Origin of the sequence: Phenylobacterium sp. CCH9-H3 (assembly GCF_001557235.1) — a bacterium.
Lineage (GTDB): Bacteria > Pseudomonadota > Alphaproteobacteria > Caulobacterales > Caulobacteraceae > Phenylobacterium.
This window is the reverse complement of the sequence record NZ_LSJI01000272.1, coordinates 1-53,774: the sequence shown is the minus strand read 5'-3', so window position 1 is coordinate 53,774 and position 53,774 is coordinate 1. Positions and strand designations below refer to the sequence as shown.

Below are 53,774 nucleotides of genomic sequence, written 5' to 3'. Positions count from 1 at the left end.
CGGAACCTTCACGTGGAGCACCGGCTGCAGGTCCGTCTCGGCCAGGCCACCGGGCCGGCAGACGCGGGCCAGGATCTCCACGGAGGGCACGTGCGCCGCCTGCAGGATCTCGGCGGCGGCCCGCAGCGCCGCGGCGCAGGCGTTGGCGAGGTGGAGCTCGCAGCGATCGGCGTCCGCCACGGGGGCATAGCCGGCGCTCGTGCACGCCTCGTCAGGCAGGGCGTCGTACTCCCAGAGATCGATCTGGCCGATCAGTCGGCTCTTTCCTTCAGAGTAGAGGCGAAAGCCCTCGACCACGTCCTTGAGGGCCGCGGCCGCGCCGTTTGCCTTCAGCACCCCGGCGATGGCCTCGATCTTGAGCTCGCGCACGTCGGGAGCGAGAGCCAGCATGCGATTGTGCGCGTCGGCCTGCGACTTGGCGAGGGCGTAGAGCTCGGCGTCGGCCTTGGCGGCTTCCACCACCTTCTCCATCAGCGCTCGGCGTTTTTCCCGTTCCAGGCCCAACAGCGCATCGATCAGCGACGGCCGGTAGTTGGCGAGCTTCTGGCGCGCCACGGCCGAGACGGCGTCGCGGGCCACCGTCGGGACCACTGGCCCCTCGGCCTCCAGCCGGTCCCAGTCGATGCGCTCGAACTCGACCTGATGGACCTTGGACAGCCGCTGGATCAGCGCGTCATAGGCCTCGATCTCGCGGCGGCTCGGTCGGCGCCGCTCGGCCGTCCGGAGCCGACGGTCGCGCTCCCGGATACCTCGGCCCGCGACCCGGTCGATCCGACTCATCGCCGCGATGATCTGCGCCGGACCCTGAGAGGTCATGGTGCTTCATCCCTATTCGCGGCGTTTTGCCGCTACTCAAAATGGGTAACCGGCGTTCGGTAACCGAAACCTTTACAATGGGAATTGCCTGAGAAATTTCGGGAATTTGCGCCGATCCTAGGTTGCGGCCCCCTTGGTCTCACCCACGAATACAACCCTGGAGCCTTTTTCCACCGCCTTGGACAGCTGCACGGCGTCCCAGTTGGTCAGGCGCACGCATCCGTGGCTCGCGGTCTTGCCGACCAGCCGGGGCTCGGGGGCCCCGTGGATGCCGTAGGTGTCCTTGGTGAGGTCGATCCACACGGCGCCGACCGGATTGTTCGGACCGGCCTTGATCGTCAGCTTGCCGGCCGACTTGTCCCCGAAGTTCAGCCGGCTGGGGTCATAGGTCCAGGTAGGAGATGGGGCTATGGCGCGGACCGCCCACTCGCCGGACGGGGTCGGCAGCTCCGACGAGCCCACCGTGGCCGGATAGGCGGCCAGCAGCTTGCGCGCGCTGTCATAGGCCCGGACCTGCTTGCGGGCCTTGTCCACTTCGATCAGGGCCACCTTGGCCGGCAGCTCGGCGCGGGCGGGATGGGCGACCAGGATCCTCGTCCCCGCCGCGGCGAAGTCGGCGCCGGGGTTCAACGCCTGCAGCAGGGCCGCATCCATGTGGAATCGCTCGGCCAGGGCTTCCAGCGGACCGGTGAAGGCCAGCCTGTCCAGACGCGCCATGTCCTCGTACGCCTCGGGGATCTCCGGCGTGTAGGGCCCCGCCGCGTCGGCCGCGGTGATCGTATAGTCCACCAGGACCGGTCCGGGGTCGGCGGTGAGCTTCGCCCACACCTCCGGATCCAACACCCCATCCTCCGGCAGGCCGTGGGCGCGCTCGTAGGCGGCGATGGCGTTCTTCACGTTCTCGCCGTCCTGGCCGTCGATGACCCCCGGCGAGAAGTGGGCCCGGTCCAGCAGCACCTGGGCGCGGATCAGCATGTCGCGCCGGGCCGCGGGCGTCGACGCTTCGGCGTTGAACACGGCCCGGTCGACCGCCCGCGCCACCGGGGATGCGGATGGCGTCGCCGGCGCCGGGGAGGTCGACGCGGGCAGGGAGGCGGAGGGCGGCGCCGAGTTCTGGGAGGTGCTCGCCGTCTCGCGGGGCCGTATCTCGCAGGCGGCGAGCGCAGCCGCCGCTACGCCGCAAAGTAGAACAGGCGAGAACTTCATGCTGGACCTCCGCGTTCAGCCGCCCATTGCTGGCGGTGATGTGGATGAAGCTCCGAGATGTCATGCGGTTCCTGGGAGCCTCGGCGGCCGCCATCGTGCTGCTGCTGCTCCTCGTGCTGCGCGTGACCAGCTGTTCGCCAGCCCATCCACCGTCCGGCAAACCCCTGGGCGCACCGGGGGACGTGGCGGGGCAGACGTCGACGACGGTGAGCGCGGACTGCCGCTCCGAAGGTTGGGCCGCCGCCGCGCAAGCCAACGCAATCTCGCAGCAGTCCCTGGCCTGGGCGCCGTTCGGCCGGCAGGAGACCGGGTGGGAGATCTATGTCCCCCTGATCCAGAGCGAGATCCGGACCGCCTGCCCGGCCGACAGCGAGGGGTTCGCGGCGGCGCTTGCCGCCTGGCAGGCTTCGCGCGACCTGGATGCGACCGGCGTCCTGACCGAGCCGGTGTTCGTCGCCCTCAAGAACGCGGTGCAGGCTCGCCGCGAGTTCGTCCGCTTCACCTCGCTCGGGACCTGCCCCGACACCCCCGACCTGATCACCGCCGCGCGGATAGACGAGGGCTATGGCGGCAAGCAGGTGTGGATGCGGCCCAAGGCGCTGGACGCCTACCGGCGGATGGCGGCCGCCGCGCGAGCCGAAGTTCCCGAGATCGCCGCCGATCCGCGCAACCTGACGATCTTCTCGGGCTATCGCAGCCCGGCGGCCGACGCCGCCAGGTGCCGGGCCGAGGGCAATTGCGACGGGATCGTGCGGGCCCGCTGCTCGGCCCACCGCACCGGTCTCGCCGCCGACATCTATGTCGGCCAGGCGCCAGGATACGGCCCCGACTCCACCGCCGACCCAAACCGCCTCTTCCTGACCCGCACCGCCACCTATCGCTGGCTCCTGGCCAACGCGCACCGGTTCGGCTTCGTGAACTACCCCTTCGAGCCCTGGCACTGGGAGTGGACGGGCGAGCCGCCCTGACCTTACGGTCGCCCGCATGCCCAAGATCACACTGAACGGCGCCGAGCTCGCCTACGACGACATCGCCCCGCCCGGCCCTGTCCAGCGGACAATCCTGCTGCTTCACGGCTTCGCCTCCAACCGCGCCGAAGGCTGGCGGCGGACCGGCTGGTACGCGGCCCTGGAGCGGCGGGGCTTCCGGACCATCGCCCTGGATCAGCGCGGCCACGGCGAGAGCCTGCGTTCGCACGATCCGGCCGACTATGGCCGCAGCGTCATGGCGGCGGACGCCCTGGCCCTGCTGGATCACCTGGGGGTCGGGCGCGTGGACGTGCTGGGCTATTCCATGGGCACGCGGACGGCGATGCAGATGGCGCTCGACGCACCGGACCGGATCTCGAACCTCCTGCTGGGCGGGGTCGGCGGCAAGCTGTTCGACCCGCCGCGCGAGGGCGGCGTGGAGGCGATGGCCGAGGCCATGGCCGCCGACGATCCGGCGACGATCTCAAGCGACCTGCTGCGCAGCTTCCGCCAGTTCGCCGACGAGCAGGGCGAAGACCGCCAGGCCCTGGCCGCCTTCACCGCCGCCCACAGCCCGCCCCTGACCCCCGCCGAACTGGAGAGACTGCCCATGCCGGTCCTGGTGGTCGCCGGCGCGCGCGACGACCTGGCGGGCGATCCCGAGGCGCTGGCGCGGGTCTTCCGCCACGGGACCGGCAAGAGCCTGCCGGGCGTCGACCATTTCTCGGCCATCCCGCACGCATCGCTGAAGGCGACGGTGTTCGACTTCATCGACGGCGTGCTGGACGACGACTTCCCGCCGTTCGAATGATCAGCGGGCGTAGCTGTAGGCCCCGCCCTTCTCCAGGGCCGCCTTGTAGGCCGGGCGCGCCTGGAAGCGTTCGACCCAGGCCTTGATGTTGGGGAACTGTTCGCCCCGCCCGAACACCAGCGCGATTTCGCCCACGAAGCTGAGGTTGATGTCGGCGCCGCTGAGCTGATCGTCGACCAGCCAGGTCCGGCCCTTCAGGGCGCTGTCGATGTAGCCCAGGTGATTGGCGATCTCGCTCTCGATCCGCGGCTTCAGCGGCGCGGCGGCTTCCCCCAGGCGGCCGGTGTAGAGCTGCAGCATCAGCGGCAGCATGGCCGAGCCCTCCGCGTAGTGGAGCCATTGGTTGTAGGTCTCGTAGGCCTCGCTGCCGATGGCCGGGGCCAGGCGGCCGCCGCCGTGCCGGCGGATGATGTAGTCGACGATGGCGCCGGACTCGTGGACCGTCCGCCCATCGTCGGTCACCACCGGCGACTTGCCCAGCGGATGGATGGCGATGAGCTCGGGCGGCGCCAGGCGCGTGGTGGCGTCGCGCTGGTAGAACTTGATCTCGTACGGGACGCCCAGTTCCTCCAGCAGCCAGAGGATGCGTTGCGAGCGGCTGTCATTGAGGTGGTGGACGACGAGCATGGGCGCTTCCTTCTTGTTGTGGGTCGGCGACCACAAAGCGGCCTGACCTGACGCAACGCAAGCCTGCCATAAGGGGCTCATGACTCTCGTACTGCCGAACCTCACCGATCTTCTCGACGCCGCCGCGGATGAAGCCGGGGCCCTGGCCGCCGCGATCGCCGGCGCCGTGGCCCCGCGCGTGACAGCGGACGAACGCCTGGACCGCGCCGCGCTGGACGCCGAACAACACGCCGCGCACGGCCTGGCCTGGGCCGCGGCCTATGCCGAGACCCTGCGCCAGGTGGCCGCCTGGGCCCGGGCGCTGGAGGGGGACGGACGCTTGACCGAGGCCGAGGCCCTGCCCGCCCAGCTGCTGGCGCACGAGTACCTGAGCCAGATGGTCGGCGGCGTTCCCATGAACCAGGGGGAGATCTTCCGGCCCGCCGACGTCCTTGTCGCCGCGGGGCGACTGGACCCGGTGATCGGCCGGCTACGGCCGGGAGCGACCCAGGCGGTCAAGCTTCGGATCGTCGAGCTGCTGGACCAGGCCCGCGGACGCCCGTCCCTGGAGGCCAGCGGGCTGGACGAGACGCTGGAAGCGGTCCGCGACCAGTTCCACGCCTTCACCGAGGAGAAGATCGCGCCCTTCGCGCACGGCTGGCACCTGCGCGACGAGTTGATCCCCCTGTCGCTGCTGCAGGAGTTGGGGGACCTGGGCGTCTTCGGTCTGACGGCGCCCGAGGAATGGGGCGGCTCAGGCCTGGGCAAGGTGGCGATGTGCATCGTGTCCGAGGCCCTGTCGCGCGGCTGGATCGGGACGGGTTCCCTGGGCACGCGCTCAGAGATCGCCGCGGAGCTGATCCTGGCGCACGGCACGCCCGAGCAGAAGGCCAGGTTCCTGCCGGCCATCGCCGCGGGAACCATCATCCCCACCGCGGTCTTCACCGAGCCCGAGGCGGGGTCGGACCTTGGCAGCCTGCGGACCCGCGCGGTGCGGGACGGCGACGTCTGGCGCGTCTCGGGCGCCAAGACCTGGATCACCCACGCGGCCCGCGCCGATCTCATGACCCTGCTGGTCCGCACCGATCCGAACAGCAGGGACCACCGCGGCCTGTCGATGTTCCTGGCCGAGAAGCCCCGCGGGACCGACGGCGATCCTTTCCCCGCCCAGGGCATGAGCGGTGGCGAGATCGGCGTCATCGGCTATCGCGGCATGAAGGAATACGAGATCGCCTTCGACGGCTTCGAGGTTCCCCACGCGCACCTGTTGGGCGGCCAGGAGGGCCAGGGATTCGTCCAGCTGATGGCCACCTTCGAGAGCGCCCGTATCCAGACCGCCGCCCGCGCCATCGGCGTGGCGCAGAACGCCCTCGACCTCGCTCTCGACTACGCGCTTCAGCGCCGCCAGTTCGGCGGGCCGATCGCCGATTTCCCCCGCGTTGCCAACAAGCTGGCGATGATGGCGGCCGAAATCCTGGGCGCGCGCCGCCTGGCCTGGTTCGCGGCGCGGGCCAAGGACGAGGGCCGCCGCTGCGACCTCGAGGCGGGCATGGCCAAGCTCACCGCCGCCCGCATCGCCTGGGCGGCCGCGGACAATGCGGTCCAGATCCACGGCGGGACGGGCTTTGCGGTGGAACAGCCGGTCAGCCGCGTCCTGGCCGACGCGCGGATCCTCAACATCTTCGAGGGCGCCGGCGAGATCCAGGCGCAGGTCATCGCCCGGCGGCTGCTGGAAGGCGCGAACTAGGCGCGGGCGGAACCCTGGCTAGGACTTCGGCGTGAAGCCTTCGGCGATCAGGCCGATCTGACGATCCATCGCTGCGATCAGGACCTTGGCGTCCGCATCGTTCGTGATCACCAGGCGATAGGTCCAGCCGTAGGCGCTCATCAGGAGGTCGACGACGTCCTGGAGGTCGACGTCCGGTCGCACCTCGCCGCGTTCCTGCCCTTGCTGCAGCGTCTCCAGGATCACCTCCTGGAGCCTGGGCGTGCGGCCGTAGGGGCGGGCCGCGGGCGGGAGCGTCCAGTCATAGGCCGCCGCGATGTGCGACAGGAACAGGCGCACGTGCCGGGCTTCGAATTCGAAGTGGACGGCGAACATGGTGCGCAGGCGGTCGGCGGTCGAACCGCGCACGTGGGGCATGACCCGGTCGAGCTCGGCGTACAGCGGCTCGAGCCGGGCCTGCATGACCTCCGAGAGGATCTCTCCCTTAGAGGCGAAGGTCGTGAAGACGCTGCCCACCGACACGCCCGCATGGCGCGCGATCTCGCGGATCGTCGTGCCCTGGTATCCGTGGGTGTCGAACAGCTCCCGGGCGGATGCGATCACCCGTTGGCGCGTCGCTTCCTTTTGCGACCGCCGCAGGGGCGCGGAGCCCGGGAGAGGTCCGACCTCGGCTTTCATTGCGGCGCGGCGATCAGCCCCGGCGCGCCCCGGCCAGCAGGATCCGGATCTGGTCGCGGGCCCGGGCCTGAAGCGCGTCCAGGCTCCAGCCTTCGAAGATCGCCTGCGGGAAGTTCGACAGATAGGCGTCGAACAGCATCTGGCTCCGCAGCTTGACCTCCGCTTCCTGCGACAACTCGCCGCGCTCGACCGCGGCGTTCAGCTGCTCTGCGAACAGGTCCTGGAAGGCCGTGGAGGACGAAATGCCGCGGAGGGTCGGGCCGCCGTCCTTGTCCCAGGACACCGAGAAGGCGGCGCGAGCCAGCTGCAGGCGGCTCTTGTAGAAGGTGTAGCCCGCCATGAAGATCTTCAGGACGGCGTCTTCCACGTTGCGCCCGCGGGTCGCCGCGTCGCGCATGGCGGCGCTCAAGGCCTCCATGTCGTCGACCATGATCTCTCGGAAGAGATCTGATTTATCAGTGAAATTCGCGAAAACCGCGCCCGTCGACATGCCGGCGGCGGCGGCGATGTCGCGGATGGTGGCGCCTTCGTAACCCTGCTCGCTGAACAGGCGGCGGGCGGCGGCGAGGACCTTCAGGCGGGTCTGCTGCTTGGCGAGAGCCCGGCGGGTAGGGGCGCGCGTCGGGGTGTCGACGGCGACCTGAGTGGGGGAGATGTGCTTCATTCTTCTCTTGAATTTCGCCAGCTGGGGGGAAACTGGCGACTTGTAGGTGGGGAGGATTACCGGTGGGTATCACCGGCGGTGAACACGTTCAACAAACCCGGCCCGCGTAACCGATTGCGACCCGCGAGACAGCCCGCCGAGAACGCCATATGGGAGCGCTCTCAGCGAAGCCCAAACCCTTATTCCTCAAGGCTTCCCGCCGCACAACAAATCTCGCCGTTCTGCGGGGAGCGACGCTCGTTGAACATGATCACGCGCCGCAAAGTCAAGTTTAAAATGGACTCAGGCCTTACCCATGGCGTAGCGCCGTTCAGCGGCCTAAGCTAGCCGCATGGACCTATTCGACTACGCCATCTTTGCCGCCCTGGCCGCGGTGGGTACTGTCCTTGCCCTCGGCATCTACGCGCTATTCCGTGGCGGCGACTTCGGGCGCTCCTGGTCCAACAAGCTCATGCGCCTGCGTGTCCTGACCCAGGCGATCGCCGTCGCGGTGCTGATGCTGGCCGTCTGGTGGCGCGGCAGCCAGGGCTGAGATGGTCACCCTCAACCGCATCTACACGCGCACCGGCGACGCCGGGACGACCCGCCTCGCCACCGGCGCCACGGTCAGCAAGACCGACCTGCGGGTCGAGAGCTATGGCGCCGTCGACGAGACCAACGCCTGCATCGGGCTGGCCCGTGTCCACCTGGCCGCCGACCAAGAGCTCGACGCCATGTTGGCGCGGATCCAGAATGAGCTGTTCGACCTGGGCGCGGACCTGGCCACCCCGCCGAAGCCAGACGAGGCCGAAGGCTCGGTGCTCCGCGTGCTGGACAGCCAGATCGTCCGCATCGAGGGCGAGATCGACGCCCTGAACGACCGCCTTCCCGGCCTGAAGTCGTTCGTCCTGCCAGGCGGGACCCCCGCCTCCGCCGCCCTGCACCTGGCCCGCACCGTGTGCCGCCGCGCCGAGCGGGACGCCGTGCGCCTGATCGAGGCGGGCGAGCCGGTCACCGGCCCCTCGCTACGCTACCTGAACCGGCTGTCCGACTTCCTGTTCGTCGCCGCCCGCTGGGCCAACGACCAGGGCCGGGCCGAGGTGTTCTGGCAGTCCGGCGCGACGCGTTAAGGCTTGGCCGGAGAGGTCGCCTCGCCCTTTACGGCCGGAGCCGCCGGCCGGCCGATGGCCTTCTTCGCCTCGGCCAAGGCCTTGTCATCGGTGATGACGCGCCCGGTGATGTCAGACACGAGGACCGGCTGGGCGCAGACCCGCTGATCCGGGTCCCACCACTTTCGCTGTTCCTTCTCGCACTTGTCGCGCGGCATCACCCAGCCGACCTGCCAGACGCCAACGCCGATCGCACCGGCGACGAATACGGCCAGGAAGCCGAGGAAGATGAGCTTCATGCGCTCGATATTGGCGTTCATGGCGACCTTTTACGTAAGGAGACCCGGCTCTGACTAGCCTTGTGCGCTGCGGCGAAAGTCGCGTGCGCGCGCTTGCAATGCGCGGCGGAACCGCTATTGCCCACCCGGCTCATTTTTTTCCGCAAACAATTTGAGGCGCTAGCAACCCATGAAGGTGTTGGTCCCGGTGAAGCGGGTGATCGACTACAACGTCAAGGCCCGTGTTAAGGCCGATCAGACGGGCGTCGACCTCGCGAACGTCAAGATGTCGATGAATCCCTTCTGCGAAATCGCGGTCGAAGAGGCCGTCCGCCTGAAGGAAAAGGGCGTGGCGACCGAGATCGTCGCCGTGTCCGTCGGCCCGACCCAGGCGCAGGAAACCCTGCGGACCGCCCTGGCCATGGGCGCCGACCGCGCCATCCTCATCCAGACCGACCAGGATCTCGAGCCGCTGGCCGTGGCCAAGGTGCTGAAGGCCGTGGTGGCCGAAGAGAGCCCCGAACTGGTCCTGATGGGCAAGCAGGCCATCGATGGCGACAACAACGCCACGGGCCAGATGCTGGCGGCCCTGCTCGACTGGCCGCAGGCGGCGTTCGCTTCGGAAGTCGCGGTGGAAGGCGGCAAGGCCAAGGTGACCCGCGAGGTCGACGGCGGCCTGCAGACCCTCGACGTGGACCTGCCGGCGGTCGTGACCGCCGACCTGCGCCTCAACGAGCCGCGCTACGCCTCGCTGCCCAACATCATGAAGGCCAAGAAGAAGCCGCTGGACGTGAAGGAGCTCTCCTCGCTCGGCGTCGACACGGCCGCCAAGCTGAAGGTCCTGAAGGTCACCGAGCCGCCGAAGCGTTCCGCCGGCGTCAAGGTCGAGACCGCTGCCGACCTCGTCTCCAACCTCAAGACCGCGGGGGTCCTCTAATGTCCGTTCTCGTCGTCGCCGATCACGACAACTCCGCCCTCAAGGACAACACCCACAAGGTCGTGACCGCCGCCCTGGCGATCTCGGGCGACGTGGACGTCCTGGTCGCCGGGACCAACACCGCCGCGGTCGCCGCCGAGGCCGCCAAGATCGCCGGCGTGCGCAAGGTGCTGACCGCCGAGAGCGCCGAGCTGGGCCAGGGCCTGGCCGAGGCGTTCCAGGACGTGGTCGTCGGCCTGATGGGCGCCTACGACGCGGTGCTGACGCCCGCCACGACCCAGGGCAAGAACTTCAGCCCGCGCGTCGCGGCCAAGCTGGACGTGGCCCAGATCTCGGACGTGATCGAGGTGGTGGACGCCAACACCTTCGTGCGCCCGATCTACGCCGGCAACGCGCTGGAGACCGTCCAGTCGTCGGACGCCAAGAAGGTGCTGACGGTTCGCCCGACCGCCTTCAAGGCGGCGGCTGAAGGCGGCTCGGCCAAGGTTGAGAGCGTTTCGGCGCCCGCCGCCCCGGCCAAGAGCCACTTCGTCGACCAGCAGATCGTCAAGTCGGCCCGCCCGGACCTGGGCGCCGCCAAGATCGTGGTCTCCGGCGGTCGCGCCATGGGCTCGGCCGAGGAGTTCCAGGCCGTGATCGAGCCGCTGGCCGACAAGCTGGGGGCCGCCGTGGGCGCCAGCCGCGCCGCGGTGGACGCCGGCTACGCGCCGAACGACTACCAGGTGGGCCAGACCGGCAAGGTCGTCGCCCCGGAGCTCTATGTCGCCATCGGCATCTCCGGCGCGATCCAGCACCTCGCCGGCATGAAGGACTCCAAGGTGATCGTGGCGATCAACAAGGACCCCGACGCGCCGATCTTCCAGGTGGCCGACTACGGCCTCGTGGCGGACTACAAGGCCGCCGTGCCCGAACTGATGAGCGCCCTGGCCGCCGCCGGCAAATAGGCCGCGGAGCCATCGCCGAGCAAAGCGAAGGGGCGGTCCGGAAGGGCCGCCCCTTTTCGTTTTGGCGGCCGGCGCGCCTGTTCGACAGGCAGGTCGCCTCGGAACTGAGCGCCGGGATCGTCGCCCCCGAAACAGCCGGAAGTTGCGACCCATCGCCGCCCTCCGCGCAGGGTTGTTGTCCGAGGTGGTCGCCGCGCGTGTCTCGGAATCCCCGCAGCGCGCCCGATCTGCTGCGACGCAGCAATTCCCCTTGCCGCAGTGCGCCATACAGATGTTAGAAAGCTGCGACTGTTAGAAAGCTGCCACAAAAAGCGGCAAGCGCTCTGAAGGATCCAGGCCTGTGGTTGACATCAAGACGGTGGGCGTCATCGGCGCCGGTCAAATGGGTTCCGGCATCGCCCACGTCTGCGCCCTCGGCGGCTACGACGTGTTGCTCCACGATGTGAGCCCCGAGCGGATCGACCAGGGGATCGCCCAGATCGAGAAGAACATGGCCCGGCAGGTTTCGCGCGGGATCATCGAGCATGCGGCCATGGAAGCCGCCATCGCGCGCATCAAGCCGGCGGCGGAACTGCAGAACATCGGCAAGACCGACCTGGCCATCGAAGCGGCCACCGAGAATGAAGAGACCAAAAAGACGATCTTCAAGGCGCTGCAGCCCCACCTGACGCCGCATACGCTGCTGGCGTCGAACACGTCCTCGATCTCGATCACCCGCCTCGCCTCCGCCACCGACCGGCCCGGCAAGTTCATCGGCCTGCACTTCATGAACCCCGCGCCGGTCATGAAGCTGGTGGAGATCATCCGCGGCATCGCCACCGACGCCGACACCTACGAACTGGCCGTCAGCTTCGCGCAGTCGCTGGGCAAGACCACCTCGAACGCCGAGGATTTCCCCGCCTTCATCGTCAACCGCGTGCTGGTGCCGATGATCAACGAGGCGATCTACACCCTCTACGAGGGCGTCGGCACGGTCGACGCCATCGACACGGCCCTGCGGCTCGGCGCCAACCACCCGATGGGACCTCTGGAGCTGGGCGACTTCATCGGCCTCGACACGGTGCTGTCGATCATGAACGTCCTGTACGAGGGCCTGGCGGACTCCAAGTACCGGCCTTGCCCGCTGCTGGTGAAATACGTCGAGGCCGGCTGGCTGGGCCGCAAGTCGGGCCGCGGCTTCTACGACTACCGCGGCGACAAACCCGTCCCGACGCGCTGATCTTTTTGCGCCCGCCTGTCGGGCTGGGGCATTCTCCGCCGTCCTAGGGACGAACGAGGAGGCCCCGAAAATGCTGTACGCCCTGCTCTGCTACAACGACGAGGACGTCGTCTGGGCCTGGGACAAGAAGCAGGACGGCGAGGTGATGCAGCGCCTGGGCGTCGTACGCGACCGCCTGGAGGCCGCGGGCAAGCTGGGCCCGTCGCTGCGGCTGCTCCCCACCACGGCCGCCACCACCTTCCGCAAGAGCGACCCGCCCCTGGTGATCGACGGCCCGTTCGCCGAGACCAAGGAACAGCTGCTGGGCATCTACATCATCGACGTGGCCGACCTGGACGAGGCGCTGCAGGTCGCCCGGGACCTGGGCGAGGCCAATCCCGGCGGCGCCTACGAGATCCGTCCCCTGGCCGTCTACAACCCCGGCTCGCCGGACGCCGTGGCCAAGGGGGTGGTCGCCGCATGAGCCATGACCTGGCCTGGATCAACGCGGCGATCTCGGCCGCGCGGCCCCAGGCCGTCGGCGCGCTCCTGCGCTACTTCCGCGACCTGGACACCGCGGAGGAGGCCTTCCAGGACGCTTGCCTGCGGGCGCTGAACAACTGGCCGCGGAACGGGCCGCCCCGCGATCCCGCCGCCTGGCTGATCATGGTCGGCCGCAACGCCGCCCTGGACGGCGTGCGCAAGCGCTCGCGCCAGACCGAGCTGCCGCCCGAGGACACGCTCTCGGACCTGGACGACGCCGAAACGCGCGTCGCCGAGCAGATCGACGCGTCCGACTACCGCGACGACGTGCTGCGCTTGCTGTTCATCTGCTGCCACCCCGACCTGCCCGCCACCCAGCAGGTGGCCCTGGCGCTGCGGATCGTGTCCGGCCTGTCGGTGAAGCAGATCGCCCGCGCCTTCCTGGCGTCGGAGTCGGCGATGGAGCAGCGGATCACCCGCGCGAAGGCCCGCGTGGCGGCCGGAGACGCCGAGTTCGCCACCCCGGGCCCGGTCGAGCGGGCCGAGCGGCTCGCGGCTGTGGCGGCCATGCTCTACCTGGTCTTCAACGAAGGCTACTCCGCCGGCGACAACCCCGCGCGCGCCCAGCTGTGCGGCGAGGCGATCCGGCTGGCCCGCCTGTTGCTGCGGCTCTACCAGACCGAGCCCGAGATCATGGGCCTGCTGGCGCTGATGCTGATCCAGCATGCCCGCACCCCGGCCCGGTTCGACGCCGAGGGCCAGATCGTACTGCTGGAGGACCAAGATCGCTCGCTGTGGAACCGGCCGATGATCAACGAGGGTCTGGCCCTGATCGACAAGGCCATGCGGCATCGCCGGCCGGGCGCCTATCAGGTCCAGGCCGCCATCGCCGCCCTCCACGCCCGCGCCCCGACCCCGGCCGACACCGACTGGGCCCAGATCGACCGGCTGTACGCCAGCCTGGAACGGCTGACGCCGTCGCCGGTGGTCACGCTCAACCGCGCCGTCGCCGTGAGCAAGGTGGCCGGGCCGGAGGCGGCGCTGGAGATGATCGCCCCGCTGGCGGACAAGCTCTCGGGCTATTTCCATTTCCACGGCCTGACGGGGGCCCTGAACCTGGAACTGGGACGCCATGCCGAGGCGCGTACGGCCTTCGACCGCGCCATCGCCCTGGCCAACACCGCCGCCGAGGCGTCGCACATCCGCCAGCACCTGGACCGGCTGATGGCCGACCATCCCCCGCCGGACGAACGGGCGGCCACGCGCGCGAAATAGTTGGCGCCGGTTGTCGGATCTGCGCCGCGCCGATCGTCCTCTGGGCAAGCAAGCCAGAGGAGCTCGAGATGTCTGAAGCAGCTGAAGCGCCCGCCGTGCCGCAGGTCGAGACCAAGGGTGGCGTCGTCGCCTACCTCGCCGTCGACGGCGCGCTGAAGGCGGCGGACTTCTACAAGAAGGCCTTCGCGGCCGAAACCGCCTTCGCCCACCCGGCCGACGACAAGGGGCGGACCATGCACATCCACCTCTACATCAACGGCTCGTCGGTGATGCTGGGCGATTTCTACCCCGAGCACGGGCATGCGAAGGAAGCGCCAGCCGCGTTCACGATGCAGCTGATCGTCGGCGACTGCCAGGCGTGGTTCGACCGCGCCGTCGCCGCCGGCTGCGAGGCCCTGGTTCCCCCGCAGAAAATGTTCTGGGGCGACATCTGGGGCCAGGTGCGCGACCCGTTCGGGTTCGTCTGGGCTTTCGATCAGCCGGCCGCGTAGGAACGCGGCGGCAGGCGCGCCCGCGGCCGCCCTCCCCCGCCGGCCGCGGGCCCCACCTTCACCAAGGATCGGGAATGACCGACTTTGCACTCTCCGCCCGGCCAGCGAACGGCCGGGCGATGACCCTCGCCGGCTGGACCCTCACCGGCCTCTTCACCGCCTTCATGATCTTCGACGCCGGCATCAAGCTGGCCGGCCACCCCGAGGTCGCCAAGGCCGAGGCCGCGCTCGGTCTGCCGGCCGGCAGCGGCTTCGGCATCGGGGTGATGGAAGCCGCGATCCTGGCGCTCTATCTCGTGCCGCGCACCGCGGTGCTGGGTGCGGTGCTGGTGACCGCTCTGATGGGCGGGACCTGCGCGGTCCACTACCTGAACGGCAACCCGCTCTTCAGCCATATGCTGTTCGGGCCCTACCTCGCGGTATTCGCCTGGGGCGGCCTTTGGCTGCGCGATCCCGAGCTGAGGCGGCTCTTCCCGATTCGGCGTTAACCAATCCCGAACCCGGGGCATGGTTAATGAATTCGACGAGCCCGGTAACCACAGCGGATACTCCGGGTGATTCGGAACAGGATCCATGCGGCGGCTCACTCTCGCGCTCCTCTGTGCGACCTATCTCTGCCTCTCGCTGATCGTTGCGCTGAGCCTATGGCGCAACGGCATGGGCTGGGGCGTGGCCGTTTCGTCCATGATGGGCTGCTTCGGCCTGTGCCTGGCCTCGCACGGCATGATCATGCGCTTCCTGGAGATGCGTGAGATCCGCGGTGAGGTTGAGGCGGTGCGCGACGCCCACCGCATCCTGCTGGACCAGGTGGTCCGCATCGACGGGCGGCTGACCGAGGTCGCCTCCGTGGTCGAGGCCGACAAGTCCCGCTCGAGCGAACTGTCCGGCGAGGTCCACCTGCTGGAGAAGCTGGTCCAGAAGATGAGCCGGCGGTTCGACGAGCCCCAGGCTCCCTACCTCGCGGCCCGCGGCGGCCAGGACCTGCGCCCGCCCCGCGGCATGATGGAGATCGTCCGCGAGGCGCTCTCCGAGAACCGCGTCGATCTCTACCTGCAGCCGGTCGTGGGCCTGCCCCAGCGCAAGACGGTCTTCTACGAGAGCTTCTCGCGCCTGCGTGACGCCTCGGGCCAGGTGATCATGCCGGCCGAGTACCTGGCCGTGGCCGAGCCCGCCGGGCTGGTCACCGCCATCGACAACCTGCTGCTGTTCCGCTGCGTGCAGATCGTTCGGCGCTTGGCGCGCCAGGACCGTCGGGTCGGCATCTTCTGCAACATCTCGATGTCCAGCCTGGGTGACGACGAGTTCTTCCCCCAGTTCCTCGACCTGCTGCGCGCCAACCGCGACCTGGCCCCGGCCCTGGTGTTCGAGGTGGGGCAGGCCGCGTTCGAGGGCCGCAACGCGGTCCAGGCGCGCAACATGGCCCGCCTCGCCGACCTCGGCTTCCGGTTCTCGATCGACAAGGTCACCAATCTCGACCTCGACCTGCAGGACCTGACGCGCTCGGACGTGAAGTTCGTGAAGGTGGCCGCCCAGACCCTGCTGGACGAGCTGACCGAGGTGGACGACCGGCTGGTGCTGCGCTCGATGCCCGACCTGGCCGCCGAGGACTTCGCCCTGTTGCTGCGTCGCTACGGCGTCGATCTCGTCGCCGAGAAGGTGGAGAGCGAGCGGCAGGTGGTGGACATCCTGGACCTCGATATCCAGCTGGGCCAGGGGCACCTGTTCGGCGAGCCTCGCGCCATCAAGAACGACGTCCTCGCCGAGGCCGGCGCACCGCCGCCTTCGAACGTCGAGCGTCTGCGCGGTCGCGCCGCCGCCTGAGGCCGCGCGCTTTCCCCGCCCCCTCGCTTCGCGGGCGTGGAGGAGTGTGCTACCGGCGCGGCCATGACCTCCCCCACCCCGATCCAGGGGCTCTCCGAGCTCGCCGGCCGCTATGACGTCCTCCTCTGCGACGTCTGGGGCGTGATCCACAACGGCCGGGAGAGCTTCGCCGCCGCGTGCGCGGCCCTGGCTCGCTTCCGGGCCGAGGTGGGGCCGGTGATCCTGATCTCGAACGCGCCCCGTCCCCACGGCCCGATCGTCGAGCAGCTCGACGCCCTGGGCGTGCCCCGGGCGGCCTGGACTCGGATCGTCACCTCCGGCGACGCCACCCGCGTCCTGCTGGCCGAGCGCGCGCCGGGCCCGGTCTGGAAGATCGGCCCCGATCGCGACGCGCCGCTTTACGAGGGCCTGGAGTTGGACGAGGGCGGGCCGGAGGATGCGGCCTTCATCTCGGTGACCGGACCCTACGACGACGAGAACGACGAGCCGGGCGACTATCGCGACCGCTTCATCGCCTGCGTCGCCAGGGGCCTGGAGCTGATCTGCGCCAATCCCGACATCGTGGTCCAACGCGGCGACAAGCTGATCTACTGCGGCGGCGCGCTGGCTCAGCTCTACGAAAGCCTGGGGGGTCGCGCGGTGATGGCCGGCAAGCCCTACGCCCCGATCTACGAAATGGCGCTGGCCCACGCCGCGGCGGAACTGGGGCGCGCCGTCGACCCCGCCCGGGTGCTGTGCGTGGGCGATGGCCTGCCGACCGACGTGCGCGGCGCCAACGCCCGGGCGCTCGACATCCTCTTCGTGGCCAACGGAATCCACGGCGCCGAAACCGTGGGTATCGATGGACTCAACCTGGACGTGATAAATGACCTCCTGCGACAAGAAGGCCTACAGGCGACCTGGGCCATAGCCGATATGGGTTGGTAGGGGCGGGAATCGCAGCGCTGGCGAGCACGGGTCAGCGCTGCGGAAGACGCAGAAAACGGCTTCAGGGGAGCTGCCGTGCAAGGTTTCTATTTCGACGACCTGTCCGTCGGTCAGACGGCGGAGATGAGCCGTGTCGTCGGCGCGGCCGATATCGAGGCGTTCGCCGAGGTTTCGGGCGACCTCAATCCCGTCCACCTGGACGAGGCGTACGCCAAGACCACCACCTTCGGGGAGCGGATCGCCCACGGCATGCTGTCGGCGGCCTATATCTCGGCGCTGCTGGGCACCCGGCTGCCGGGGCCGGGGGTCATCTATCTCTCGCAGTCGCTGCGCTTCCGGCGGCCGGTGAAGATCGGCGACGTGGTCATCGCGCGGGTCACGGTGAAGACGCTGAACGCCAGCCGCGCGCACGTGACCCTCGACACCACCTGCGAGGTCGCAGGTAAGACCGTGGTCGAAGGCGAAGCTCTAGTGATTGCGCCGCGCCGCCCCGCATGACTTAAACGGGCGCATGAAGCGCATCCGGGTCATTCGGGGTTGGAAGGATCTGCCGCAGAGCGATCGCGGGGCGGCGGTCGCCATGGGCAGTTTCGACGGGGTTCACCTCGGTCACCAGCAGGTGATCGAACTGGCCGCGCAGGCGGCGCACGAGCTGGGCGCGCCGCTGGGGGTCATCACCTTCGACCCGCACCCGCGCGTCTACTTCCGGCCCGACGAGCCGGCGTTCCGGCTGATGAAGACCGACCAGCAGGCCCGCGCGCTGGAGAAGCTGAACGTCGACATGCTGTACGTCCTGCCGCTCGAGGCCGAGCTGGCGGGCATGACCGACCGCGAGTTCGCGACCCGGGTCCTGCACCAGGGCCTGGGGGCGCGGCACGTGGCCGTGGGCTTCGACAATTCCTTCGGCAAGGGCCGCACCGGCACGCCGCAGACCATGCGGGCCTATGGCCAGGAGCTGGGTTTCGGCGTCAGCGTCGCCGAGCCGGTAGGGGACGTGGACGGCGACAAGTTCTCGTCCACGGCGGTTCGCGCGGCGCTCCGCGACGGGCGCCCGCAGGACGCCGCCGAGATCCTGGGGCGCCCGTTCGCCATCGAGGGTCCGGTGCAGCGGGGCCGCCAGCTCGGCCGCAAGCTGGGCTTCCCGACCGCCAACGTCGATCTCGCCGACTATGTGACGCCGAGGTTCGGCGTCTACGCCACCCGTACGCGGCTGTCGGACGGCCGCGAGTTCTCGGGCGTGGCCAACATCGGGGTGAACCCGACGGTGCAGGGCGTGACCCGGCCCCTCCTGGAGGTATGGCTGTTCGACTTCGACGAGGACATCTACGACCGGGTCATCGAGACCGACCTGATCGCCTTCCTGCGCCCCGAGGAAAAGTTCGCGACTCTCGAGATCATGACCGAGCAGGTCATGCGCGACGCGGCCCGGGCGCGGCAGATCCTGGCGGCCTGAGTCGCCTCAGCGGGCGACGGTAATGTCCTTGATCAGGGCCTGGACCGTGGCCTTCTCGCCGACGTTCCAGAGGGCCTTCAGGTAGGCCAGGGTGCGGACGGCCGCCTCGTCCTGTTTCCAGTCGCAGCCGTGGAAGCGGCAGCGCTCGAACACCGGCGGGGGGCCTCCGGAATAGACCAGGCGGCAGTCGCGGAACTCGCAGTCCGTAAAGGTCTCGCCGTCCAGGACGACGGTCTCGTGGTTGTAGTTGACGCCACTGGTCATCGATCTTCTCAGGTCTCGTCGGTCGTATCGCGGGGGGTCGCGGCGTCGCTCTCGGCGCGCTCGCGGTCACGCTGTTCGCGCTTGGCGGCGGCCTTTTCGGCCGTCTTGGCCGCCTTCTGGCGTTCCCGTTCCAGGCGCTCGAACTGGTAGTTGGGCTTCCTGGGCATGGGTCGCGCTCCTTCGAAAGGCGTCAGCGCGCCTTGCGGGCGGCGTAGCGGGCGTCGCGCTTGGCCTTCTGTTCGGCCTTGGTCAGCGCCTTGCGCTCCTTGCGCTCGCCACGCTTGGCGTCGAGCGCCGCGGCCGCGAGGCTCTCCTCAGAGAGGCGGACGGCCTCGGCCGCATCGGCGGCCGCCTGGATGCGGGCGGCTTTGGCCTCGGCCCGGGCTTCCCGCACCTGCGCCAGCTCGGCCTCGCGCGCGACGGCGCGGGGCTGGAAGTCCGAGGCGGTGACGGTCGGTTTGGGCCGGAAGTTGGCCAGCAGCGCCTTCTTGGCGTCCGCGGCGGTCTTCAGCCGTTCCGAAAAGCCCGTGCGTTGAAATTCGCTCATGAAATCCTTCAGGTTTGGGGCTCGGCGCCCGAACCCTGATAGGTCGCTGCGCAGATCGCCTCGAGGTGGCCGCGAATGCTGCGCGGCGCGAGCAGCGCGTCCACGGCGCGGCAGCCGTCCGCCTTAAGTCGCTGCTTCAGCGTGGCGACGTTCGGGACGTGGCCGGCGCGGGCGAGCTGATAGGCGCGTTCGATGGTGGATGTGGTCATGGTGCAGTCGCGCCGGGCGACGAAGCGGAAGCCCGCCTCGCCCCCCGGCTGATCGTCCTTAGGCGGCTTGCAGCTGGCCGGCCGACATCTTGCCGCTGCGCTGATCGCGCTCCAGCTCGAACGAGACCTTCTGGCCTTCGTTCAGCGAGCCGAGGCCCGAGCGCTCGACGGCCGAGATGTGCACGAAGACGTCGTTGCCGCCGTCGTCGGGTTGGATGAAGCCGAAGCCCTTGGTGGGGTTGAACCACTTCACGGTGCCAGTCGTCATGTCTTGATCACTTTCAGAGTAAATGTTGGCGTGCGCCAAGCGGCGCTCCGCATCAAATTATCGGAATGGATGTTTGGAAGTCCGGGCTCGATCCGAAGAAGAAGCGTGGAGAGCAACCGAACCAAATCGATATTCGATTGCCCTCATATAGGCGAACTTTCGGCGTTTGGCCAGTGTAATCGCGGCAGACACCCGCAAGCGCGCCGTGACAGGGCGACGCGGCCCGCTGAAACCCGCCGTCCGGGCGGGCAGGCCGGGTCCCGAGCGACCCTTCACGGGGATGACGCCCCCGTCGCCGTCTGTTAGAGCCACCGCGATGTTTTCGGTTCGGACGAGCCTGCGAATTACCCGCCCGGCGTGACGCCGCCGGACGTTCGATCCAGCGCGCGCCGGGTTCCACCCGCATCAGAATTCCGGACCACCTGGATAGAGTCATGGCCGACGACGCCGAAAAGCCCCCCGTTGAGATCAAAGAGGGCCGCGACTACCGCGAGACCGTCTTCCTTCCCGAGACCCCGTTCCCCATGCGCGCAGGCCTGCCGCAGAAGGAGCCGCAGACCCTGGCGCAATGGGGCGAGCTCGACCTCTATGGCGCCATGCGCGCCGAACGGCAGCGCGCGGGCGCGCCGCTGTTCGTGCTGCACGACGGCCCGCCCTACGCCAACGGGGCCATCCACATTGGCCATGCGCTGCAGAAGACGCTGAAGGACTTCGTCGTCCGCTCGAAGTTCCTGCTGGGCTACGACGTGGACTACGTCCCCGGCTGGGACTGCCACGGCCTGCCGATCGAGTGGAAGATCGAGGAGGAGCTGCGTAGCCAGGGCCGCCGCAAGGACGAGGTCTCCAAGGCCGAATTCCGCACCCGGTGCCGCGAGTACGCCTCCAAGTGGATCGACGTTCAGCGCGACGGCTTCAAGCGCCTGGGCGTGCTGGGCGACTGGGAGAACCGCTACGCCACCATGGACTACGGCTCGGAAGCCGCCATCGTGGCCGAATTCCACAAGTTCGTGGCGTCCGGACAGCTCTACCGCGGCTCGAAGCCCGTCATGTGGAGCCCGGTCGAACGCACGGCCCTGGCCGACGCCGAGGTCGAGTACCACGACCACGTCAGCCCCACGATCTGGGTGAAGTTCCCGGTGGTCGAGGGCAGCGACGCGGCGCGCGGCGCCTCGGTGGTCATCTGGACCACCACGCCCTGGACCATCCCAGCCAACCGGGCGATCAGCTACAACGAAGCCGTCGACTATGCGGTCTACCAGGTCGAGGCCATGGAAGAGGGCCTGGAGTTCGAGCCCTGGGCCAAGGCCGGCGACCGGCTGGTCGTGGCCGAGAAGCTTTCCGACGACGTCTTCAAGGCCGCCAAGATCGCCAAGGCCCGCCGGGTCGAGAAGGTCGACTGCCAGGGCATGGTCTGCGAGCATCCGCTGGCGGCCCTGGACACCCATTACGCCTTCCAGGTGCCGCTGCTGAGCGGCGACCACGTCACGGACGACGCCGGCACCGGCTTCGTCCACACCGCGCCGGGCCACGGCGCCGACGACTACATGGTCTGGCTGGCCCACGGCCATCGCGAGATCCCCGACACCGTCGATCCCGACGGCGCCTACTATCCGCATGTTCCCCTGTTCGCCGGCCTCAAGGTGCTGGAGACCGAGGGCAAGAAGGCCGGCAAGTTCGGCCCGGCCAACGGCGCGGTCATGGACAAGCTGATCGAGGCGGGACGCCTCCTGGCGCGCGGGCGGATGGAGCACAGCTACCCCCACTCCTGGCGCTCCAAGGCCCCGGTGATCTTCCGCAACACGCCCCAGTGGTTCATCCGCATGGACGAGCCGGTGGACACGCCGGAACTGGGCGGCCGCTCCCTGCGCGAGACGGCGCTGGAGTCCATCGAGGCCACCACCTTCTATCCGGCGGCCGGTAAGAACCGCATTCGCTCCATGGTCGAAAGCCGGCCCGACTGGCTGATCAGCCGGCAACGCGCTTGGGGCGCGCCGCTGGCCATGTTCGTCGACAAGGAGACGAACCAGCCGCTGCACGACCCCGAAGTCGACAAGCGGATCGTCGACGCCATCCGCGCCGAGGGCGCCGACGCCTGGTTCAATCGCCCGGTCACCGACTTCCTGGGCGGGCACGACCCGGACCGCTACGAGAAGATCGAGGACATCCTCGACGTCTGGTTCGATAGCGGCTCGACCCACGCCTTCACCCTGGAGAACCGCGCCCACACGAGGTGGCCGGCCGACCTCTATCTCGAGGGCTCCGACCAGCACCGCGGCTGGTTCCAGAGCTCCCTGCTGGAAAGCTCCGGCACCCGCGGCCGCGCGCCCTACGACGCCATCCTCACCCACGGCTTCACCATGGATGAGAACGGCGAGAAGATGTCCAAGTCCAAGGGCAACACCGTCGATCCCGAGGCGGTGATCCGCGAGAGCGGCGCCGAGATCATCCGGCTTTGGGCGGCCATGATCGACTACGCCGACGACAGCCGGATCGGAAAGACGATCCTGCAGACCACGTCGGACGCCTACCGCAAGCTGCGCAACACCGTCCGCTACATGCTGGGCGCCCTGGCCGACTACACCCCCGACGAGGCGGTGGAGCTGGAGCAGATGCCGCCGCTGGAGCGGTTCATCCTGCACCGCCTCTACGAGCTCGACGCCCAGGTTCGCACGGCTTACGACGGCTACCTGTTCCAGGACGTGATCCGGCCGGTGCTGGACTTCTGCCAGAACGAGCTGTCGTCGCTGTTCTTCGACGTGCGCCGCGACAGCCTCTATTGCGACCAGCCATCCTCGCTCACCCGCCGGGCCGCGCGCACGGTGATGGATGCGGTGTTCGAGCGGCTAACGGCGTGGCTGTCGCCGCTGATCCCCTTCACGATGGAAGAGGCCTGGCTGACCCGCTATCCGGACGCCCACTCCAACTGCATGCGGGTGATCCCCACGACTCCGGCAGAGTGGCGTAACGAGGCCGAGGCCGCCCGCTGGGCCAAGGTGCAGCAGGTGACGTCGGTCGTCACCGGCGCGCTGGAGGTCGAGCGGCGCGAGAAGCGTATGGGCGCGGCCCTGGAGGCGGCCCCCGTCGTCCACGTGGCCGACCCCGAGCTGCTGGCCGCCTTCGACGGCCTGGACCCGGCCGAGGTGTTCCGGACCAGCCAGGCGCGCCTGGTCGCCGGCGAAGGCCCCGGTTTCCGGCTGGCGGAGGTTCCGGGCGTTTCGGTCGAGCCGCTGAAGGCCGAGGGCCGCAAGTGCGCCCGCTCGTGGCGGATCCTGCCGGAGGTGGGGACCGATCCGCGCTATCCGGACCTGTCGCTGCGCGACGCCGAGGCCGTGGCGGCCTGGGACGCGGCCCACGCATGACGGTGACCAGGAACGGCTGGACGGCCTATGCCGTCGCGCTCGCCGTGATCGTGCTCGACCAGCTCTCCAAGTACTGGATCCTGGCCGTCCTACGGCTGCCGGAGCAGGCCTCGCACGAGGTGTTCTGGCCGCTGCAGTTCACGCGGATCTGGAACGAGGGCGTCAGCTTCGGCTTGCTGCAGGCGCAGCACGACGTGGTCCGCTGGGGCCTTGTGGTGTTCTCCCTGGGTGTGGCCGCGCTGCTGTCCGCCTGGGCGCGCAGCCAGCCGCGCCTGTTGCCGGCGCTGGGCCTGGGCCTGGTGATCGGCGGGGCCGTTGGCAACGCCATCGACCGGGCGCGCTTCGGCGCGGTGGTCGATTTCATCGACGTCCAGCGGCTGGGGTTCTTCCCCTGGATCTTCAACATCGCCGACAGCGGCATCACCGTCGGCGTGATCCTGCTGCTGCTCGACAGCCTTCGCCCGCAGCGCCCTGCCGCATAGCGTTGGCTGGCGGACGTGATTAAGGTATCTCAACCGACCCGGCCGGGGGGGCCGCCCGCCGTTTTCCCGCCACGGGAAAGCGGCAAGCTAAAAGTCTAGCGCGCTTCCTTATCGTCGATGCTGACGCATCGTCGGGAAGCGCTGGAGGAGCTTTCTAAGTCTATGACGATCAATCGCGTGATTGTGGCGACCGCCCTGGTCGCGGCCGCGGGCCTCGCCGGCTGCCAGTCGACCCAGAAGGCCCTGGGCATGTCCAAGGTGACCCCCGACGAGTTCCGCATCGTGACCAAGGCGCCCCTGGTGGTTCCGCCGGACTACGCCCTGCGCCCGCCGGCGCCCGGCGAACCGCGCCCGCAGGAGCTGCAGCCCGAAAGCGCCGCGCGCAACGCGCTCCTGGGCCAGCGCGAGGCGGAGCAGCGCACCGACGGCGAGAAGCTGCTGGTGGCCAAGGCCGGCGCCGACAAGGCCGATCCGCTGGTCCGCTATGTGGTCGACGACGAATTCGGCGATCTGGCCCACAAGGAAAAGAGCTTCGCCGACCGGGTGATGTTCTGGAAGAAGGACGAGGCCGCCGCCCCGCAGCAGACTGCGGCCCTGGACGGATCCAACGCGCCCCTCGACCCCGCGGCCGAGAAGGAACGCGTGGCCAAGCTGACCGGCGACAAGCCGATCACGATCCAGCGCGAAGGCAAGTCCCGGATCAAACTGCCGGGGCTGTAGCCAAGAGTTCCTCCCCCTTGGGGGAGGTGTCGCCGCAGGCGACGGAGGGGGTTTCCGCTCGGACCGCTGAGGACGCCCCCTCAGTCAGCTACGCTGACAGCTCCCCCAACGGGGGAGCAATTTTTGATCACTCCTCGCCTGGCGTCTTCACCGTGAAGCCCTGCGCCCGCAGGCGTTCCAGCACCCCGTTCTGGGCCAGCAGGGGCCGGAGCGGGACCAGGGCGATGGCATGCCCGGGCGACTTGAGCGCGTTCGCGATCGCCGCCGCCTCGTCGGCCTTGGTGCGTTCGTCGTAGGTGCGCCCGCCGCTGACGGCCGCCAGGCAGCGTTCATAGGTCCGCTCGTTCTGCAGCGCGCCTTCCACGTCGCCTGCCGCCCAGGCCCGCGCCGCCGCCAGGGTCACGCCGGGACCGGCCTCGGCCTGGGCCAGCACCTCGTCGAAGCAGAGGCGGCCGGTGGACGCCGGCGTGCGGATGATCCCGCCCAGCTGCGGACCCAGGTCGTAGCTCTTCTCGATGACCTTCACGCCCTTCCGCTGCGCCAGCAGCCGGACCAGCTTGGCGGGGTCCATGTTGGTGAGCTGGGCGTGGTCGCGGTAGTCGATCGCCAGCTGCACGCCGGCCGCCAACGGGTTGCGGGTGTTGTAGCGCCCTGCGTCCTGGCCCAGACGCGTGCGGACGGCCACGAAGCGGGCCCGCGTGCCCGGATCCAGCCGCTCTTCGAACGGCCCACCGGACCGCAGGCGCAGCAGATTGAAGGCCGTGCCCACCGAGCCGCCCACCTTGGCCCGCACGTTCACGAACGGCAGGATCACCACGTTGGCCCCTTCCAGCCGCCGCTCGAAGATCGCCCGGTCCCATTCCATCCGCTTGGGCGCGAGCGACGGCACGCCGAGCACATAGACCGTGGTGTCGGCGTCCGACACCCGCCACCAGGCGGGACCCGGCAGGCGGCCGCGCACCACCAGTTCCTCCACCAGGGTCGCATCCGGGTCGTCCACGGGCGCGGGCGCGAGCAGCAGCGGGACCTGGGCCGAGGCCGGCAGGGCGGCGAGCATCACGACGGCGACGAGGGTGGCGAGGCGATTCAGCACGGGCGGGAGACTCCTTGGAATCGTACTATGTAGGAAGGTCTAGCTCCCATGCCGATCCGCCGCCTCCCTCCCGAACTGATCAACCGCATCGCCGCTGGCGAGGTGGTGGAGCGCCCTGCCAGCGCGGTCAAGGAGCTGGTCGAGAACGCCCTGGACGCCGGGGCCTCCGAGATCCAGGTCCAGGCCGACGGCGGGGGCCTTTCCCGCATCCTGGTGGCCGATGACGGCAACGGTTTGGCCGCCGACCAGCTGCCGCTCGCGGTGGAGCGCCACGCGACCTCGAAACTGAACCCGGGCGAGGACGGCGAGTACGACCTGCTGCGCATCGCCACCATGGGCTTTCGCGGCGAGGCCCTGCCCTCGATCGGCTCGGTGGCGCGGCTGTCGATCGTCAGCCGGGCCAAGGGGCTGGCGGACGCCCATGCGATCCTGGTGGAGGGCGGCGCCGTCGGCGCCGTCTCGCCGGCCGGCTTCCCCGGTCCGCACGGCGCACGGGTCGAGGTGCGCGACCTGTTCTACGCCACGCCGGCCCGGCTGAAGTTCATGAAGTCCGAGCGCTCGGAGGCCCAGGCCATCACCGAGGAGCTCAAGCGCCAGGCCATGGCCCACGAAGCCGTGGGCTTCGCCCTCGACATCGACGGCCGCCGCACCCTGCGCCTGCCCGCCGAGGCGCCGGGCGACGCGGGCCGCCTCGCCCGCCTGGGGGCGGTGATGGGCCGGGAGTTCTCCGAGAACGCCCTGCTCATCGACCACGAGCGCGAAGGCGTGCGCCTGTCCGGCTATGCGGGCCTGCCGACCTACAACCGCGGCAACGCGGCGCACCAGTACCTGTTCGTCAACGGCCGCCCCGTCCGCGACCGGCTGCTGCAGGGGGCGCTGCGCGGCGCCTACGCCGACTTCCTCGCCCGCGATCGCCACCCCGCCTGCGCCCTCTACATCGCGCTGGACCCCGGCCTCGTGGACGTGAACGTCCATCCCGCCAAGGCCGAGGTTCGGTTCCGCGACCCGGCGCTGGTGCGGGGCCTGATCGTCAGCGGGTTACGCCACAGCCTGGCCGCCGCGGGACACCGCGCCTCCACCACCGTGGCCGCCGCGGCGCTGGGCGGTTTCCGCCCGCAGAGCCTGCCGCCCGGCTATCCGCCGCCGCGGCCCTCGGGCGCCGGATTCTCCGCCTGGAGCGCCGGCGGCTGGCAGGCGGCGGCCGCAGCGGTGCAGTCGATCCCCGGCCTGTCCGAAGTCTCGGCCCGCGCCGAGGCGCCGCCCGAGGGCTACGGCGTCGCCGAACCTGGCGCCGCGGCCCCGGTGTTCGATCCTGTCGACTACCCCCTGGGCGCCGCTCGCGCCCAGGTGCACGAGACCTACATCGTGGCCCAGACCCGCGACGGCATGGTCATCGTCGACCAGCATGCCGCCCACGAACGCCTCGTCTACGAGCGCATGAAGGGCGAGCTCAGCGAAGGCGGCGTCGCCCGCCAGGCCCTGCTGCTGCCGGAGGTGGTCGAGTTGGACCCCGCCGAGGCCGAACGCGTCGCCGCCCGCGCCGAGGAGCTGGCCGCCCTGGGCCTGGTCGTCGAGAGCTTCGGCCCCGGCGCCATCCTGGTCCGCGAGGTCCCGGCCTTGCTGGGCGAGACGGATGCGGCAGGCCTGATCCGCGATATCGCCGACGATCTGGCCGAGAACGGCCAGGCCCTAGCCCTCAAGGAGCGGCTGCAGGACGTCTGCTCCACCATGGCCTGCCACGGATCCGTCCGCGCCGGCCGCAGACTGACGGCGCCGGAGATGAACGCCCTGCTCCGCCAGATGGAGGCCACGCCCCACTCCGGCCAGTGCAACCACGGCCGTCCCACCTACGTCGAGCTCAAGCTCGCCGACATCGAGCGGCTGTTCGGCCGCCGCTAGCCGAGCCCCTGCGCGGCGTAGATCCGCATCGCCTCGGTCAGGTAGTCGGTGAGGCCTTGGGCCCGCCCGTCGTAGCGCGCGCGGAAGTCGGGGTGCTCCCGGTAGAGGTCAGCCAGCCCGATGTACGCGTCCTTGGTCGGCGTCCCGCTCCAGCTTCCGCCCACCCAGGCGCAATGGCGGGCGACGATCGCCTGCACGGCCTCGGACGCCGCCGGCAAGCCGTCGACCATCGCCTGGGCCATGGCCGCCTCGATCTCGTCCGCCTCCGCCATCATCCGATCGAAGTCGGCCTGGGTGGCGCCCTTGATCGCGACCTTCGAGGCGTCGATGCGCGCCTGCATGTCGCCCCCGTACCGTTCCACCAGCCAGGCTTCGTATCCGGCCTGTCTTTCGGGGTCGAAGCCCCGGTACATCGCCTTGTCGTCCATCGTCGTCGCTCCTTGCAAAGCGGCGAGGGTCTCGTCGATCGTGCGGACCAGCCGCCGCGTGCGCCGCGCCTGGGCTTCCAGCTTGGCCCGGTGCGCCTTCAGCGCCGCCACCCGGTCGAAGTCCGGGGCGTCCAGCACCTTGCCGATCTCGTCCAGCGGGAAGCCGAGCTCCCGGTGGAACAGGATCTGCTGCAGGCGCAGAAGTTCCTCCCGTCCATAGTAGCGGTAGCCGTTGGCGCCGACGTCGGCCGGCTTGAGCAGTCCGATCTCGTCGTAGTGATGCAGCGCCCGGATGCTGACGCCCGACAGTTTCGCCACCTCGCTGACCGTATAGCCTCGCACCGTTCGTCGATTCCCTCTGCCGATGCCGATCGGTCGGGCCTCACGCCGCGTGAGGGTCAACACCGCTTTTGGCGAGGCGCCTGCCCGGGCGATCCTGCGCGCGGGATGCGACGTTAACGACCGTTGCCGGCCTGCGGGCCAGCTTTACTGTCGCGCGCGCAACAGGGATTTCCGGGCTGGTCATGAACGCCCTCCGCAGCAACTTCGGATCCAGCCGGTTCGCCAGCGACGGCTTTTTCCGCACCGCGCTGGAAAGCAGCCCGGACTGCGTGAAGATCCTCGATCTCGACGGCCGGATCCAGTTCGTCAACCGCAACGGCGTGGCCATCATGGAGGCGGACGACAGCGCGGGCCTGCTGGGTCGGGAATGGCTGAAGCTCTGGGACGAGCCGGAGCAGCCGATGGTCGCTGCGGCCCTGCGCAGAGGCGCGGCCGGCGAGACGCAGCGGATCACCGGGCCGGCGCGCACGTTCCGCGGCAACCTCCGCTACTTCGACAACGTCATCGCCGCGCTCTGCGACGACGATGGTGCGCCCGTGGCCCTGCTGGTCACGTCGCGCGACGTCTCCGAGCTGGAAGCCGCTCGCCGCGCGGCGGAGGCCCGCGAGCAGGAGGCCGAGCTCAATGCCGCGGTCCTGCGCTCCGCCAACCAGGTGGCGCGCCTCGGAGGCTGGCACGGCGACTTCCAGACCAGCCTGCTGACCCTCTCCGAGGAGGCGGCCGGCATCATGGGCGGCGGGCCGCGGGTCCAGACGATGCTGGAGGCGCTGGAGATCTACGATCCGGAGGACCGCCCTCGCATCGCCGCGGCGATGTCGCGCGCCCGTCCGCCGGGCGAGCGCATCGACTACGAGGCGCGCTTTACCCGCCGCGACGGCTCTCGCGGATGGCTGCGGGTGTTCGGCGAGGCGGTCTACGAGGACGGCGTGCGGACCGGCCTGCGGGGCGCGGCCATGGACATCTCGGACGAGAAGGCCGCCGAGGAGACCATCAAGCGCGCCGAACAACGGCTGATCATGGCGCTGCACATGGCCGGGATGCATGTGTACGAGCTCGACTTCGCGCGGCGGCTTCTGACCCACCACGGCTCGGACGAGGCCCTCTTCGACACCGAGCTCGAATTCGAAGACCTGTCGGTTGGCCTCGAACGGATCGTCGATCCGCGGGATCGCGAACGGGTGAGCGCCGAGTGGGACGCCGCCCTGGCCTCGGCGGTCCCCTTCCGGTCGGAGTTCCGGGTGTGCCGCATGGACGGACGCGAAATCTGGGTCTTCGCCGTCGCCGAAACCAGCCTGGACGAGGCCGGCGAGCCGCTGCGCCTGATCGGAGCCCTCAAGGACATCACCGCCCGAAAGCGCAGCGAGCTCCAGACCCTGGAGGCTATGGGCCGCATGCAGGAGCACGAGGCGCGCCAGAAGCTGCTGCTGGACGAGCTGAATCACCGGGTGAAGAACACCCTGGCGGCGGTGCAGTCGGTGGCCGTGCAGACGCTCCGCGACGAGGGCGACATGGCCCAGGCGCGGGACCTGTTCATCGAGCGGCTGCTGGCGCTGTCCTCCACGCACAACCTGCTGGTCCGGCGGGCCTGGGACAGCGCGGCGCTGTCCGAACTGACCGAGGCCACCCTGCGGCCGTACGGACGGCCCTACGCGCTCGCGGGGCCGGATCTGCAGCTCGACCCGAACTTCGTGGTCAGCCTGGGCATGGCGCTGCACGAACTCGCCACCAATGCGCTGAAGCACGGCGCCTGGCGCGGAGCCGGTCGCGTCGACGTGGAAGTCGCGGAGGCCTCGTCCGGGGAGGTCGTGGTCACCTGGCGCGAGAGCGGTGGCGGCGCGGTCCTGCCGCCGACCCGGCGCGGCTTCGGCTCCCGCCTCCTGGAGCGGGGCGTGGCGCGCGAGCTCGGCGGTCGGGTGACCCTCGACTTCGCCCGCAGCGGCGTGGTCTGCGCCATCCGTGTGCCGCAGAGCGCACGCCTCCGCGTCGTTCGCCCCGAGGCCTGAGGCCTCAGGCGGCGCAGGCCTCGTCGGACGCGTCCACCGACAGCACGGCGTTCATCGCGGCCAGCAGGCGGTCGGGCTTGATGGGCTTTTCCACCACGCCGTTCATGCCGCAGAGCCGGTAGAAGGCCGCGTCCGACGGATCGGCGTTGGCGGTGAGGGCCAGGATTGGGGCCTGCGAGGCCGGGCCGCCCCCCGAGCGGATCCGCCGGGTGGCCTCCACCCCGTCCATGCCGGGCATCTTGATGTCCATGAGCACCAGGTCGAACCGGCCGGTGGTGACCGCGCGGACCGCGTCCTCGCCGTTGTCGACGGCCTCGCTGGAGCAGCCGAACATCTCGCACAGGGTCTGGGCGACCATGCGGTTGGTGGCGTTGTCGTCGACGATCAGGACGTGGACCGCCTGACCGGCCTCCACCGTCTCCGCGGGCTGCGCCTCGGACGTCGGCGCCGGCAACCGGTGCAGCGGGATCTCGAAGGCCAGTTCCGCGCCGCCCTCCCGTGGCCGGGCGGCGATCGTCCCGTTCATCCGCTCCACGATCTGGCGGCAGACCGCAAGGCCCAGCCCCGCGCCGCCGTGGCGCACGCCTTCCTCGGTCTGCTGGAAAGGCGCGAACACCGCCTCCAGCCGCTCGGCCGGGATCCCCGGGCCGGTGTCGCTGACCACGCCCGACAGGCGCGCGTAGTCGCCCTCGACCACGGCCCGGAGCCGCACGTCCACATGGCCCGCCTGGGTGAACTTCAGCGCATTGCCAACCAGGTTGTTCAGCACCTGGCGCAGCCGCACCGCGTCGGCCAGGACCCACAGGTCGGCCGGGCCATCGTAGGCCACGCGCACATCCAGGCCCTTGAGCTCGGCCTGGGCGCTCCAGAGCCCGGTCACGTCATCCAGGACTCGCGAAGCCTGCAGCGGGGCCTCGTCCAGCCCCAGTTCGGCCGCCTCGGCGCGCGAAAGGTCCAGGGCGTCGTTCAGCAGGCGGAGCAGGGCGCCGCCGGACTCCAGGATGGTCTCGATGAAGGGCGCCAGGTCCGGCTGCTCGGACTTGCGCTTCAGGATCTCGGCCACCGCCAGCACCCCGTTCAGCGGCGTGCGGATCTCATGGCTCATCACCGCCAGGAACCGGCCCTTGGTGGCGAGGGCTTCCCGCGCCTCCCAGGCCAGGCGGCTCATGGTCTCGGCGTGGCTGCTGGCCGCCGCCGCGGAGGCCTGCAGCAGCGCCAGCGCGGCGCCCACGCCGGCGTAGCGGCCGCCGCAGGTGACGATGAAGCCGTGCAGCAGTTCCGACGGCCGCTCGGCCAGGACGCTGCCGAAGAACTCTTCCAACGTCACGTCGCCGTCGGCCACCACCGGGTCGCGCTTCATCATGTGCGAGGCGGGCCGCTTGGACCACAGGGCGTAGCCGTGCTGGGCGGCCATCAGCACCAGGAAGGCGTTGCGCTCGATCAGGCCGACGGGGCGACCGTCGTCCTCGACGACGGCGATGGCCAGGGTGTCAGGCTCGTCCTGGAAGCGCTGGTAGAGCTCCGCGCCGGGGGTGTTCGGAGACGCAGGCGGAATGTGCGGCGCGATATCGAGCAGCAGGGTCATGCCGGGCTCCGGAAAACAACCGGCGCCACAGATGGTCGATCAGCCCTAACGGGAGGTTAGAAAGGCAGTCTTCGCTCAAGAAGTTTTTGCGAAGAAATTGTGACAGAGATGGCCGTTATTGATGTTTCAGGAAATGGACGCGCGCTGCACCGTAGTCGCGAGAGTCGAGTAGTGTATATCCTGGCGCATCAGGCGTTGTTTCGGCGGCCCCCCGTTCGAACACGACCAGGGCGCCCGGAGCCAGCCAGCCGCCGGCCGCCAGCCGCTCCAGCGCCTGTTCGCCCAAACCCTTGGCATAGGGCGGATCCAGGAACGCCAGGTCGAAGGCCGGTCCGTCCGCGCCCGGCCGGACGCCCAGGTCGATGGCGCTGCGCCGGTGGACTCGCGTGCGGCCGAACAGGCCGAGGGCGTCCACGTTCTCGCGGATGGCCCCCCGCGCCGCCTCGTCGGTCTCCACGAAAAGGCAGAACGCCGCGCCCCGCGACAGCGCCTCGAACCCCAGGGCGCCGGAGCCGGCGAACAGGTCGATTACCCGGCGGTCTCGCACTCCCTCGGACCAGGGCGCGTGCTCCAGGATGTTGAAGATCGCCTGCCGGGCGCGATCCGAGGTGGGGCGCGTGGCCTCGCCCTTGGGCGCGATCAACGCCTTGCCGCGGAATTCCCCTGAGACGATGCGCAAGACCTGACGCTCCACTTCCTAATCCAGCGTTCCCGATCCAAGGTTTGCCGCAACAAAGCAAGGGAGAGAACGGATGGGCCTGGTGCAGGTGGAGCGGCGCGGCGCGGCCGCCGTGATGACCTATGCGAACCCGCCGTTCGGCACGATGACCGCCGCGGGTTCGCAGGAGATGCTGGAGGCCTTCCGGCCCCTCGCCGCCGATCCGGCCGTAAGGTCTGTCATCATCACCGGCGGCCTGCCGGGCATCTTCATTCGCCACTACGACGTGGGCGAGCTCTCCGCGGCCAGCGACGCCGGCCAGGATCGGCCTCTGCCGCCGGTCGAGCCGGGCGCTCGGCCGCGCCAGGGGTTCCTCGCCCTCGTCGACGAGATCTTTGAAGCGCCCAAGCCCGTGGTCGCCGCCATCAACGGCCTGTGCATGGGCGGCGGGTTCGAACTGTCCCTGGCCTGCGACCTGCGGATCGCGACGCCCCAGGCGGCGGCCATCGGCCTCCCGGAGACCCGGATCGGCATCTTCCCCGGCGGCGGCGGGACTCAGCGCCTGCCGCGCGTTGTGGGCGAGGCGAAGGCCCTGGAGATCATCCTGCGCGGCCTCACCTTCGACGGCGCCGAGGCCCACCGGATCGGCCTCGTCCACGAGCTGGCGGACGACCCGCTGGCCCGGGCGCTGGAGATCGCCGCCGAATGGGAAAGCCGTGGCGCGGACGGGATCGCCCACGCCAAGCGGCTTACCCGCGCGGCCCTCGACCGCCCGATCTGGGAGGGCCTGGCCGACGAGCGCCGGAGCTTCTCGGAGGTGATGCGGACCCCCTCGGCCCGCGAGGGCCTGCGCCGGGGCCGCCCGCCCGCTTCAATCCAGTCGCTGTAGCCTTGTCGATGATGCCGGGCCGCGTCGGCGCCTTGATGGGCTTGCCGGGCTTGGCGCCCGCCTTGGGCTTGGGATGGGGATTGATCTTCGGCTTCGGCTTGGCCCAGCCGGCCTTGTAGACCGGCTTCTCCTTCGGTCCCTTCGCTGCGACGGGCGTGGCCAGATCGGCCTCGACCTTGGCGGCCTCCTGGGCCCGGCGCGAGGCGCTCTTCCGCGGCGACCGGTACTGCGGCCGCTCTCCGGTGGGCAGGTTGGCCGGATCGATGTGTTCGGCGAACTGCTCGCGCACCACCCGCGGGCCCACCTCCTCAAGCTCGCCCACGCCCAGCGTTCCCAGGGCCAGGGGCCCGTAGGCCAGGCGGATCAGGCGGTTCACCTTCAGGCCGATCGATTCGAGGACCTTGCGGACCTCTCGGTTCTTGCCCTCGTGCAGGGTGACGGTGAGCCAGAGGTTGGCGCCCTGCGGCCCTTCCTTGGCCTTGTCCAGCCTGGCCTCGATAGGCCCATAGCGCACGCCGTCGACGGTCGCGCCCTTCTGCAGCGTGTCCAGCTTTTCTTGGGTCGTCCGGCCGTGGGCGCGGGCGCGATAGCGGCGGACGATCCCCGTGGACGGCATCTCCAGCGCGCGGGCCAGTTCGCCGTCGTTGGTCAGCAGCAGCAGGCCCTCGGAATTGATGTCGAGGCGTCCTACCGAGATCAGCCGCGGCAGGCCGGGCGGCAGGGCCTGGAACACCGTCGGACGCCCGTTCGGATCCTTGTGCGTCGTCACCAGGCCTACCGGCTTGTGGTAGCGGAACAGGCGCGCGGGCTCGGGCTCGCCGACCACTTCGCCGTCGACGGTGACGATGTCGCCCGGCTCCACCTTCACGGCGGGCGTATCGAGCGTGCGGCCGTTGATGGCGATGCGGTTCTCGGCGATCAGCCGCTCGACATCGCGGCGCGAACCGACGCCCGCGCGGGCCAGCAGCTTGGCGACGCGTTCTCCCCCCTCGGCGTCCGGGACCCGAGCGTCTGCGTCGTGGGCTTGACCTGGGTCGTCGGGCTGGGGTCGTAGTGGATCGTGGACCATGATCGCCGGACAATGCGCATCGCGCTCGAAGCCGCGCAAGCCGCCGCTGCGGCCGGCGAGACGCCCGTGGGCGCCGTGATCGTCGATCCGACCTCCGGCGAAGTGATCGCGACCGGCGCGAACCAGCCCATCGGCAGCCACGATCCCACCGCCCACGCCGAGATCGTCGCGATCCGCGCGGCGGCGGCGAAGCTGGGCAACTACCGTCTCACCGACCTCACCCTCTATGTGACGCTTGAGCCCTGCGCCATGTGCGCGGGGGCCATCAGCCATGCGCGCATCGGCCGGGTGGTGTTCGGCGCCGAGGACCCCAAGGGCGGAGCGGTGGTCAACGGGCCGCGGTTCTTCGAACAGCCCACCTGCCACTGGCGCCCGCGGGTCGAGGGCGGGGTGCTGGCGCAGGAGGCCGGCGACCTGCTCCGCGGCTTCTTCCGCGCGCGTCGCAAGGCCTGACGCTAAAGTTAAGCTTGGAGCCCTGGAGAGCCACGCCATGCGCCTCGCCTTCACCCTGATCGCCCTGACGTTAGCCACGTCCGCACGGGCCGCGCCGGCCGACGATGTAGCGGCGCTCGGCTGGATGGCCGGGAGCTGGATTTCCGAGAAGGACGGCGTCGTCACCCGAGAGACCTGGCTGCCGCCGATGGGCGGGGCCATGGCCGGCGCCGGCCAGACGAACGCCTCCGGGCGGCCGGCGCGCATCGAGCACATGAAGATCACCGCCGAGCCGGCGGGCGCCACCTTCACGGCGTTCGTGGCTGGCCAGCCGCCGACGCCGTTCGTGCTGCGCTCCGGCGGGTCCGATGGCGAGGCGGTGTTCGAGAACCCGGCCCACGACTTCCCTCAGCGGGTGATCTACCGCCGTTGCGGCGAGGACCTCTGCGCCCGCGTCGAGGGCGCATTGCGGGGTCGGCCGGCCTCGGAATCCTGGCGCTACCAACGGCTGCGTTGATCTTTTTCGTTAACCGCGCCGAGGGCGAAGTGGTTAATTTCAAAGAATTTTCGCCGCAGGTGAAACCGGGCGCGGACGGCCTGCGTATCTCCGCACATGACATGGGAAGCCTATTGCCGAGAAGAGGCGCGGGAGTGCGAAAAGCTCGCACGCGTCGCGCAAGGCGAAGCCCGCAAGGACTGGGCTGACGCCGCGCGCCAGTGGCGGATGCAGCTCCGCCGCCTCTCCCGGTCCGAACAGACGCGCGCCGCAAAGCACGGCCGGGCCTGACAGAGGCCTTGGCGCCCGCGCGCCGAGGTCGGATGATCCTTCCAAACAACGGTATGGGAGGAAGGCCATGGGACTGCTCGACGGCAAGGTCGCCATCATCACCGGCGCCGGCAACGGCCTGGGCGAAGCCTACGCGAAGCTCTTTGCCCGGGAGGGCGCAGCGGTCGTCGTGAACGACCTGGGCGGCCCGCGCGACGGGTCCGGCGCCGGGTCCGTCTCCGCCGCCCAGAAGGTCGTCGACGAGATCGTCGCCGCGGGCGGCCGCGCCGTGGCCAACGGCGACGACGTCTCGACGATCCAGGGCGGCGAGAACATCCTGCAGACGGCGCTGGGCGCCTTCGGCCAGGTCGACATCCTGGTCTGCAACGCCGGCATCCTCCGCGACCGGACCTTCGCCAACACCTCCGAGGAGGACTGGGACAAGGTCATCAAGGTCCACCTCAAGGGGACCTACTGCTGCGCCCTGCCGGTCTGGAAATGGATGAAGGACCACGGCGGCGGATCGATGGTGCTCACCTCCTCCACCTCCGGCCTCTACGGCAACTTCGGCCAGACCAACTACGGCGCGGCCAAGGCGGGCATCTACGGCATGGTGCGGGTGATGGCGATCGAGGGTCGCAAGTACAACATCCGGGTCATGGGCCTGGCGCCCGGGGCCTACACCCGCATGACCTCCGACCTGCCCGGCCGCCAGGGCCGCGAGCCCGATCCGCTGAGCCTGCCCGAGAACGTGGCGCCCGGCGTGCTCTACATGGTCTCCGACCTGGCCGCCGACCACTCCGGCAAGATCCTGGGCGTCTCGGCCCGCGGCGTCCGCGAGATCAAGATGCTGGAGACCGACGGCTTTGCGCCCGGCCGGCCGTACACCGCCCAGGAGGTGGCCGAGAACGCCGCCAAGGTCTTCTTCCCCGAACGCGAAGGCCGGGCGGTGACGCTGGCCTAACCGGCCAACGCCGCCAGCCTCGCATCCAGTCGGTCCCGCACTCCGGGCCACTCGTCGGCCAGGATCGAGAAGATCACCGTGTCCCGGATGCGGCCGGTCCAGGTCAGGCGGTCCGCGCGCAGGATGCCTTCCTGCACCGCGCCCAGCTTGGTGACCGCCGCCCGGCTGCGGGCGTTCAGGGCGTCGACGCGGTAGACCACCCGCCGTGCGCCGCTGTCGAAGGCGTGCGCCATCATCATCCGCTTGGCCGCCGGATTGACCGCCCCGCCGCGTGCATCCGGCCGGTAGTAGGTGCCACCCACCTCCAGCACGCTGTTGGGCGGGTCGATGGCGTAGAAGGTGGTCAGGCCGACGACCTCGCCGCCCGCCACCACCGCATAAGCCTGCGTGTTCCCGGCCGCCTGGTCGCCCATCAGCTTGGCCCAGGTCGGCTCGAAATGCTCGCCCGCCCAGGAGAAGGGATAGAGCTCGGTCCAAATCCGCTGGTCGGCATTGGTCGCCGCGCGGAGCCCCTCGCGGTGCGCTTCGGTCATCGGCTCCAGCCGCACGAAGCGGTTCTCCAGCAGCTTGGGTTCGAGCTTCATCCGGCGGCCTCGTTCTTGTTGGGCTCGGCCATAGGGCCGGATCGGTCTGGAAGGAACGGCCAATTCTCACTGGAAAGCCAGACCATTTCCGCGCCATGGCGACGTTTCAGGCTGGGCTGTCAAAAAAAATCAGCCCCTCCCCTTGCAAGGGCTGGAGGGCGACATACCTCAGTCAGGCCCATTCCTGGGCGTTTCCTCCCTAAAGACTTCCCAGCCGGGCCCTCGGGCCCGGTCTTTTTTTGCCCTCAGCCGGCCGCGAACAGCTGCGCGGCCTGGATCAGGTAGCCGAGGCCGACCGCCGTCACGATCCAGCGCGTCCAGCGCTTGAAGTTCACGTCGCTCATCCGGTTCAGGATCAGACCGCCCACCGCCGTGCCGGCCATGGAGAGCGGGATAGCCAGGGCGAAAACCCACAGCGGCGGCATGCCCGCGCCGGCCCCCGCGATCAGCGGCGCCCCATAGACCAGGATCTTGGCGAGGTGGGCGAACACCTGGGTCGCGGCCTTGGTGGCGACGATGGCGTGGCGCGTTAGCTCGGTGCGCACGAAGAAGATGTCGAGCAAGGGGCCAGCCACGCCCGCCGTGAGATTCAGGCCGGTCACCGACAGGCCGGACAGGAACGCCTGGGCCGGCCGCGAAGCGTCGAGGTTGATCCAGCGCTGCGGCAGCCAGGTCAGGCCCGGCACCAGCCCCAGCAGCAGGAACAGGAGCGGCTTCGACGGCGTGAAGCTGAGCAGGGCCACCGTGACCCCGGCGAACAGCGAGGCCAGGGCGTACCAGCCGACGATGTCCCAGCGGACATGCCTACGGTGCAGGATGCTCCGCCAGCCGTTGGCGACGAGCTGCAACAGGCCGTGGGTCACGAAGGCCGCCTGCACCGGCAGCACGAGGGCCAGCGCCCCCATCAGCACCAGGCCGCCCGCCATGCCGAACACGCCCGATAGCGTGGCCGTAACGAAGGCCATGCCGACCACGAAGGCGGCAGAAAGATAGGTCATGGAAGTCCTCCGGAGTTGCGACCCACCCCGGCAGGCGGGCACAGGCCGCCTCCGGTCGCAGGTCAGCTGCGCGTCGCGCGCGGGACGGAGCGGGCGCTGCAAGCCCGGGGGCGAGCGCTCCGATGGCCGCGGCCCCAAGGTCTTGCCTGGCGGCCGGGCGAAGAAGATCGAATGGCGTATCCATGGCGGATCGCCGTTCGCTTACACCCAAGCTTGGGGGATCGCAAAGCGGCGCCCTGGCGCCGCAGGCGTTGTCGTGAACCGCCAAGCCGCCAGGTTCGCCAAGGAACTTAGCCGTCGGGACCTCTTGGCGTCGTTGGCGACTTGGCGGCGAATCCTGGCGGCCGACGGGCCGAAAACGAAGACGGCGCCGCCCAGCCAAGGACGGCGCCGCTTGCGTCTGTGGGTCCGGGTATTCGCCTGACGGCGAAACCGGAATGACAGCCGAACCTAGTTCCGGAAGACCGCCGCCATCGAAGCGTCGGCCGGGGCCTCGCGGTACTGCTGCAGCTCGTTGCGGCCGACCACCATGTGGTGCACCTCGTCCGGGCCGTCGGCGATGCGCAGCGTCCGGGTGTTGGCGTACATGCGGGCCAGCGGGGTGTGCTGCGACACGCCCAGGGCGCCGTGCATCTGGATCGCCTGGTCGATGATCTTGCAGACCCGCTCGGGCACCATGGCCTTGACCATGTGGATCCAGATGCGGGCTTCGCGGTTGCCCAGCACGTCCATGGCCTTGGCGGCCTTGAGCACCATCAGGCGCATGGCCTCGATCTCGATCCGCGCGCGGCTGACGATCTCGATGTTGCCGCCCAGCTGGATGATCGGCTTGCCGAAGGCCACGCGGGTCATGCCGCGGGTGACCATCAGGTCCAGCGCCTTCTCGGCCGAGCCGATGGCGCGCATGCAGTGGTGGATGCGGCCGGGGCCCAGACGCAGCTGGCTGATCTCGAAGCCGCGGCCCTCGCCCAGCAGCATGTTCGACGCCGGCACGCGGGCGTTGTCGAAGATGATGTGCATATGGCCGTGCGGGGCGTCGGGGTCGCCGAACACCTGCTGGCCCTGGATGATCTTCACCCCGGGGGTGTCGAGCGGCACCAGGATCTGCGACTGCTGCAGGTGCGGCGGAGCATTCTCTTCGCCGGTCTTGACCATGGTGATCATGACCTTGCAGCGCGGGTCGCCGGCGCCCGAGATGTAGTGCTTCTCGCCGGTGATCACGTACTCGTCGCCGACGCGAACGGCGCGGGTGTCGATGTTCTTGGCGTCGGAGCTGGCGGTGTTCAGCTCGGTCATGCAGTAGGCCGAGCGGATCTTCCCTTCCAGCAGCGGCTCCAGCCACTGCTTCTTCTGCTCGGGCGTGCCGACGCGCTCCAACACCTCCATGTTGCCGGTGTCGGGCGCCGCGCAGTTCATGGTCTCGGACGCCAGCCGGTTCTTGCCCAGCTCGACGGCGATGTAGGCGTAGTCCAGGTTCGACAGGCCCTCGCCGGTCTCGGCGTTGGGCAGGAAGAAGTTCCACAGGCCTGCGGCCTTGGCCTTGTCCTTAGCCGCCTCCAGCACTTCCAGCTGGCCCGGCGCGTACTGCCAGATGTCCGGCCGGCCTTCGCCCAGGCGGTGGAACTCCTCGCTCATCGGCTCGACGACGTCGCGGATGAAGTCCTTCACCTTGTTGAAGAGCGGCATCGCCTTTTCGGACATGCGCAGGTCATTGAGGTCGTCCTGCGGGTTCAGGCCGAAGCTGGATTGGGGCCGATCGGCGGCGATGTTCATGTGGGCGCTCCCTTGGGCGATTGTCTCACATCACCTTTGGCCCACTTTCGGCAAAAATCAAACAACTGTTTCAATCATTCGAGTTGCAGTGGACGCAACGTGAGGCTCCCCTCGCCGCCACGCGAGGGGAGCCGGAGCGGCGCCGGGGCGTCAGGCCGCGGCCACCTGGCGCGCCCGGCGCAGCGCCAGGAACTGCAGCTCGGCCACCACCAGGGCGGCCAGGGCCTGGCCGACGATCACCGCCAGGCCCAGGGTCGTCGGCTGCGCCCAGCCCAGCGCCGGCAGGGCCAGGCTTTCCGCGGCCCAGAGGATGTTGAAACCCACCAGGGTCCAGACGACAACGCGCGGCAGGGCCGGGCGGCTCGCGAGCCAGGCCAGCAGGGCGGCATAGGGCAGCAGGAACAGCCCCACGGGCTGCATCAGGGCCGGCGACAGTCCCAACGGTCCGGCCAGCCAGCCGGCGTCGAAAGCGAACGCGGCCCCCATCACGCCGCACGCGGCGGCGTCGAGGGCGATGACGATACGCAGGAAGGTCGAGCGGACGGCGGTCATGGGAAGCTCCTTGAGCGGGTTGACGCCCAGAAGCTCCCGCGTCCTGCGCGGCCGGTCGATTACCTCGGAGGTAGGGCCCTACTTCACCGGCACGTGGTCGATGTGCGGGCAGACCGCGGCCATCAGGGCCTCGTTGTCCGCACCCTCGGCCTTCTTCGGGGTCACCTTGCGCCAGTCCTCGTTGATCGCGAGCGGGGCGGACGGCTTGTATGAACCCAGCTGGATCAGGTTCTTCTTCGCGCAGTCGATGGCCACCACGCTGCCGACGCCGTCCGGCTTGCCCGGCGCGGACGGGCCCAGGTTGGCCGAGGGCTTGGAAATGGCCTGCATGATCACCAGGCGACCCGTGGCCTTGTCCTTGTAGGAATAGTCGCCGTCATAGGACCAGGCCGTGCCGTTGGCGCCGTCGACGTACTTGGTCCAGGTCTCGGCGCAGGCGCCCCCGGCGACCAGCGTCAGGGCGGTGGCGAGCGCGATGGCGCGGCGCATGGGCAGTCTCTCCAAACAGATGTTCGGCATCGACCCTAGCCGCGGTTTCCGAACCCCTCCAGCGATTTCACCGGCCTCACGCCACCCGCTTCGCGGACCGGGCCAGCGCGGCCTCGGCCTCGCCGATGTAGTCGCGGGTGATCGGCACGGCGTCCACCCGTTTGGCCAGCTGGACCTGCCAGACGAACTGGCGCCGGGCGCGGAAGCTCTGTTCGGCGATGCCCAGGTAGAACTCCCACATCCGGCAGAACCGCTCGTCGTACAGCTCGGCGATCTCAGGCCGCACGGCCGCGAAGCGGGCGCGCCAGTGCTTCAGCGTCTCGGCGTAGTGCAGGCGCAAGATCTCCAGGTCGGTGACCATCAGCCCAGCCCGCTCGATCGCCGGCATGATCTCGCTCAGCGCCGGGCTGTAGCCGCCGGGGAAGATGTACTTGGCGATCCAGGCGTTGGTGACGTTCGGCCCTTCGGGACGGCCGATGGCGTGGATCAGCGCGACCCCGTCGTCCTTCAGGAGGCGCGCGACACCGTCGAAATAGGCCTGGTAGTTCGGTCGCCCCACGTGCTCGAACATCCCCACGGAGACGACCCGGTCGTACGGGCCCGCCACGTCGCGGTAGTCGGTCAGGGAGAACCGCGCCCGGCCGGACAGGCCCCTGGCCTCGGCGCGCGCCTTGGCCACCGCCAGTTGCTCGACCGACAGGGTGACGCCGTCCACCTCGGCCCCCGTCTCCTCGGCCAGGGTCATGGCCATGCCGCCCCAGCCGCAGCCGATGTCCAGCACCGTCATCCCCGGCTCGATCAGTAACTTGGCGGCGATATGCCGCTTCTTGGCCAGCTGAGCCTCCTCCAGCGTCATGTCGGGCCGGGCGAAGTAGGCGCAGCTGTACTGCATGTCGGCGTCCAGAAAGCGCCGGTAGAGCGCGTCCGAGAGGTCGTAGTGGTGGGCCACGTTCCGCCGCGCCGTCAGCCGTGCATTCGCCTCGCGCGTCCGCTCGCGCAGCCATAGGCGCAGCCGGTTGCGCTTCTTGCGCGGCTTGTACTTGGCGTTGGAGCCCACGAGGTCGATGAAGTCGGCGATCTCGCCCCGCTCCAGCACGAGGCCGCCGTCCATGTAGGCCTCGCCCACGCCCAGGCCCGGCTTGGCCGCGATCCGCGCGGCCCAGGCCGCCGAAGTGATCCGCGCCACCAGTTCGGGCCCGGTCCCATCCCCCAGCCGCAGCTCCCGGCCGCCCGGCAGCTTCAGCGTCAGGTTCCCGGACCGGACGATGCGCTCCAGCATCGCTTGCAGACCCATCGGAGACCTCCCAACTGAACGAGACCGGAAAGACTAGGTGCGATGGCCGGAAAGCCAAGGCCGCGCCTCGGATTTTGCACGTTCGGCTTGACTCCCGGCGGCGCTGTTCCTAACTCCCGCATCGACGTTGGCACTCAGGGGCCGGGACTGCTAACAGCCGCGTCGCCCCCGCCATCGTCGCCGCAATTTGCACCGTTTCGAACGGAATCAGAGAGAGAACCATCATGGCGTTTCGTCCCCTGGGAGATCGCGTCCTCGTCAAGCGCGTCGAGGAAGAGGAGAAGACCAAGGGCGGGATCATCATCCCCGACACCGCGAAGGAAAAGCCGCAGGAAGGCGAAGTGATCGCCGTCGGCCCCGGCGCCCGTGACGAAAGCGGCAAGATCCAGCCGCTGGACGTGAAGGTCGGCGACCGCATCCTGTTCGGCAAGTGGTCCGGCACCGAGGTGAAGCTCGACGGCAAGGACCTGCTGATCATGAAGGAAAGCGACATCCTGGGCGTGCTCGAGGCCGACAGCGTCGCCAAGGCCGCCTAAGCCCCGCTTCCGCCAGACCAAATTCAGAAGAGAGAGACAGCCATGGCTGCCAAAGACGTCTATTTCGCCTCCGACGCGCGCGACCGCATGCTGCGCGGCGTCAACACCCTCGCCAACGCGGTGAAGGTCACCCTCGGCCCCAAGGGCCGCAACGTGGTCATCGAGAAGTCCTTCGGCGCCCCGCGCTCGACCAAGGACGGCGTCTCGGTCGCCAAGGAAATCGAACTGGCCGACAAGTTCGAGAACCTGGGCGCCCAACTGATCCGCGAAGTCGCCTCCAAGACCAACGACAAGGCCGGTGACGGCACCACGACCGCCACGGTCCTGGCCCAGGCCATCGTCGTCGAAGGCCTGAAGTCGGTCGCGGCCGGCATGAACCCGATGGACCTGAAGCGCGGCGTCGACAAGGCGGTCGCCAAGGTCGTGGAAGAGATCAAGAACTCCTCCAAGAAGGTCACCACCAACGCCGAGATCGCCCAGGTCGGCACCATTTCGGCCAACGGCGACACCGAAGTGGGCGAGATGATCGCCCGCGCGATGGAAAAGGTCGGCAACGAAGGCGTCATCACGGTCGAAGAGGCCAAGACCGCCGAGACCGAGCTCGACGTCGTCGAAGGCATGCAGTTCGACCGCGGCTACCTGTCGCCCTACTTCATCACCAACGCCGAGAAGATGGAGGCCGATCTCGAAGAGCCGCTCATCCTGCTCTTCGAAAAGAAGCTCTCCTCGCTGCAGCCCCTGCTGCCGGTGCTGGAAGCGGTGGTCCAGTCGGGCCGCCCGCTGCTGATCATCGCGGAAGACGTCGAAGGCGAGGCCCTGGCCACCCTGGTGGTCAACAAGCTGCGCGGCGGCCTGCGCGTCGCGGCGGTGAAGGCTCCGGGCTTCGGCGACCGCCGCAAGGCCATGCTGGAAGACATCGCCATCCTGACCGGCGGCCAGCTGATCTCGGAAGACCTGGGCATCAAGCTCGAGAGCGTCACGCTCGACATGCTGGGCAAGGCCAAGAAGGTCACCATCACCAAGGACGACACCACGATCGTGGACGGCTCGGGTGACAAGGGCGACATCGAAGGCCGCATCTCCCAGATCAAGAAGCAGGTCGAGGACACCACCTCGGACTACGACAAGGAAAAGCTGCAAGAACGTCTGGCCAAGCTGGCCGGCGGCGTCGCGGTGATCCGCGTCGGCGGCGCGACCGAAGTCGAAGTGAAGGAAAAGAAGGACCGCGTCGACGACGCCCTGAACGCCACCCGCGCTGCGGTGGAAGAAGGCATCGTCCCCGGCGGCGGCGTCGCCCTCCTGAAGGCCAGCCGCGTGCTGGACGGCTTCAAGGGTGACAACGACGACCAGGAAGCGGGCGTCGCCATCGTCCGCCGCGCCCTGCAGGCCCCGATCCGTCAGATCGCCGAGAACGCCGGCGTGGAAGGCTCGATCGTGGTCGGCAAGGTGCTGGAGAACAGCGCGGCCACCTTCGGCTTCAACGCCCAGACCGAACAGTACGTCGACCTGGTGCAAGCCGGCGTGATCGACCCCGCGAAGGTCGTCCGCACGGCCCTGCAGGACGCCGCCTCGGTGGCCGGCCTGCTGATCACCACGGAAGCGGCCATCGTCGAAGCCCCCAAGAAGGGCGGCGGCGGCGGCGGCGGCATGCCGGGCGGCGGCATGGGCGGCATGGGCGACATGGACTTCTAAGTCCGGCGCACAACGCTTCGAAGACCAGGGCGGGACCGAAAGGTCCCGCCCTTTTTCGTTGCCGAGAGGCCCTGCATCAACCCGCGACGGGGCGGACCTTGGCCGCGGCGTCACGGGCCCGGGTGCGGGCGTCGTCGACGTCGGCGGCGCGGGCCAGGGCGACGCCCATACGGCGACGCTCGAAGCTCTCCGGCTTGCCGAAGAGGCGCAGGTCGGCGCCGGGGACGGCCAGAGCCTCGGCGACGCCGTCGAAGGCGATGCCCCTGGCCTCCATGCCGCCGTAGATCACCGCGCTGGCGCCCGGTTCGCGCTGGGTCGTGTCCACGGGCAGGCCCAGGATGGCGCGGGCGTGCAGGGCGAACTCGCTCTGGTGCTGGGTGGTCAGTGTGACGAGCCCGGTGTCATGGGGGCGCGGACTGACCTCGGAGAACCAGACGTCATCGCCCTTTGCGAACAGCTCGACGCCGAACAGGCCCAGGCCGCCGAGCGCGTCGGTGACCTTGGCGGAGATGTCGCGGGCCTTGGCGAGGGCGGCCGGGCTCATGGCCTGGGGCTGCCAGCTCTCCACATAGTCGCCCTTGACCTGGCGGTGGCCGATGGGGGCGCAGAAGCCGGTCTCGATCTTTCCGTCCCGCATCGACCGCACGGTCAGCTGGGTGATCTCGAAGTCGAAGTCCACGCGGCCCTCGACGATGACCCGCGGCTGCTCGACCCGGCCGCCCTCCAGGGCATAGCGCCAGGCGGCGGCGACCTGGTCCGAGGTCTCGACAAAGGACTGGCCCTTGCCGGAGCTACTCATCACCGGCTTCACGAAGCAGGGAAAGCCGGTGACCGCTTCGGCCGCCGCGGCCAGCTCGGCCTCCGTGGAGGCGAAGGCGTAGGCGCTGGTGGGCAGTCCCAGCTCCTCGGCGGCCAGGCGGCGGATGCCCTCGCGGTTCATGGTGAGCTGGGCGGCGCGGGCGGTCGGGATGACCGTGGCCAGGCCATCGGCTTCAATGCGGGCCAGCTCGTCGGTGGCGATCGCCTCGATTTCGGGGACGATGAGGTGCGGGCGCTCCTGCTCGACCAGGGCGCGGAGGGCGGCCGCATCGGTCATGGCGATGACGTGGGCGCGGTGGGCCACCTGCTGGGCGGGGGCGCCCTCATAGCGATCGACGGCGATCACCTCGCAGCCCAGCCGCTGCAGCTCGATGGCCACCTCCTTGCCGAGCTCGCCCGAGCCCAGGAGCATCACCCGCACGGCGGTTGGGGACAGGGGCGTGCCGAGGCGGGTCATTGGAGAGGCCTTTCGATGAGGCGCGCGGGCGCGCCAGCGCCGCTTTTAACCGCCAAGACGCCAAGGTCGCCAAGAGGTCGCGAATGACTTGGCGTTCTTGGCGTCTTGGCGGTCGCCTGGCCGTAAGGAATCTCGCCTGCGGCCGGGTTAGAGCTTCGCCTTGGCGGCCTCGGCGACGGCCTCGGCGGTGATGGCGAAGTGTTCGTAGAGAGCCTTGTCCGTGCCGCTGGCGCCGAAGCCGGTCATGCCGACGAAGGCGCCGTCCGAGCCGATGAAGCGGTCCCAGCCCTGGCGCACGCCGGCCTCGACGGCCACCCGCACCGGGGTCTCGCCGATCAGGGCTTCCTGGTAATCCGCGGGTTGGGCCTCGAACAGTTCGAAACAGGGAACCGAGACGACCCGGGCGCCGACGCCGTCGGCTTCCAGGAGGTCGCGCGCGGCCAGGGCCACAGGAACCTCCGTGCCGGTGGCGAAGATCGTCACCTGGGCCGGGTGGCCGGCGCCCATGAGCTGATAGGCGCCGCGGGCCGACTGGTTCTCGCCCGCGTCGCCGCGGACGCCGGCGGTCTTCTGGCGGCTCAGCGCCATGACCGACGGGGTGGCCTTGGCCTCCAGCGCCAGCTTCCAGCACTCGGCGGTCTCCACCGCGTCGGCGGGGCGGAAGACGTTGAGGTTCGGCATGGCGCGCAGGGAGGCCAGGTGCTCGACCGGTTGGTGGGTCGGGCCGTCCTCGCCGAGGCCGATGGAATCGTGGGTGCCCACGTGAATCACCCGGATGCCCATCAGGGCCGCCAGGCGGATCGCCGGCCGCGCGTAGTCGGTGAAGACCAGGAAGGTGCCGCCGTAGGGGATCACCCCGCCATGCAGGGCCAGGCCGTTCATGGCCGCACCCATGCCGAACTCGCGCACGCCGTAGTTCACGTAACGGCCGGCGTAGTCCGGTGCGTCGAAGACCGGAGTGTTCTTGACGAAGGTGTTGTTGGACCCGGTGAGGTCGGCCGAGCCGCCCACCAGTTCGGGGATCTGGCCGAAGATCTGTTCCAGCACCGCGCCCGAATGCTGGCGGGTGGCGGCGGCGGGCTTGTCGGCGGCGGCCTTGGCGATGAAGGCGTCCAGGGCCGCGAAGGCGTGGGCGGGCAGCTCGCCGGCCATGGCGCGCTGGAAGTCGTCCTTCAGCGGCGAGGCGGCGAGGCGCGCTTCCCAGGCCTTCCGGTCCTTGGCGCCGCGCTTGCCGGCCTTGCGCCAGGGCTTCAGCGCCTCGTCAGGCACGGTGAAGGCCTCGTGCGGCCAGCCCAGGTTCTCGCGGGTCTTGGCGACCTCGTCCTTGCCCAGCGCCTTGCCGTGGACGTCGTGGGTGCCCTGGAAGGTGGGCGAGCCCTTGCCGATGACGGTCTTGCAGGCGATCAGCGAGGGCTTGTCCTGCTTAAGGGCCCAGGCCAGCGCCTTCTTGATGTCCTTCTCGTCGTGGCCGTCGATACGCTTGGTCGCCCAGCCGGCGGCCTTGAAACGGGCGATCTGGTCGGTGGCGTCCGATATGCCCACGTGGCCGTCGATGGTGATGTCGTTGTCGTCCCAGAGCACCGTCAGCTTCGACAGCTTCAGGCGGCCGGCCAGGCTGATGGCCTCGTGGCTGATCCCCTCCATCAGGCAGCCGTCGCCAGCCACCACCCAGGTGCGGTGATCGACGAGGTCGGCGCCGAAGCGGGCGGCGAGCTTCCGCTCGGCCATGGCCATGCCGACGGCCGTGGCCAGGCCCTGGCCCAGCGGCCCGGTGGTGGTCTCCACGCCGGGGGTGTGGCCATATTCGGGGTGGCCCGGTGTGTTGGAGCCCAGCGTGCGGAAGTCGCGCAGGCTCTGCATCGGCACGCCCTTCACGCCTGTCAGGTGCAGCAGGCTGTAGAGCAGCATCGAGCCGTGGCCGGCCGAAAGCACGAACCGGTCGCGGTCGGCCCAGTCGGTGGCCGAGGCGTCGTACTTCATGAACTTGGACCAGAGGACGGTCGCGACGTCGGCCATCCCCATGGGCATGCCGGGGTGCCCGGAGTTGGCCTGTTCGACCGCGTCCATCGAGAGGACGCGGATGGCGTCGGCCATGAGCTTGGTGGGCGCGGACATCGTCGGATCGGTCTCTTCGTGGCGAGGAATTGCGCGGCGGCCTCGCACGCGAGGGCGGCAGGGTCAAGAAATGGCCCTGGATTTCGCGAGACTCACCCAGGCGGGTATAGATGTCCCGACGGCTTCGGAGGATCGCATGAACGGCGGCGAAAGCGCCCTGGACCTGGCGGCCAAGCGGCTGGAGAACGCGCTCCACGTGCTGGAGCAGCGGCTCGGCCAGCGGCTGAAGGCGGCGAGCGCCGATGCGGGCGGCCTGTTCGACCAGGACCGCTCGAACCTCGCCGCCGAACTCGACGCGGCCCGCGCCCGCGAGCGCGAGCTGGAGGAGGCCGGCGCCCAGGCCTCGGCCGCCCTCGGCCGCGCCATCCAGGAAATCAAGGCCGCGCTGAACGGCCAGGCGACGGAGGCTTAAAGCCCATGGCCCAGGTGAACGTCGAGGTGAACGGCCGCCCCTATGCGGTCGGCTGCGAGGATGGGCAGGAGCCGCACCTGCAGGATCTGGCCAAGCTGTTCGACCAGCAGGTCCGCCAGATCAGCCAGGACATGGGCCAGCTCGGCGACACGCGCCTTTTCCTGATGGGCGGGCTGCTCCTGGCCGACGAACTGCTCGACGCGCGCAACCGGCTGGCGGCGCTGCAGGTCGAGGTGAGCCGGCTGCAGGCCGACCGCGCCCGGGTCGAGACCAAGGCGGTCAGCGCCCTGGAGGCGGCGGCCGCGAAGATCGAGAAGCTGGCGGCCGAGGGGGCGTAGAGCCCCCCTCCCCCTTTGTCATCCCGGTTTGGGCGCAGCCCAAGACCGGGACCCCGAACGTCGATGGCCTCGGGGAGAATGGGGCATCGAAGGTGCGCCCAGTGGCGAACGCCAGCGCTGCGGGGTCCCGGTCTTCGCCTACGGCGAAACCGGGATGACAAGCTATTTGGAAGTCAGGGATGCGCGCATCCGCGCGATCAGCCGGCCCAGCGCCGGGAACAGCTCGCGCTGTTCCACGCGCCGATAGACGTGGTCGACCGGGAAGGCCTCGACCAGCCGCCGGTGGGCGGTTCCCAGGTTGTGGTAGGGCAGCCGCGGCATCAGGTGGTGCAGGGCGTGGTAGCGCAGGCCCACGGGCGCCCACAGGAACGGAAGCAGCGCCGGCGGCGGGACGTTCACGCTGTCGAGGAACTGGTCCAGCGGAGCCATGGGCTCGCCGTCGTTTTCCCAGTAGTGGGCCACGGCCGTGCGCAGCTGGTTCAGGAAGGTCATCAGGGCGAAGATCGCCGCCGCGATGGCCAGGGCCCGCCAGGGGATGACGCCGGCGATGGCGAGGCCGATCACCGTCCAGCTCCAGAGCCAGGAGGCGATCTCCTGCGCCAGCCAGGGCGCGCTGCGGGCCCGGTCGAAGTCCTCGCGCGAGAAGCCGGGGTTGATGACCATGCCGGACGTCTTGGCCACCACGAACCGGCGGAACGGGGGCACGAGGAAGCTGAGCGGGGCCAGCACTGCAAAGCGCAGCACCGTGCCGACGGGGGCCAGGAGGGCGATCCCCAGGAACACGGCCAACTCGTGCGGCGGGCGGCGGGCCAGGGGGTGGTACTCGGGGTCGCGGGCGGTCCCGTAGCGGTCCTTGGCGTGGTGCAGGACGTGCACGCCCTCGTACAGCAGCGACGGCGTCAGGAAGGGCACGCCGATCAGGACGTTCCACGCGATATGGAAGCCCGGCACGTCGTCGCGCCGCAGGTGGGTCAGCTCGTGGATGAAGCTGATCCCGCGGTAGAGGCTGAGGATGCAGACGATCCCCGCGGCGACCGCCCAGCCCGTCGAGGCGCTGGTGACCGCGATCAGCAGGCTGAGCCAGGTGACGGCCGCCGTGACGGCGAGGTCCAGCCAATAGACGCGGGGGTTCGCGCGCGTCAGGTCGCGGGCGATGTCGTTGGCCTGGCGCGCCAGGCTGGGTCCGGAGATGTCGGCGTGCGCGTTCAAGGGCCCCGATGTAAGGCCGCGCGGGCTTCCGCCCAAGTGCGAATGCGCAGGCTGTGCGGCTAGGACGCGTAGACGGCGCGTTCGAAGGCGTCGAACACCTCCAGGACCCGCGGGTCGGCGAAGGGCAGCGACTGGGCGAACAGGGCGCCCGCCACGCCGCCGGCGGGGTCGGCCCAGTAGTAGCAGTTGGGCAGGCCCGCCCAGCTCAGGCTTCCGGCCGCCCGGCCCCCGGGCAAGGCGTCGTGGTTCTGCAGGAAGCCGAAGGTGAACCCTTTGCGCACGCCGGGCATGGGCCGGTAGTCGGACGACAGGTGCGGCATGACACTCTGGATCTCGCCGACGCCGACCTCGTCGGTCTGACTGGTGGACAGGCCCGCCAAGGTGGCCGCCGACAGGACTCCGCCGCCGCCGTGGACCACGGCGCGCAGGAACTTCGCATAGTCCGTCGGCGTGGAACACAGGCCGCCGCCGCCACGGAGGTCGGCCGGCAGCGGCGGGATCGCATCGATCGGCGCGAGTTGGCCGTCCGGCAGCCGTGCGTGCAGTCCGGCCCGGCGGGCGTTGTACTCGGGCGTGGGATCGAACGTCGTGTCGTTCATCCCCAGCGGGCCGAAGACGATCTCCGACAGCGCCTCCCCGAGAGACCGGCCGGTCGCCGCCTCGATCAGCAGGCCGGCGACGTCGATGCCCACGCCATAGCACCAGCGCTCCCCCGGCTCGAAGAGGAGCGGCAGGCCCAGGCCGCCGGCCGACCCCAGGTTCTGGCCCCGGTGCTCCAGGAAGCGGAGGGTTTCGGCGCTGTTGAAGTCGTAGGCGAGCCCCGAGGTGTGGGTCAGCAGGTTGCGCAGGGTCACCGGCCTGCGGGCGGGGCGCTCGATGGGCGCCCCATCGGCATCGAAGCCCTCGAGCACCGACGGCTCGGCCAGCCCCGGCAGGCGCCGGCCGACGGGCTCGTCCAGGTCGAGCCTCCCACGCGCGACCAGCTCCAATGCCGCGGCGGTCGTGATCGCCTTGGTGCACGAGGCGACCCAGAAGACGGTCTCCGGGTCCATTGGCGCGGGATCGGAGGCGCCGCGCGCCCCGACGGCGAACGTGTGGATCTGTCCGTCCGGGCGGACCACGGCGGCCGAGAGGCCGGGGGCGACGCCCCGGGCCACGGCGTCGGTCAGCAGAGCCTGAACCGGCTGTCGCGTCATCGTTTCCCCTCGTCGCCGCGGCGCCGCTTGAGACCGGCCCTCCGAAAGCCTACCTTAGCTCCCGGCGGGTCCTGCTGCGGCTCTCGTCGAAGGCGACATATTCCAGCGACCTTAATTCACTCATAGGGAGCTGTCCCTGCCCGCGACCGTGGTTTCGGGCACACGGCGCCCACCTGGTCTATCCAGGTCGAGGGAATGAAACAGTCCTTCACGGCTCTCGCGGCGCCGCCACCCGTCTTGCGCTATGGAGGCGCGTGACCGTCATTCCGGACAAATCCGCCCTGCGGGCGCACCTGCGCAGCCTTCGCCGCCGCCTGGCGGACGAGACGCCCGACGCCGCCGAGCGGGCCGCGGCGCTGTGGCCGGCGCAGGGATGCGCAGGCGCAAGGCTCTTCGCGCTCTATCACCCGGCCGGCTCGGAATTGGACCCTACTCCGCTACGGGCCCGGCTGCCGGTGGACGGCGTGGCCCTGCCGGCGGCGCAGGTGCGGGAAGGGGCTCTGGTTTTTCGCCGCCACCGGCCGGGGGAGGCGCTTGTTCCCGACGCCCTGGGCATTCCGGCGCCCGGCCCCGCGGCCGAGGCCGTGCTGCCCGACGTGGTTTTCGCCCCTTTGCTGGCCTTCGACCGCCGGGGCGGGCGGCTGGGACAGGGCGGCGGCCACTACGACCGGACGCTGGAGGCCCTTCGGCGCGTCAAGCCGGTGTTCGTCGTCGGCCTGGCCTATGCGGGGCAAGAGCTGGCCGAGATCCCCATGGAGCCGCACGACCAGCGCCTGGACGCGATCCTGACGGAGACGGGCTATCTGGAATTCGCTAAGGACCGCGGATGAGATTTGCCTTTTTCGGAGACGTGGTCGGCCGGTCGGGCCGCGAGGGCCTGGCCGAGCACCTGCCGCGCCTGCGCCGGGCCCTGGGCCTGGAGTTCGTCATCATCAACGCCGAGAACGCGGCCGCCGGCTTCGGCATCACCGAGTCCACGGCCAACGAACTGTTCGAGGCGGGCGCCGATTGCCTGACCCTGGGCAACCACTCCTGGGACCAGAAGGAGGCGCTGACCTACATCGTCCGCGAGCCGCGGCTGATCCGGCCTCTGAACTATCCGCCCATGGCCGCCGCCCCGGGCCGGGGATCCCAGCTGTTCGACACGCCGGACGGCAAGCGGATCCTGGTGGTGAACCTTTTGGGCCGGGTGTTCATGGACGCGCTGGACGATCCGTTCGCCGCCGTGGACAAGGAGCTGGAGGCCTGTCCCCTCGGCGCCGTCGCCGACGCCATCGTGGTCGACATCCACGCCGAGGCCACCTCTGAGAAGATGGCCATGGGCCATTTCTGCGACGGCCGCTCGACCCTCGTGGTCGGCACCCACAGCCACGTGCCGACCGCCGACGCCCAGATCCTGCCCGGCGGCACCGCCTACCAGACCGACGCCGGGGCCTGCGCCGACTACGACAGCGTGATCGGCAACCAGAAGGACGAGCCGCTGCGCCGTTTCACCACCCGCATCTCGGGCGGCCGCTACAAGCCCGCCGAGGGCCCCGCCACGGTGTGCGGCGTCTTCGTGGAGACGGACCCGGCCACCGGCCTCGCCCGTCGCATCGAGCCCATCCGCATCGGCGGGCGGCTGAGCCAGACCGTGCCGAGCCTGGAGACGGTGGCGGGCTAGCGCCGCAGTTCAGGCCGCGGCTTCGGAGTTCGGCTTCGCCGCGGGGGCCGGCGGCCGGGCGTTCAGCACTTCGGCGATGGCGCCGATCAGGGCGGCGGGTTGCACGGGCTTGTGCTGGAGCGCGTCGAAGCCCAGGGCCTTGAGCCGCGCCTCCTCGCCCGGCATAGCGTCGGCGGTGAGGGCGACCACGGGCGTGTCGGGGCGCCCCGCCTGGCCGTCGCGCAGACGGCCGACCGCCTCGATCCCGTCCATGATCGGCATGTGGACGTCCATCAGCACCACGTCGAAGGCCTCGAGGCGCAGGCGCTCCAGGGCCTGAGCCCCGTCCGACGCGCACTCCACGTCGGCGCCGGCCGCCTCCAGCACCGCGCGGGCCACCGCCTGGTTGATCGGATTGTCGTCTGCCACGAGGATCCGCAGCGTCGGCAGCGTGTCCGGCTCGGCCGTCTCCGCGGCCTGCGGTTCGGCCTCCGGCAGTGGCAGCCAGACCCGGAAGGACGAGCCCTCGCCCGGGTGGCTCTCCACCCCGATTTCGCCGCCCATCATCGAGCAGAGCTTGCGGCAGATGGCCAGGCCCAGGCCGGTGCCGCCGAATTTGCGCGCCGTGGAGGCGTCGGCCTGGGCGTAGGGGCGGAACAGGGCCTGCAGCTGGTCGGGGCTCATGCCGATGCCGGTGTCGGAGACCACGAGCTCGACCCCGCCATCCCCGTCGGCCGCCGGCGCGGCCCGCATCCTTAGGGTCACGCCGCCGGTCTCGGTGAACTTCAGCGCGTTGGAGATCAGGTTCAGCACGATCTGGCGCACCCGCGTCTCGTCACCCAGCACCAGGGCCGGAAGGTCGGGAGCGGCGTCGCAGACCAGGTCCAGGCCCTTGGAGCGGGCGATCTCGGACCAAAGTTCGACCGCCTGGTCCCCCAGCACCTTGAGGTCGAAGGCGCCGACCTCAAGGTCCATCCGGCCGGCCTCGATCTTCGAGATGTCCAGCACGTCGTTGAGGATGGCCATCAGGCCGTCGCCCGAGCGCAGGATCGTATCCACATAGCCCTGCTGGCGTGGATCCAGCGGCGTCCTCTGCAACGCCCGCGCCATGCCCAGGACGCCGTTCATCGGCGTGCGCAGCTCATGGCTCATCATGGCGAGGAAAGCCGACTTGGCCTCGTTGGCCTCCTCGGCGGTGCGCTGGGCGTCGGCCAGGGCGGAGGCGGTGCGCATGTTCGCCCGTGCGCTGGCGGCCACGTAGCAGAGCAGCATGGCCAGACCGAGGGTCAGGGTGACCAGCGGCTGTCTCTTATACACATCT

At 69.8% G+C, this 53,774-nt stretch carries 57 protein-coding genes, 1 other RNA gene and 1 pseudogene (1 of these 59 running past the window's edge); 32 read left to right on the top strand and 27 right to left on the bottom strand.

Going from position 1 to position 53,774, the window contains the following annotated elements; genetic code table 11:
* Together AX721_RS24115 and AX721_RS24110 are read right to left on the bottom strand one after the other, a co-directional pair.
* On the bottom strand, positions 1 to 816 hold the 5' portion of the coding sequence (locus tag AX721_RS24115) for a hypothetical protein (RefSeq protein WP_068878507.1). The gene continues 162 nt to the left of window position 1, outside the view; only the first 816 of its 978 coding nucleotides appear in the window; its start codon is at positions 814 to 816; the stop codon falls past the left edge of the window.
* Positions 817 to 933: 117 nt separating this feature from the next.
* Positions 934 to 2,022, bottom strand: coding sequence for a L,D-transpeptidase (locus AX721_RS24110; RefSeq protein ID WP_068878506.1), 1,089 nt, complete (start codon positions 2,020 to 2,022; stop codon positions 934 to 936).
* A 44-nt stretch (positions 2,023 to 2,066) separates the two neighbouring features.
* Here AX721_RS24110 and AX721_RS24105 point away from each other — a divergent pair, with 44 nt between their 5' ends.
* Together AX721_RS24105 and AX721_RS24100 are read left to right on the top strand one after the other, a co-directional pair.
* Entirely contained in the window at positions 2,067 to 2,990 is a 924-nt protein-coding gene (locus AX721_RS24105) for a M15 family metallopeptidase (protein WP_197422706.1), read from the top strand.
* A 16-nt stretch (positions 2,991 to 3,006) separates the two neighbouring features.
* The gene (locus AX721_RS24100) at positions 3,007 to 3,801 is read left to right on the top strand and encodes an alpha/beta fold hydrolase (RefSeq protein WP_068878504.1); all 795 of its coding nucleotides are present in this window, start codon (positions 3,007 to 3,009) and stop codon (positions 3,799 to 3,801) included.
* Here the strand turns inward: AX721_RS24100 and AX721_RS24095 are convergent, their stop codons facing one another.
* Complete coding sequence (locus AX721_RS24095) at positions 3,802 to 4,428, bottom strand: glutathione S-transferase family protein (RefSeq protein WP_068878503.1); 627 nt, start codon at positions 4,426 to 4,428, stop codon at positions 3,802 to 3,804.
* A gap of 79 nt (positions 4,429 to 4,507) precedes the next feature.
* Between AX721_RS24095 and AX721_RS24090 the strand changes: the two genes are divergently transcribed.
* Positions 4,508 to 6,154 (top strand): acyl-CoA dehydrogenase family protein, encoded by a 1,647-nt coding sequence (locus tag AX721_RS24090; protein WP_068878502.1) that lies wholly within the window; start codon positions 4,508 to 4,510, stop codon positions 6,152 to 6,154.
* Positions 6,155 to 6,172: 18 nt separating this feature from the next.
* On the opposite strand, the gene AX721_RS24085 is transcribed toward AX721_RS24090, so the two are convergent.
* Positions 6,173 to 6,811, bottom strand: a complete 639-nt coding sequence (locus AX721_RS24085; protein WP_068878501.1) for a TetR/AcrR family transcriptional regulator — start codon at positions 6,809 to 6,811, stop codon at positions 6,173 to 6,175.
* A gap of 13 nt (positions 6,812 to 6,824) precedes the next feature.
* Positions 6,825 to 7,475, bottom strand: a complete 651-nt coding sequence (locus tag AX721_RS24080) for a TetR/AcrR family transcriptional regulator (protein ID WP_068878500.1) — start codon at positions 7,473 to 7,475, stop codon at positions 6,825 to 6,827.
* Positions 7,476 to 7,806: 331 nt separating this feature from the next.
* On the opposite strand from AX721_RS24080, the gene AX721_RS24075 reads away from it, so the two are divergent.
* Both AX721_RS24075 and AX721_RS24070 read left to right on the top strand, forming a co-directional pair.
* Entirely contained in the window at positions 7,807 to 8,007 is a 201-nt protein-coding gene (locus AX721_RS24075) for a twin transmembrane helix small protein (protein ID WP_068878499.1), read from the top strand.
* A gap of 1 nt (position 8,008) precedes the next feature.
* Complete coding sequence (locus tag AX721_RS24070; RefSeq protein WP_068878498.1) at positions 8,009 to 8,584, top strand: cob(I)yrinic acid a,c-diamide adenosyltransferase; 576 nt, start codon at positions 8,009 to 8,011, stop codon at positions 8,582 to 8,584.
* On the opposite strand, the gene AX721_RS24065 is transcribed toward AX721_RS24070, so the two are convergent.
* Positions 8,581 to 8,883, bottom strand: a complete 303-nt coding sequence (locus tag AX721_RS24065) for a hypothetical protein (protein WP_068878497.1) — start codon at positions 8,881 to 8,883, stop codon at positions 8,581 to 8,583. The genes AX721_RS24070 and AX721_RS24065 overlap by 4 nt on opposite strands.
* Positions 8,884 to 9,031: 148 nt before the next feature.
* Here AX721_RS24065 and AX721_RS24060 point away from each other — a divergent pair, with 148 nt between their 5' ends.
* The 11 genes from AX721_RS24060 to AX721_RS24010 all read left to right on the top strand — a co-directional run bounded on the left by AX721_RS24060 (position 9,032) and on the right by AX721_RS24010 (position 18,370).
* The gene (locus AX721_RS24060) at positions 9,032 to 9,778 is read left to right on the top strand and encodes an electron transfer flavoprotein subunit beta/FixA family protein (protein WP_068878496.1); all 747 of its coding nucleotides are present in this window, start codon (positions 9,032 to 9,034) and stop codon (positions 9,776 to 9,778) included.
* Positions 9,778 to 10,722 (top strand): electron transfer flavoprotein subunit alpha/FixB family protein, encoded by a 945-nt coding sequence (locus AX721_RS24055; RefSeq protein ID WP_068878495.1) that lies wholly within the window; start codon positions 9,778 to 9,780, stop codon positions 10,720 to 10,722. Before AX721_RS24060 ends, AX721_RS24055 begins: the two co-directional genes overlap by 1 nt.
* A 340-nt stretch (positions 10,723 to 11,062) precedes the next feature.
* Positions 11,063 to 11,941 carry a 3-hydroxybutyryl-CoA dehydrogenase gene (locus AX721_RS24050; protein WP_068878494.1) on the top strand — a complete coding sequence of 293 codons (879 nt, stop codon included), beginning with the start codon at positions 11,063 to 11,065 and terminating at the stop codon, positions 11,939 to 11,941.
* A gap of 70 nt (positions 11,942 to 12,011) precedes the next feature.
* Complete coding sequence (locus tag AX721_RS24045) at positions 12,012 to 12,404, top strand: YciI family protein (protein ID WP_068878493.1); 393 nt, start codon at positions 12,012 to 12,014, stop codon at positions 12,402 to 12,404.
* Complete coding sequence (locus AX721_RS24040) at positions 12,401 to 13,678, top strand: RNA polymerase sigma factor (protein ID WP_068878492.1); 1,278 nt, start codon at positions 12,401 to 12,403, stop codon at positions 13,676 to 13,678. Before AX721_RS24045 ends, AX721_RS24040 begins: the two co-directional genes overlap by 4 nt.
* Before the next feature lie 68 nt (positions 13,679 to 13,746).
* On the top strand, positions 13,747 to 14,169 hold the full coding sequence (locus AX721_RS24035) for a VOC family protein (RefSeq protein WP_068878491.1): 423 nt from the start codon (positions 13,747 to 13,749) through the stop codon (positions 14,167 to 14,169).
* Between the two features lie 74 nt (positions 14,170 to 14,243).
* Positions 14,244 to 14,657: a DoxX family protein gene (locus tag AX721_RS24030; RefSeq protein ID WP_068878490.1), complete on the top strand. Its 414-nt coding sequence runs from the start codon at positions 14,244 to 14,246 to the stop codon at positions 14,655 to 14,657.
* Between the two features lie 85 nt (positions 14,658 to 14,742).
* A complete protein-coding gene (locus AX721_RS24025; protein ID WP_068878489.1) occupies positions 14,743 to 15,990 on the top strand; it encodes an EAL domain-containing protein in 1,248 nt (415 codons plus the stop codon).
* Positions 15,991 to 16,053: 63 nt separating this feature from the next.
* A complete protein-coding gene (locus AX721_RS24020) occupies positions 16,054 to 16,917 on the top strand; it encodes a TIGR01459 family HAD-type hydrolase (RefSeq protein WP_068878488.1) in 864 nt (287 codons plus the stop codon).
* Between the two features lie 123 nt (positions 16,918 to 17,040).
* A complete protein-coding gene (locus AX721_RS24015) occupies positions 17,041 to 17,415 on the top strand; it encodes a MaoC family dehydratase (protein WP_369796673.1) in 375 nt (124 codons plus the stop codon).
* A 13-nt stretch (positions 17,416 to 17,428) separates the two neighbouring features.
* Entirely contained in the window at positions 17,429 to 18,370 is a 942-nt protein-coding gene (locus AX721_RS24010) for a bifunctional riboflavin kinase/FAD synthetase (RefSeq protein ID WP_068878486.1), read from the top strand.
* Positions 18,371 to 18,376: 6 nt separating this feature from the next.
* Here AX721_RS24010 and AX721_RS24005 read toward each other — a convergent pair whose 3' ends face one another.
* The 5 genes from AX721_RS24005 to AX721_RS23990 are packed head-to-tail and all read right to left on the bottom strand — an operon-like array spanning position 18,377 to position 19,658.
* A complete protein-coding gene (locus tag AX721_RS24005) occupies positions 18,377 to 18,634 on the bottom strand; it encodes a hypothetical protein (RefSeq protein ID WP_068878485.1) in 258 nt (85 codons plus the stop codon).
* Positions 18,635 to 18,642: 8 nt separating this feature from the next.
* Positions 18,643 to 18,801, bottom strand: a complete 159-nt coding sequence (locus tag AX721_RS28155; RefSeq protein ID WP_197422705.1) for a hypothetical protein — start codon at positions 18,799 to 18,801, stop codon at positions 18,643 to 18,645.
* 23 nt (positions 18,802 to 18,824) lie between these two features.
* Entirely contained in the window at positions 18,825 to 19,181 is a 357-nt protein-coding gene (locus AX721_RS24000) for a DUF6481 family protein (protein WP_068878484.1), read from the bottom strand.
* A gap of 8 nt (positions 19,182 to 19,189) precedes the next feature.
* Positions 19,190 to 19,390: a hypothetical protein gene (locus AX721_RS23995; protein ID WP_068878483.1), complete on the bottom strand. Its 201-nt coding sequence runs from the start codon at positions 19,388 to 19,390 to the stop codon at positions 19,190 to 19,192.
* Between the two features lie 58 nt (positions 19,391 to 19,448).
* Positions 19,449 to 19,658, bottom strand: a complete 210-nt coding sequence (locus tag AX721_RS23990; protein WP_068878482.1) for a cold-shock protein — start codon at positions 19,656 to 19,658, stop codon at positions 19,449 to 19,451.
* Positions 19,659 to 20,092: 434 nt separating this feature from the next.
* On the opposite strand from AX721_RS23990, the gene ileS reads away from it, so the two are divergent.
* The 3 genes from ileS to AX721_RS23975 all read left to right on the top strand — a co-directional run bounded on the left by ileS (position 20,093) and on the right by AX721_RS23975 (position 24,219).
* Complete coding sequence (gene ileS / locus AX721_RS23985; protein ID WP_068878481.1) at positions 20,093 to 23,017, top strand: isoleucine--tRNA ligase; 2,925 nt, start codon at positions 20,093 to 20,095, stop codon at positions 23,015 to 23,017.
* Positions 23,014 to 23,499: a signal peptidase II gene (gene lspA, locus AX721_RS23980; RefSeq protein ID WP_068878480.1), complete on the top strand. Its 486-nt coding sequence runs from the start codon at positions 23,014 to 23,016 to the stop codon at positions 23,497 to 23,499. The genes ileS and lspA overlap by 4 nt, the downstream gene beginning before the upstream one ends.
* Before the next feature lie 162 nt (positions 23,500 to 23,661).
* Complete coding sequence (locus AX721_RS23975; protein WP_068878479.1) at positions 23,662 to 24,219, top strand: DUF3035 domain-containing protein; 558 nt, start codon at positions 23,662 to 23,664, stop codon at positions 24,217 to 24,219.
* A gap of 127 nt (positions 24,220 to 24,346) precedes the next feature.
* Here AX721_RS23975 and AX721_RS23970 read toward each other — a convergent pair whose 3' ends face one another.
* Positions 24,347 to 25,312 (bottom strand): TraB/GumN family protein, encoded by a 966-nt coding sequence (locus AX721_RS23970; RefSeq protein WP_068878478.1) that lies wholly within the window; start codon positions 25,310 to 25,312, stop codon positions 24,347 to 24,349.
* 48 nt (positions 25,313 to 25,360) lie between these two features.
* Between AX721_RS23970 and mutL the strand changes: the two genes are divergently transcribed.
* On the top strand, positions 25,361 to 27,211 hold the full coding sequence (gene mutL, locus AX721_RS23965) for a DNA mismatch repair endonuclease MutL (protein WP_068878477.1): 1,851 nt from the start codon (positions 25,361 to 25,363) through the stop codon (positions 27,209 to 27,211).
* Here the strand turns inward: mutL and AX721_RS23960 are convergent.
* Positions 27,208 to 27,981, bottom strand: coding sequence for a MerR family transcriptional regulator (locus AX721_RS23960; RefSeq protein ID WP_068878476.1), 774 nt, complete (start codon positions 27,979 to 27,981; stop codon positions 27,208 to 27,210). The genes mutL and AX721_RS23960 overlap by 4 nt on opposite strands.
* A gap of 182 nt (positions 27,982 to 28,163) precedes the next feature.
* Here AX721_RS23960 and AX721_RS23955 point away from each other — a divergent pair, with 182 nt between their 5' ends.
* A complete protein-coding gene (locus AX721_RS23955) occupies positions 28,164 to 29,984 on the top strand; it encodes a PAS domain S-box protein (protein WP_068878475.1) in 1,821 nt (606 codons plus the stop codon).
* Between the two features lie 4 nt (positions 29,985 to 29,988).
* Here the strand turns inward: AX721_RS23955 and AX721_RS23950 are convergent, their stop codons facing one another.
* Positions 29,989 to 31,569, bottom strand: coding sequence for an ATP-binding protein (locus AX721_RS23950; RefSeq protein WP_068878474.1), 1,581 nt, complete (start codon positions 31,567 to 31,569; stop codon positions 29,989 to 29,991).
* A 115-nt stretch (positions 31,570 to 31,684) separates the two neighbouring features.
* Positions 31,685 to 32,248: a 16S rRNA (guanine(966)-N(2))-methyltransferase RsmD gene (gene rsmD / locus AX721_RS23945; RefSeq protein WP_068878473.1), complete on the bottom strand. Its 564-nt coding sequence runs from the start codon at positions 32,246 to 32,248 to the stop codon at positions 31,685 to 31,687.
* A gap of 73 nt (positions 32,249 to 32,321) precedes the next feature.
* Here rsmD and AX721_RS28495 point away from each other — a divergent pair.
* A pseudogene (locus AX721_RS28495) lies at positions 32,322 to 33,020 on the top strand (enoyl-CoA hydratase/isomerase family protein); the annotation flags it as partial.
* Here AX721_RS28495 and AX721_RS23940 read toward each other — a convergent pair.
* A complete protein-coding gene (locus tag AX721_RS23940) occupies positions 32,977 to 34,185 on the bottom strand; it encodes a pseudouridine synthase (protein ID WP_068878525.1) in 1,209 nt (402 codons plus the stop codon). The pseudogene AX721_RS28495 and the gene AX721_RS23940 overlap by 44 nt on opposite strands.
* 12 nt (positions 34,186 to 34,197) lie before the next feature.
* Between AX721_RS23940 and tadA the strand changes: the two genes are divergently transcribed.
* The 3 genes from tadA (at position 34,198) to AX721_RS23925 (ending at position 36,347) form a co-directional block, all read left to right on the top strand.
* On the top strand, positions 34,198 to 34,638 hold the full coding sequence (gene tadA, locus AX721_RS23935) for a tRNA adenosine(34) deaminase TadA (RefSeq protein WP_068878472.1): 441 nt from the start codon (positions 34,198 to 34,200) through the stop codon (positions 34,636 to 34,638).
* 37 nt (positions 34,639 to 34,675) lie between these two features.
* A complete protein-coding gene (locus tag AX721_RS23930; protein WP_068878471.1) occupies positions 34,676 to 35,134 on the top strand; it encodes a DUF6265 family protein in 459 nt (152 codons plus the stop codon).
* Positions 35,135 to 35,471: 337 nt separating this feature from the next.
* A complete protein-coding gene (locus AX721_RS23925; protein WP_068878470.1) occupies positions 35,472 to 36,347 on the top strand; it encodes an SDR family NAD(P)-dependent oxidoreductase in 876 nt (291 codons plus the stop codon).
* Here AX721_RS23925 and AX721_RS23920 read toward each other — a convergent pair.
* The 6 genes from AX721_RS23920 to AX721_RS23895 form a co-directional block, all read right to left on the bottom strand.
* Positions 36,344 to 36,931, bottom strand: coding sequence for a GNAT family N-acetyltransferase (locus tag AX721_RS23920; protein WP_068878469.1), 588 nt, complete (start codon positions 36,929 to 36,931; stop codon positions 36,344 to 36,346). The two genes, AX721_RS23925 and AX721_RS23920, sit on opposite strands and share 4 nt — an antisense overlap.
* Positions 36,932 to 37,176: 245 nt before the next feature.
* Positions 37,177 to 37,929, bottom strand: a complete 753-nt coding sequence (locus tag AX721_RS23915; RefSeq protein ID WP_068878468.1) for a sulfite exporter TauE/SafE family protein — start codon at positions 37,927 to 37,929, stop codon at positions 37,177 to 37,179.
* A gap of 450 nt (positions 37,930 to 38,379) precedes the next feature.
* Positions 38,380 to 39,702, bottom strand: a complete 1,323-nt coding sequence (locus tag AX721_RS23910) for an acyl-CoA dehydrogenase family protein (protein ID WP_068878467.1) — start codon at positions 39,700 to 39,702, stop codon at positions 38,380 to 38,382.
* A 150-nt stretch (positions 39,703 to 39,852) separates the two neighbouring features.
* Positions 39,853 to 40,254: a hypothetical protein gene (locus AX721_RS23905; RefSeq protein WP_068878466.1), complete on the bottom strand. Its 402-nt coding sequence runs from the start codon at positions 40,252 to 40,254 to the stop codon at positions 39,853 to 39,855.
* A 78-nt stretch (positions 40,255 to 40,332) separates the two neighbouring features.
* A complete protein-coding gene (locus AX721_RS23900) occupies positions 40,333 to 40,743 on the bottom strand; it encodes a hypothetical protein (RefSeq protein ID WP_068878465.1) in 411 nt (136 codons plus the stop codon).
* Positions 40,744 to 40,819: 76 nt separating this feature from the next.
* Complete coding sequence (locus AX721_RS23895; RefSeq protein WP_068878464.1) at positions 40,820 to 42,037, bottom strand: cyclopropane-fatty-acyl-phospholipid synthase family protein; 1,218 nt, start codon at positions 42,035 to 42,037, stop codon at positions 40,820 to 40,822.
* A gap of 224 nt (positions 42,038 to 42,261) precedes the next feature.
* Between AX721_RS23895 and groES the strand changes: the two genes are divergently transcribed.
* Both groES and groL read left to right on the top strand, forming a co-directional pair.
* Positions 42,262 to 42,573 (top strand): co-chaperone GroES, encoded by a 312-nt coding sequence (groES, locus tag AX721_RS23890; protein WP_068878463.1) that lies wholly within the window; start codon positions 42,262 to 42,264, stop codon positions 42,571 to 42,573.
* A gap of 42 nt (positions 42,574 to 42,615) precedes the next feature.
* Complete coding sequence (groL, locus tag AX721_RS23885; RefSeq protein ID WP_068878462.1) at positions 42,616 to 44,265, top strand: chaperonin GroEL; 1,650 nt, start codon at positions 42,616 to 42,618, stop codon at positions 44,263 to 44,265.
* 76 nt (positions 44,266 to 44,341) lie between these two features.
* On the opposite strand, the gene purT is transcribed toward groL, so the two are convergent.
* The gene (gene purT / locus AX721_RS23880; RefSeq protein ID WP_068878461.1) at positions 44,342 to 45,541 is read right to left on the bottom strand and encodes a formate-dependent phosphoribosylglycinamide formyltransferase; all 1,200 of its coding nucleotides are present in this window, start codon (positions 45,539 to 45,541) and stop codon (positions 44,342 to 44,344) included.
* A gap of 147 nt (positions 45,542 to 45,688) precedes the next feature.
* Positions 45,689 to 47,656, bottom strand: a complete 1,968-nt coding sequence (gene tkt, locus AX721_RS23875) for a transketolase (RefSeq protein ID WP_082765698.1) — start codon at positions 47,654 to 47,656, stop codon at positions 45,689 to 45,691.
* Positions 47,657 to 47,792: 136 nt separating this feature from the next.
* Here tkt and AX721_RS23870 point away from each other — a divergent pair, with 136 nt between their 5' ends.
* Together AX721_RS23870 and AX721_RS23865 are read left to right on the top strand one after the other, a co-directional pair.
* Positions 47,793 to 48,068: a DUF4164 family protein gene (locus tag AX721_RS23870; RefSeq protein WP_068878460.1), complete on the top strand. Its 276-nt coding sequence runs from the start codon at positions 47,793 to 47,795 to the stop codon at positions 48,066 to 48,068.
* Between the two features lie 5 nt (positions 48,069 to 48,073).
* A complete protein-coding gene (locus AX721_RS23865) occupies positions 48,074 to 48,406 on the top strand; it encodes a cell division protein ZapA (protein ID WP_068878459.1) in 333 nt (110 codons plus the stop codon).
* Between the two features lie 162 nt (positions 48,407 to 48,568).
* Here AX721_RS23865 and AX721_RS23860 read toward each other — a convergent pair whose 3' ends face one another.
* Positions 48,569 to 49,615, bottom strand: coding sequence for a fatty acid desaturase (locus tag AX721_RS23860; RefSeq protein ID WP_231754759.1), 1,047 nt, complete (start codon positions 49,613 to 49,615; stop codon positions 48,569 to 48,571).
* Between the two features lie 59 nt (positions 49,616 to 49,674).
* Positions 49,675 to 50,811 (bottom strand): serine hydrolase, encoded by a 1,137-nt coding sequence (locus tag AX721_RS23855; RefSeq protein WP_068878458.1) that lies wholly within the window; start codon positions 50,809 to 50,811, stop codon positions 49,675 to 49,677.
* A gap of 68 nt (positions 50,812 to 50,879) precedes the next feature.
* On the opposite strand from AX721_RS23855, the gene ssrS reads away from it, so the two are divergent.
* The 3 genes from ssrS (at position 50,880) to AX721_RS23840 (ending at position 52,474) form a co-directional block, all read left to right on the top strand.
* Positions 50,880 to 51,041, top strand: a non-coding RNA gene (gene ssrS, locus AX721_RS23850) — 6S RNA.
* Positions 51,042 to 51,065: 24 nt separating this feature from the next.
* Complete coding sequence (locus AX721_RS23845) at positions 51,066 to 51,641, top strand: 5-formyltetrahydrofolate cyclo-ligase (RefSeq protein ID WP_082765667.1); 576 nt, start codon at positions 51,066 to 51,068, stop codon at positions 51,639 to 51,641.
* Positions 51,638 to 52,474, top strand: coding sequence for a TIGR00282 family metallophosphoesterase (locus AX721_RS23840; RefSeq protein WP_068878457.1), 837 nt, complete (start codon positions 51,638 to 51,640; stop codon positions 52,472 to 52,474). The genes AX721_RS23845 and AX721_RS23840 overlap by 4 nt, the downstream gene beginning before the upstream one ends.
* A 9-nt stretch (positions 52,475 to 52,483) precedes the next feature.
* On the opposite strand, the gene AX721_RS23835 is transcribed toward AX721_RS23840, so the two are convergent.
* A partial coding sequence (locus AX721_RS23835; RefSeq protein WP_068878456.1) for an ATP-binding protein occupies positions 52,484 to 53,774 on the bottom strand: 1,291 nt, incomplete at its 5' end.

Bases quoted from the DNA above. Each gene is read 5' to 3' on its own strand.
- AX721_RS24105 (WP_197422706.1), top strand. From the start codon at position 2,067: ATGAAGCTCCGAGATGTCATGCGGTTCCTGGGAGCCTCGGCGGCCGCC.
- tkt (WP_082765698.1), bottom strand. From the start codon at position 47,656: ATGTCCGCGCCCACCAAGCTCATGGCCGACGCCATCCGCGTCCTCTCG.
- AX721_RS23870 (WP_068878460.1), top strand. From the start codon at position 47,793: ATGAACGGCGGCGAAAGCGCCCTGGACCTGGCGGCCAAGCGGCTGGAG.
- AX721_RS24015 (WP_369796673.1), top strand. From the start codon at position 17,041: ATGAGCCGTGTCGTCGGCGCGGCCGATATCGAGGCGTTCGCCGAGGTT.
- AX721_RS24020 (WP_068878488.1), top strand. From the start codon at position 16,054: ATGACCTCCCCCACCCCGATCCAGGGGCTCTCCGAGCTCGCCGGCCGC.
- AX721_RS23910 (WP_068878467.1), bottom strand. From the start codon at position 39,702: ATGAACATCGCCGCCGATCGGCCCCAATCCAGCTTCGGCCTGAACCCG.
- AX721_RS23915 (WP_068878468.1), bottom strand. From the start codon at position 37,929: ATGACCTATCTTTCTGCCGCCTTCGTGGTCGGCATGGCCTTCGTTACG.
- mutL (WP_068878477.1), top strand. From the start codon at position 25,361: ATGCCGATCCGCCGCCTCCCTCCCGAACTGATCAACCGCATCGCCGCT.
- AX721_RS23920 (WP_068878469.1), bottom strand. From the start codon at position 36,931: ATGAAGCTCGAACCCAAGCTGCTGGAGAACCGCTTCGTGCGGCTGGAG.
- AX721_RS23925 (WP_068878470.1), top strand. From the start codon at position 35,472: ATGGGACTGCTCGACGGCAAGGTCGCCATCATCACCGGCGCCGGCAAC.
- AX721_RS24075 (WP_068878499.1), top strand. From the start codon at position 7,807: ATGGACCTATTCGACTACGCCATCTTTGCCGCCCTGGCCGCGGTGGGT.
- groES (WP_068878463.1), top strand. From the start codon at position 42,262: ATGGCGTTTCGTCCCCTGGGAGATCGCGTCCTCGTCAAGCGCGTCGAG.
- AX721_RS24030 (WP_068878490.1), top strand. From the start codon at position 14,244: ATGACCGACTTTGCACTCTCCGCCCGGCCAGCGAACGGCCGGGCGATG.
- AX721_RS23930 (WP_068878471.1), top strand. From the start codon at position 34,676: ATGCGCCTCGCCTTCACCCTGATCGCCCTGACGTTAGCCACGTCCGCA.
- AX721_RS24090 (WP_068878502.1), top strand. From the start codon at position 4,508: ATGACTCTCGTACTGCCGAACCTCACCGATCTTCTCGACGCCGCCGCG.
- AX721_RS23975 (WP_068878479.1), top strand. From the start codon at position 23,662: ATGACGATCAATCGCGTGATTGTGGCGACCGCCCTGGTCGCGGCCGCG.
- AX721_RS24055 (WP_068878495.1), top strand. From the start codon at position 9,778: ATGTCCGTTCTCGTCGTCGCCGATCACGACAACTCCGCCCTCAAGGAC.
- AX721_RS24085 (WP_068878501.1), bottom strand. From the start codon at position 6,811: ATGAAAGCCGAGGTCGGACCTCTCCCGGGCTCCGCGCCCCTGCGGCGG.
- AX721_RS24095 (WP_068878503.1), bottom strand. From the start codon at position 4,428: ATGCTCGTCGTCCACCACCTCAATGACAGCCGCTCGCAACGCATCCTC.
- AX721_RS23900 (WP_068878465.1), bottom strand. From the start codon at position 40,743: ATGCGCCGCGCCATCGCGCTCGCCACCGCCCTGACGCTGGTCGCCGGG.
- tadA (WP_068878472.1), top strand. From the start codon at position 34,198: ATGCGCATCGCGCTCGAAGCCGCGCAAGCCGCCGCTGCGGCCGGCGAG.
- AX721_RS24005 (WP_068878485.1), bottom strand. From the start codon at position 18,634: ATGACCAGTGGCGTCAACTACAACCACGAGACCGTCGTCCTGGACGGC.
- AX721_RS23940 (WP_068878525.1), bottom strand. From the start codon at position 34,185: ATGGTCCACGATCCACTACGACCCCAGCCCGACGACCCAGGTCAAGCC.
- purT (WP_068878461.1), bottom strand. From the start codon at position 45,541: ATGACCCGCCTCGGCACGCCCCTGTCCCCAACCGCCGTGCGGGTGATG.
- AX721_RS23950 (WP_068878474.1), bottom strand. From the start codon at position 31,569: ATGACCCTGCTGCTCGATATCGCGCCGCACATTCCGCCTGCGTCTCCG.
- AX721_RS23840 (WP_068878457.1), top strand. From the start codon at position 51,638: ATGAGATTTGCCTTTTTCGGAGACGTGGTCGGCCGGTCGGGCCGCGAG.
- AX721_RS24000 (WP_068878484.1), bottom strand. From the start codon at position 19,181: ATGAGCGAATTTCAACGCACGGGCTTTTCGGAACGGCTGAAGACCGCC.
- AX721_RS24080 (WP_068878500.1), bottom strand. From the start codon at position 7,475: ATGAAGCACATCTCCCCCACTCAGGTCGCCGTCGACACCCCGACGCGC.
- AX721_RS24040 (WP_068878492.1), top strand. From the start codon at position 12,401: ATGAGCCATGACCTGGCCTGGATCAACGCGGCGATCTCGGCCGCGCGG.
- AX721_RS24100 (WP_068878504.1), top strand. From the start codon at position 3,007: ATGCCCAAGATCACACTGAACGGCGCCGAGCTCGCCTACGACGACATC.
- AX721_RS24025 (WP_068878489.1), top strand. From the start codon at position 14,743: ATGCGGCGGCTCACTCTCGCGCTCCTCTGTGCGACCTATCTCTGCCTC.
- lspA (WP_068878480.1), top strand. From the start codon at position 23,014: ATGACGGTGACCAGGAACGGCTGGACGGCCTATGCCGTCGCGCTCGCC.
- AX721_RS23990 (WP_068878482.1), bottom strand. From the start codon at position 19,658: ATGACGACTGGCACCGTGAAGTGGTTCAACCCCACCAAGGGCTTCGGC.
- AX721_RS24010 (WP_068878486.1), top strand. From the start codon at position 17,429: ATGAAGCGCATCCGGGTCATTCGGGGTTGGAAGGATCTGCCGCAGAGC.
- AX721_RS24110 (WP_068878506.1), bottom strand. From the start codon at position 2,022: ATGAAGTTCTCGCCTGTTCTACTTTGCGGCGTAGCGGCGGCTGCGCTC.
- AX721_RS23995 (WP_068878483.1), bottom strand. From the start codon at position 19,390: ATGACCACATCCACCATCGAACGCGCCTATCAGCTCGCCCGCGCCGGC.
- groL (WP_068878462.1), top strand. From the start codon at position 42,616: ATGGCTGCCAAAGACGTCTATTTCGCCTCCGACGCGCGCGACCGCATG.
- AX721_RS24045 (WP_068878493.1), top strand. From the start codon at position 12,012: ATGCTGTACGCCCTGCTCTGCTACAACGACGAGGACGTCGTCTGGGCC.
- AX721_RS24060 (WP_068878496.1), top strand. From the start codon at position 9,032: ATGAAGGTGTTGGTCCCGGTGAAGCGGGTGATCGACTACAACGTCAAG.
- AX721_RS23895 (WP_068878464.1), bottom strand. From the start codon at position 42,037: ATGGGTCTGCAAGCGATGCTGGAGCGCATCGTCCGGTCCGGGAACCTG.
- AX721_RS23865 (WP_068878459.1), top strand. From the start codon at position 48,074: ATGGCCCAGGTGAACGTCGAGGTGAACGGCCGCCCCTATGCGGTCGGC.
- AX721_RS23905 (WP_068878466.1), bottom strand. From the start codon at position 40,254: ATGACCGCCGTCCGCTCGACCTTCCTGCGTATCGTCATCGCCCTCGAC.
- AX721_RS28155 (WP_197422705.1), bottom strand. From the start codon at position 18,801: ATGCCCAGGAAGCCCAACTACCAGTTCGAGCGCCTGGAACGGGAACGC.
- AX721_RS24070 (WP_068878498.1), top strand. From the start codon at position 8,009: ATGGTCACCCTCAACCGCATCTACACGCGCACCGGCGACGCCGGGACG.
- AX721_RS24065 (WP_068878497.1), bottom strand. From the start codon at position 8,883: ATGAACGCCAATATCGAGCGCATGAAGCTCATCTTCCTCGGCTTCCTG.
- AX721_RS24035 (WP_068878491.1), top strand. From the start codon at position 13,747: ATGTCTGAAGCAGCTGAAGCGCCCGCCGTGCCGCAGGTCGAGACCAAG.
- AX721_RS23855 (WP_068878458.1), bottom strand. From the start codon at position 50,811: ATGACGCGACAGCCGGTTCAGGCTCTGCTGACCGACGCCGTGGCCCGG.
- AX721_RS23955 (WP_068878475.1), top strand. From the start codon at position 28,164: ATGAACGCCCTCCGCAGCAACTTCGGATCCAGCCGGTTCGCCAGCGAC.
- ileS (WP_068878481.1), top strand. From the start codon at position 20,093: ATGGCCGACGACGCCGAAAAGCCCCCCGTTGAGATCAAAGAGGGCCGC.